We start from the raw sequence: 56,519 nt of genomic DNA, 5'->3' as shown, positions 1-56,519 counted from the left end.
GTGTTGCACAAGGAAACAGACGAACGCCCTGCTCCGCATGAACAGCCGGATAAGCCGCGGGGGGATTGCCTTGCAGAATGCGTCGAGCCTGAGCCGAGGGATCGGCGGCATAGCCGCGCAGGCTGTCGCCGCGGGTGAGGATCAGCTTGAGCACGCCCTCGCCCAGCGCGGCGGCGTAGGCCAGCAGCTCTGCGCGGACCAGTTGATGATCAGCGGCAATCGCCAAGCGCGAACAACCCTCCGCCAGACGCGACAGATGTCGATCCAGCAACAGTGGCTGCCCGCCCTTGACTGCAATGGTCTCGAACAGACCATCACCGTAAGCCAGGCCGCGATCCTTCAGCGACAAAGCGTCAGCCGGTTGACCGTCGACCCAGCTGTCCATCAGTCAGCGAACCGACGGAACACCAGCGAGCCGTTGGTACCGCCAAATCCGAAGGAGTTGGACAGCACCACGTCGATATCCATGCCACGCGCGGTGTGGGGTACGAAGTCGAGGTCGCAGCCTTCGTCCGGCTCATCGAGGTTGATGGTCGGTGGCGCTACCTGGCTGTTGATCGCCAGCACGCTGAAAATCGCCTCGACCGCGCCCGCTGCACCCAACAGGTGACCGGTCATGGACTTGGTCGAACTGACCGCCAGCTTGTAGGCGTGATCGCCGAACACGGATTTGATCGCACAGGCTTCGGCGAGGTCGCCAGCCGAAGTCGACGTGCCGTGGGCGTTGATGTACTGAACCTGATCGCTATTGATCTTCGCATCGCGCAAGGCATTGCTGATGCAACGCGCAGCACCCGCACCATCGGCCGGTGGCGAGGTCATGTGGTAGGCGTCGCCACTGGTGCCGAAACCGATCAGTTCGGCATAGATGGTCGCGCCACGCGCCTTGGCGTGCTCCAGTTCTTCGAGCACCAGTGCACCGGCGCCGTCAGACAGGACGAAACCATCGCGGCCCTTGTCCCATGGACGACTGGCACGGGTCGGCTCGTCGTTGCGCGTCGACAGTGCGCGGGAGGCACCGAAGCCGCCCATGCCCAGACCACACGCGGCCATCTCGGCACCACCGGCGATCATCACGTCGGCTTCGTCGTACATGATGTTGCGTGCCGCCATGCCGATGCAGTGCGTACCGGTGGTACACGCTGTGGCGATGGCGTAGTTAGGTCCCTGTGCCCCCAAATGGATGGACAGGAAACCGGAAATCATATTGATGATCGAGCCAGGCACGAAAAACGGAGAAATCCGTCGTGGGCCGGAATCATGCAGTGTACGGCTGGTCTCTTCGATATTGGTCAGACCACCAATACCCGACCCCATGGCCACGCCGATCCGCTCGCGGTTGGCGTCGGTGACCTCGAGGCCTGCATTACGCACGGCTTGAAAACCTGCAGCCAGACCGTATTGAATGAACAGGTCGAGTTTGCGAGCTTCCTTGACCGACAGGTATTCCTCGACATTGAAGCCCTTTACCGAGCCGCCAAAACGGGTGGAATAGGCAGAAAGGTCGGTGTGTTCGATCAGACCAATGCCACTGCGGCCAGCCAGAATGCCCTGCCAGCTGCTCGGCACATCCGTGCCCAGTGGCGACAACATACCCATACCGGTGACTACGACGCGTCTACGCGACACAGCACTCTCCTTTTTCAAATGACGACTTTGCATCAGGCCTAAAGAAAAAACCGCACGCCAAAATGGCAGTGCGGTTTTTCCATGACAGCGAGCGACGACTAAAAACTATTACGCCTGGTGGCTGGTAACGTAGTCGATTGCCGCTTGTACAGTAGTGATCTTCTCAGCTTCTTCGTCAGGGATTTCGGTCTCGAATTCCTCTTCCAGAGCCATCACCAGCTCAACAGTGTCAAGGGAGTCGGCACCCAGGTCTTCAACGAAGGAAGCAGTGTTGACCACTTCTTCTTCTTTAACGCCCAGTTGCTCAGCAACGATTTTCTTGACGCGCTCTTCGATGGTGCTCATACCTTGTTTTCACTCCTAATGGACAAATTCAGGCAGCTGGCCGGTGGGTAAGTGTATAGAAAGACTTTTCAGTTTTTCAACTGAAAGCTTCACTCCTCAAACCCGGCGGCCCTCTGTCTATAAATAGATTGCAGCTTTATAACGGATTTTAGACAGCTCGTATGACATTTTTTTGAAGCAATCCGTCACATTTAACTCATGTACATCCCGCCGTTCACCGGGATTGTAGCCCCAGTAACGTAAGCCGCACCGTCAGATGCAAGAAAAGCGACCACAGACGCGATCTCTTGAGCTTGCCCCAGACGACCCAGCGGAATTTGCGTCTGCAAGGCTTCACGCTGCGCCTCGGGCAGTTCACGGGTCATATCGGTGTCGATGAACCCTGGGGCCACCGAGTTTACCGTAATCGCACGCGAACCGACTTCACGCGCCAGTGCACGGCTGAAACCTTCCAGACCGGCCTTGGCGGCAGCGTAGTTTACTTGGCCTGCGTTGCCCATGGCACCCACAACCGAGCCAATACTGATAATTCGTCCCCAACGCGCCTTGGTCATGCCGCGCAGAACGCCCTTGGACAGGCGGAACAGACTGTTCAAATTGGTATCGACGACGTCATGCCATTCGTCATCTTTCATGCGCATCATCAGGTTATCGCGGGTGATACCGGCATTATTGACCAGGATCAACGGCGCACCGAATTGCTCCTGAATGCTCGCCAGCACGGCCGCTACGGACTCGTCGCTGGTGACATTGAGTTCCAGGCCAGTGCCCTGAATACCATTTTCTTTCAGGGTCGCAGCGATACGCTCGGCCCCCGAAGCGGAAGTCGCGGTACCAATGACAATGGCACCCTGACGACCCAATTCCAGAGCGATAGCCTGGCCGATACCACGGCTGGCACCAGTGACCAATGCAACTTTACCTTGCAGACTCATGCAAGCTTCTCCTTGTTCAGGCCAGCGCTGCGCGGGCGGCAGCGAAAGCGTCTGGGGTATTGAGGTTAGAGGTCGACACGCCTTCGGCGCAACGTTTGTTCAGACCGGCCAGCACTTTGCCAGGGCCGCACTCGACCAGATTGGTCGCACCTCTGGCTGCCAGCGCCTGGACCGATTCGACCCAGCGTACAGGCTTGTAGAGCTGCTCAAGCAGATCGCGCTTGAGGGTTTCCAGATCCGCTGGAACATCGGCGCTGACGTTCTGTACCACAGGGATCTGCGGCGCTTTCCAGTTGATCGCTGCGATCGATTCGGCGAACCGCTCAGCGGCGGGGCGCATCAATTCGCAGTGGGACGGTACGCTGACCGGCAATGGCATGGCGCGCTTGGCGCCACGTGCCTTGCAACCCTCGATGGCGCGTTCGACCGCCGCCTTGGCACCAGCGATCACGACCTGGCCCGGGGAATTGAAGTTGACCGCGCTAACTACTTCGCCTTGCGCCGCTTCGGCACAGGCTGCCAGCACGTCGGCATCTTCCAGACCCAGGATTGCGGCCATGCCGCCCTGCCCGGCCGGAACCGCTTCCTGCATCAACTGACCGCGACGCTCTACCAGCTTCACTGCATCACCCAGGCTCAGACTGCCGGCAGCCACCAAGGCGCTGTACTCGCCCAGGCTGTGACCGGCAACGTACGCCGGACACGCACCGCCTTGTTCCAGCCACAGACGCCATAAGGCGATCGAAGCGGTCAGAATGGCCGGCTGGGTTTTATCGGTTTGATTGAGTTGTTCTTCCGGCCCTTGCTGGGTCAGTGCCCACAGGTCGTAACCCAGAGCTTGGGAAGCTTCTTTGAATGTTTCGAGGACCACCGGATGTTGCGCGCCCAACTCGGCCAGCATGCCGAGGGACTGCGAACCCTGTCCTGGAAAGACGAATGCGAGGGAAGCAGACATTTAACAAGCCCCTAATGATCTTGTCGTCGGAGAATGACGCCCCGTTTCCGGAACGCAAGAAACTCACAGTTGGATGGCCCATTGAACTGAGCGGTCACATTTAAGCATTGTCCGACGAAAACGCCTAAGGCAACAAATCTTCCAGGCGCCCATGAAGCCGTTCCGGCAGGTTTTCCTGGATCTCGATCAGCGCCCGTTGAATCGCACTCTGAAAACCCTGCACCCCCGCCGAACCGTGGCTTTTCACGACAATTCCCTGCAAACCGAGGAAACTTGCGCCGTTATGTCGCGCCGGCGCCAGCTCAGCCTGCAAGCGTTTCATCAGCGGCAGCGCCAGCGCACCCACCACTTTGGAGGCGAAATTTTTCTTGAATAACGCCTCGATGCGTCCGGCAATCATGGTCGCCAGGCCTTCGCTGGACTTGAGCAGGATATTGCCCACAAAGCCATCACACACCACCACATCCGCCTCGCCACGGTACAAGCCGTCACCTTCGACGAATCCGATGTAGTTGATGCCACGAGCACTCTGCAACAACGTAGCCGCCAGCTTGACCTGCTGATTGCCCTTGATGTCTTCAGTGCCGATGTTCAGCAATGCAACCTTCGGGCGAACAATACCCAGGGTTTCTGCCGCAACCGAGCCCATCACTGCAAACTGCAACAAGTGCTCGGCACTGCAATCGACGTTGGCACCCAGATCGAGCAACTGGCAATAGCCCTTCTGCGTCGGAATGGCCGCGATCATTGCCGGCCGATCAATGCCCGGCAACGTCTTCAGCACAAACCGCGACAACGCCATCAACGCGCCGGTATTGCCGGCACTGACGCAGGCCTGGACTTTGCCGTCGCGCAGCAACTCCAGCGCCACGCGCATCGACGAATCGGGCTTGCCGCGCAAGGCCTGGGCAGGCTTTTCATCCATGGTGATGACTTCGGACGCCGGCGTAATCGACAGGCGCGCGCGATCCACAGCCGAGTGGCTGGCGAGCAATTCTTCAAGAAGGGAGGATTGACCGACGAGGGTCAGGTGCAGCGAGGGTGTAGCAGACAGGCAAGCGAGGCTGGCCTGAACAATGCTGCGGGGACCGAAGTCCCCGCCCATTGCGTCAATCGCGATGACTTGAGCGGACAAGTGATTACTCGTCAGCGCCCTTGTCGATCACTTTACGGCCACGGTATACGCCTTCTGGCGATACGTGGTGACGCAGGTGAACTTCACCGGTGGTTTTTTCTACAGACAGGGTGCTAGCCTCGAGAGCGTCGTGCGAACGACGCATGTCACGGGCAGAGCGGGATTTTTTGTTCTGCTGAACAGCCATAATTGATTAACTCCTAAACGTTTGGGTCACGCTTTAACTGCGCCAATACACTGAACGGGTTGGACCGCGTTACCTCGTCCTCGCTCGGTTCGGGCTCATCGAGACCCGCCGGCTGCTGGCATTCTTCCGGATGATGAGCAGGCACAATGGGCAAGGCGAGCAGAAGCTCCTCCTCGATCAGTGACTGCAGATCCAAAGGATCTTCGCCCAGTTCCAGCACGTCATAACCTTTCGGCAACGACTGGGTATTCGCACCCTCCTTCACCACAGCATAACTGCATTCGCTATGGATCGGCAGGGTGACCAGCTCAAGACAACGCTGGCAAACCATTTTGACTTCGGTGTCGATAAAGCTGTGAATTACCACAGATTTACGTTCATCTCGTTCAAAAACGAATTTAGCCTGCACCGTACCGACAGTATCGGAAAGCGGGTCGCAGAGTCTCTCCAAATCGGCCAGCAGCAGTTCACCTTGAAGGGTGGTGCCACGGTCAGCCAATTTGCGCGGGTCAACGTGAGGTGGAATCGGGTCATTCAACATAGGCGCAGCATTATAGGGATGCCCCCAGCCATGTCAAAGGAAATTCAGCCCTGCCCGTCACTTGAGCCTGCGCTAGAATTCGCCCCTGCCCTTTGGAGATGCGCATGCTGCCTTTATTACTCGCTTCAAGCTCGGCCTATCGCCGGCAATTGCTGGCCCGTTTGCGATTGCCGTTCACGTGCAGCTCGCCGGATATCGACGAAAGTCATCGCCCGGACGAGTCAGCCGTGGACCTGGTAAAGCGCCTGGCCGAAGAAAAAGCCCGCGCACTTGCAGACCGCCATCCTGCCCACTTGATCATCGGCTCGGACCAGGTCGCTGTACTCGGCGAGCGGATCATCGGCAAGCCCCACACCTTCGAAAAGGCCCGCGAACAGCTCCTGGCATCCAGCGGCGCCAGCGTGACCTTCCTGACCGGCCTGGCACTGCTCAACAGCCAGACCGGCCACTGCCAGGTCGACTGCGTGCCCTTTACCGTACACATGCGCACGCTCGACGCAGCGCGCATTGAACGTTACTTGCATGCTGAACAGCCCTATGACTGCGCTGGCAGCTTCAAGGCCGAAGGTTTGGGGGTGAGCCTGTTTAAAAGCACCGATGGCCCTGACGCCACCAGCCTGATCGGCTTGCCGTTGATTCGCCTGGTGGACATGTTGCTGACCGAAGGCGTGCAGATACCTTAAAGGTCAACAGATCGCAGCCTCGTTTCACTCGACAACTCCTACATTGAAATGCGTATTCCCTTGTAGGAGCTGTCGAGTGAAACGAGGCTGCGATCTTTTGACTGTAAAAAAACCGGCAAAAAGCCGGTTTTTTTTTACGCAGCAAGAAGATCAGCGCAATGCCGGCCCCTGAAAGCCCATCCACATTGCCAAATGCTCAGCCACGCTGGCACCGAGCTTTTTCGAGAAGCGATCGAACGGCGATTCCTCGACAGTGAAATCCACCAGCTCTTTCTCGCCGATCACATCACGGGCAACCGAACTGGCACTGCCCAGACCATCGATCAAGCCCAGCGACAGCGCCTGTTCACCCGACCAGATCAGCCCGGAAAACAATTCCGGATGCTCTTTATCTTTCAGGCGATCACCACGGCCCTGCTTGACGCTATTGATGAACTGCTGATGAGTGGTATCAAGCACGCTCTGCCAGAATTGTATTTCCGCGGGCTTCTGCGGCTGGAACGGATCGAGGAATGACTTGTGTTCCCCCGAGGTGTAGGTACGACGCTCCACCCCCAACTTCTCCATGGTCCCGACAAAACCGTAGCCGGCCGCAGTCACACCAATGGAACCCACCAGGCTCGCCTTGTCGGCGTAGATCTGATCCGCGGCGCTAGCGATGTAATAGGCACCGGAAGCGCCCAGATCCGAGATCACCGCATAAACCTTGGTATCTGGATGCAGGCCGCGCAAACGACGGATCTCGTCATAGACATAACCCGACTGCACCGGACTGCCGCCCGGGCTGTTGATTCGCAGAATCACGCCCTTGACCTTCTTGTCCTCGAAGGCCGCACGCAGACTGCCGACAATATTGTCGGCACTGGCCGGTTCTTTATCGGCAATCATGCCCGTTATATCGATCAGCGCCGTGTAGCCAGAGCCGAGGGCGGCGCCTTTCTCGATGCTCATCATCGGCGATAACAGAATCAACAAGCCGAACAGGTACAGAAAGGTCAGCGACTTGAAGAATATCCCCCAACGACGGGACCGGCGCTGTTCCTGCACACCAGCGAGCAAGGTTTTTTCCAGCAGCTTCCAGCTTTTCTCGTCACCCGTTTCCGCGCTCGCCTTGGCGGGCGCTTTCCATTCGTCGGTCATGCCATCACCCCAGCAGAAAAACCCATTAAACCCGCTGACTCAGCCAGGCGCGCAACTCTGAAAAACGATCGATGGCCAGTTTCGGCTCAAATAGCTTCAAGGCGTCGATTGATTGAGCGCCATAGCTGACCGCTACCGAATCCATGCCCGCGTTGCGCGCCATCTGCAGATCGAACGACGAATCGCCAACCATCAGCGCCTGCTCCGGACGAACCTCGCAATGGGCGAGAATCTGCTCAAGCATCAGCGGATGGGGCTTGCTGGCAGTTTCGTCAGCGGCACGGGTAATATCGAAATAATCTTCCCAGCCGTGAGACTTCAGCACCCGATCCAGCCCACGACGAGCCTTGCCGGTCGCTACTGCCAGATGATACCCCTCGGCACGAAACGCTTCGAGAGACTCGACAACCCCCTCAAACAACGGGGAAGGCACGGCCTCCGCCGCAATGTAGTGATCCGCATAGTGCTGACGGAACGCTACCAGTTCGATGTCGCCAATCTCGGGATACAGAGTGCGAATCGCTTCCGGCAAGCCCAGACCGATAATGCCTTTGACGGCAGAATCATCGCGCAATTGAAAACCGGACCGCTCGGATGCGACGTGCATCGCTTCGACAATCCGACCAATGGAGTCAGCGAGCGTACCGTCCCAATCAAAAATCAGCAGCTTGTAATCAATAGGGTGCACTCAAGCGCTCCACGGTTTTAGCCCACATTTCGTCGACCGGCGCCTGCAACTTGAGCTCACCGCCATCGGGCAGTGGCACTGTCAGCATGTAGGCGTGCAGAAACAGACGTTTGCCGCCCAGATCACGAATCTCTTTGCTGAACCCCTCATCGCCGTACTTGGTGTCACCCGCGATGCAATGTCCGGCATGCAGAGTATGGACGCGAATCTGGTGAGTGCGACCCGTGATCGGCTTGGCCTCGACCATAGTGGCAAAGTCGCCAAAACGACGCAGGACCTTGAACACGGTGACAGACTCCTTGCCCTCGTCCTCATCCACTTCAACCATGCGCTCGCCGGAGCGCAGATTGCTCTTGCCCAACGGCGCACGGACTTGCTTGATCGAGGTCGCCCAGTTGCCGCGCACCAGCGCCATATAGCGCTTGTCGACGCCATCACCACGCAGCGCGGCGTGCAAATGACGCAACATGCTGCGCTTTTTGGCGATCATCAGCAGGCCGGACGTGTCCCGGTCGAGGCGGTGAACCAGCTCAAGTTCTTTTGCATCGGGACGTAACTGGCGAAAGGCTTCGATCACACCGTAATTCAAGCCGCTGCCACCGTGAACCGCGATGCCAGCGGGCTTGTTGATCACGATCAGCGCCTTGTCTTCGTAGACAATCGAGGCTTCGAGCCGTTGCAGCAGCCCTTGCGCCAACGGCACAGGTTCGTCGCGCTCAGGCACACGAACCGGTGGCACGCGCACGATATCGCCCGCCTGCAGCTTGTATTCGGGCTTGATCCGACCTTTGTTCACCCGCACTTCGCCTTTGCGCAATATGCGGTAAATCAAGGTCTTGGGCACGCCTTTGAGCCGAGCGAGAAGGAAGTTATCAATACGTTGGCCGGCATATTCCGGCGAGACCTCCAGCAGTTGTACGGCTGGGGTCGAAGGGGCAGTAGTCGTCATGGCGCGGATGATAACAATTTTTTATGGAATTGAAGCACTTAATCATTGCTGCTATAGTCGCGAACGCCGCCAAAAGTGGCCTGGACAGCGGACCAACGGTTAAAAACCGGCCCTGACCAACGCAATTCACGAGGACGAGAGGCCGTCCTACGGGGCTTTCGCTACGTAACGGCAGAGTTTGCAGTTGTAACGAGCGCAGGTGACATAAGGCCTGAATCATGCCGCAAAGCAGAGTTTTCACTCGCCTTCCGAGCAAATATTCACGGCCAGTTCACAAAGTGCAGTCAGCTGCGAGCGACCCCGAGCGAACGCTTCGGAAACACCGCCTAAATTAGCCATGATGCGTGACCTCCCCTTTCGGAGCTCACGGTAAATGCCAACCCGCTGCGGATTCTGCGCGCGGCAGCACCCGAATTATCAGGGATACGTGTAGGGTGGAGATGCACAACCGCTGGACTGTGTAGCAATAGGCTTTATCAAGACGCTTCATCTCGTCCACAGCCGCCGGTTGATTCCTCCTCCTGACTGAGTGCTTAAGTAGCCACAGCAAGCAGGACGCGTACGTCGCGACACCGACCCAATTGGTCGGGGTTCGCTAGACACTGGAGTGGCCAACCACTCCTGACGCACCTGACACCGACCGTGAGAAGTCGTGTGTGCCGAACGCCGTTTCCGGCAGCCCGGAAACCGACGGTACTACATGAAAAGAATGCTGATTAACGCAACGCAACCCGAAGAGTTGCGTGTTGCACTGGTAGATGGCCAGCGCCTCTACGACCTGGACATCGAATCCGGTGCACGCGAGCAGAAGAAGGCCAACATCTATAAAGGCCGGATTACTCGCATCGAACCAAGCCTTGAGGCTGCCTTTGTCGATTTCGGCTCCGAGCGCCACGGCTTCCTGCCCCTCAAAGAAATCTCCCGCGAATACTTCAAGAAAGCCCCCGAAGGCCGCGTCAACATCAAGGACGTCCTGAGCGAAGGCCAGGAAGTCATCGTTCAGGTTGAAAAAGAAGAACGTGGCAACAAGGGCGCCGCCCTGACCACCTTCATCAGCCTGGCCGGTCGTTACCTGGTGCTGATGCCGAACAACCCGCGTGCCGGCGGTATCTCCCGTCGTATCGAAGGTGAAGAGCGCAACGAACTGCGTGAAGCCCTGAATGGTCTGGTTGCCCCGGCCGACATGGGCCTGATCGTTCGCACTGCCGGCCTTGGCCGCAGCAGCGAAGAAATGCAGTGGGACCTCGATTACCTGCTGCAACTGTGGACCGCCATCAAAGAAGCTTCGCTGGACCGCTCCGCGCCCTTCCTGATCTATCAGGAAAGCAACGTGATCATCCGCGCCATCCGTGATTACCTGCGCCAGGACATCGGCGAAGTGCTGATCGACAGCGTTGAAGCCCAGGACGAAGCCCTGACTTTCATTCGCCAGGTGATGCCGCAGTACGCCAGCAAAATCAAACTGTACGAAGACAGCGTTCCGCTGTTCAACCGTTTCCAGATCGAAAGCCAGATCGAAACCGCCTTCCAGCGCGTTGTCGAACTGCCTTCCGGCGGCTCCATCGTTATCGATCCGACCGAAGCCCTGGTGTCCATCGACATCAACTCGGCGCGCGCCACCAAAGGCAGCGACATCGAAGAAACCGCCCTGCAGACCAACCTTGAAGCCGCCGAAGAAATCGCCCGTCAGTTGCGCCTGCGTGACATTGGCGGCCTGATCGTCATCGACTTCATCGACATGACCCCGGCCAAGAACCAGCGCGCCGTGGAAGAGAAAGTCCGCGAATGCCTGGAAGCCGACCGCGCTCGCGTGCAAGTCGGTCGCATCTCGCGCTTCGGCCTGCTGGAGATGTCCCGTCAGCGCCTGCGTCCATCGCTGGGCGAAAGCAGCGGCATCGTCTGCCCGCGTTGCAACGGCACCGGCATCATCCGTGACGTTGAATCGCTGTCGCTGGCGATCCTGCGCCTGATCGAAGAAGAAGCCCTGAAAGACCGTACCGCTGAAGTTCGCGCACAAGTGCCGATTCCAGTGGCTGCGTTCCTGCTCAACGAAAAGCGCAACTCGATCACCAAGATCGAACTGCGCACCCGTGCCCGTATCGTCATTCTGCCGAACGATCACCTCGAAACGCCGCACTTCGAAGTTCAGCGTCTGCGCGATGACAGCCCGGAAGCCAGCATCAACCAGTCCAGCTACGAAATCGCCGCCGCCGCCGCCGAGGTCGAAGAAGTCCAGCCAGCCGCCGCGACCCGCACTCTGGTTCGCCAGGAAGCCGCGGTCAAGACGGCTCCGGCCCGCGCCAACGCTCCGGTTCCGACCGAGGTCGCCGCTGCTCCAGTGGCGGCACCGGTCGTCGCCCCAGAGCCAAGCCTGTTCAAAGGCCTGGTGAAATCGCTGGTCAGCCTGTTTGCCACCAAGGAAGAGCCTGTTGCGCCGGTTGTGGTTGAAAAGCCAGCCATTGAACGCCCTGCTCGCAATGAAGAGCGCCGTAACGGCCGGCAGCAGAGCCGCAATCGTAATGGTCGCCGCGACGAAGAGCGCAAGCCTCGCGAGGAACGCGCACCGCGTGAAGAACGCGCACCACGTGAGCCACGTGAAGCCCGCGAAGAAGCGCCAGCAGTCGCCCAGGAACGCGCTCCGCGCGAAGAGCGCGCACCACGCGCCCCTCGTGAAGAACGTGCACCGCGTGCCCCGCGTGAAGATCGCAAGCCACGTGGCGAGCGTGAAGAACGTCCGGTTCGTGAATTGCGCGAACCTCTGGATGCCGCTCCGGCCGCGGCCGCCAACGCTGAAGAGCGTCCAGCCCGTCAGCCACGTGAAGAACGCGCTCCACGCCCACCCCGTGAAGAACGTCAGCCACGTACCGAGCAAGCGGCTGCCGTTGCTGAAGAAGAGTTGACCAGCAATGAAGAGCAACTGCAGGAAGACGGTCAGGAAGTTGCCGAAGGCGATCGTCCTCGCCGCCGTTCCCGTGGCCAGCGTCGTCGCAGCAACCGTCGTGAGCGTCAACGCGATGCCAACGGCAATGTGATCGAAGGTTCGGAAGAGTCCGAATCGGCGGAAAATGCCGAAGCGCCAAGCGCTGCCGATCTGGCCGCCGGCCTGGCGGTGACCGCCGCCGTTGCCAGCTCCGTGATCAGCGCGCCTGCTGAAGCACAAGCCAACGAGCAAGCCGAACGTGCCACTGCCGCCACACAGGAAGCTGCTCCGGTTGAAGCGCCAGTTGTTGAAGCGACCACGCCGGTAGAAGTCACTGCCTCTCCGGAAATCGAAGTGGCGCCGGTTCGTGAAGCCCAATCTCAAGTTGAAGCTGAGCCAACCGTTGCTGCCGAGCCTGCTCCATCCGCAGAGCCTGTGGTTGAAGCGCCAGTGGCTGAACCGGTACGTGAAGTTCGCGAAGAGCAAACCACGTTCAACTGGGTTGCCGAGCCACCTGTAGCGGTCGAAGCTCCAGCGCCAGTCGCTGAGGCGCCGGTTGCTGCTGCCGAGCCTGCTCCTGCGGTTGTTGAAGCGCCAGTTGTTGCCCAAGAGGCTGCACCGGTGGCTGAAGCCGCCCCCGTCAGCGCTCTGACCCCAAGTGGCCGTGCTCCGAACGACCCGCGTGAAGTACGTCGTCGCAAGCGTGAAGAGGAGCGTCTGCAGAAGGAAGCCGAACTGGCTGCCGCTGCTGCTCCGGCCGCTGCCGAGCCAGCCCCGGTTGTTGCTGAAGTTGTCGAGGCAGCCCCTGCCCCGGCCGCTGAAGTCGCTGCCGAACCGGTTGAATCGGCGATCGACGAAGCACCGCGCTCCGTTCAGGAAGCGGTAGAGCAACACGAGCAAGCCCTGGAAAAAGAGCACGAGCCTAAACCCCTCGCCTGATTTCATCGGCCACTAAAAAGCCCCGCCTGGTGATCCAGGCGGGGCTTTTTTTATGTGTGCAGAGAAGCAGCGGGACCGCGTTGTGGATCGTTCCCACGCTCTGCGTGGGAATGCCTCAATGGACGCTCTGCGTCCGCTTGGGACGCGGAGTGTCCCGGGCTGCATTCCCACGCAGAGCGTGGGAACGATCATCCATCAGGCAAAGACCAACGCCTCTGGCACATCCACATCCCACAGCACCCCGGGATCGTTCACCGCCACCTCGACCAGCCTCGCCTGTGCAAACAGCGACTTGGCGCCGTGATCGCCGGTCAATGCCATCAATCCCGGACCAAAACTTCGCCCGAATCCCACCGGGTGCCCATATTGCCCCTCATACACCGGCACGCTGATGGCATCGTCGGCAATATTGGCGACAACCTGTTCAATGGTGGATGGCAATATAAACGGCATATCACCCAGTACGATCAGCCAGCCATCGAGTTGTTTGCACGCCGCCACACCCGCCGCAATGCTATCGCCCAGACCGGTCGACTCGATCCGCACAACCTCGCAACCATAGGCCTGAGCCATGCGAATCACTTGCGGGCGATCCGCCGTGGTCACCAGTAGGCGCTTCTCAAGCGTGGCTGGCAGATTTGCCAGCACCTGCTCGATCATCGAATGCACAGAAACGCCGTCACGAGCGGTGCAATCCACCAGCAGCTTGTCCTTTTCGTCGCCCGCGACCTGTCGAAACCGACTGCCCTGCCCCGCGGCCAGAACGATAACGCCAATGGAGTCGCTCATACGCCCTCCTGCAACGGCCTCTTGTGTTTCAGCTCGACGCCGTTTTTGATCGCCACAATTTCAGCCAGCAGCGACAAGGCGATTTCCGCCGGTGTATGGCTGCCGATGTGCAAACCGATCGGCCCGTGCAAGCGCTCGATGGCCTGTTGTGACAAGCCTAGCTGAGCCAGGTTGTCTCGGCGCTTCTGGCTGTTGACCCGCGACCCCAGCGCACCGACATAAAATGCCTTGGAGTCCAGCGCCGTGAGCAGCGCCATGTCATCCAGGCGTGGATCGTGGGTCAGCGCGACAATGGCTGTGCGCTCGTCGGTCTGGATGGTCAGCACCGCTTCATCGGGCATGCCCGGGACGAAACGACCGTGTTGCTCTTCCCAGCCGTAGATGAACTCGGTGCGCGGATCGCAGATCAGCACTTCGAAATCCAGCAGCCGCGCCATCTCGGCAACGTAGCGCGACAGTTGGCCCGCGCCAATCAGCAACAGCCGCCAGCGCGGACCATAAATGGCGCGCAAGGCTTGCCCGTCAAACACCAGCGCATCGGTCTTGCTCGCCGGTTGCAGGATCACTTCACCGGTGGTCAGATTCAGCTCACGCGCAACGATTTCATGGGCTTCGCAGCGCGCCAGCAATTCGGCAACCCACGCCGGATCGCCGACGCGCTCCTCGGTCAGGCGCAATGTGCCGCCGCACGGCAAACCAAACCGTGCGGCCTCCTCCCGGGTGACGCCGTAGGTAATCAATTGCACCGGCGGCCCTTCGGCCGGGATACGGCCATCGTAGAGTCGGGCAATCAGGTCATCCTCGACACAGCCACCGGACACCGAGCCAATCACCACGCCATCTTCACGCAAGGCGAGCATGGCGCCAGGTGCCCGGGGCGCGGTGCCCCAGGTCTGGACCACGCTGTACAACATCACCCGCTGACCGGCGCGGCGCCATTCCAGCACGCTGCGCAGGACATTCAGATCGACGCTGTCCATCAGGCTTGTGCCTTCTGCCAACCTTGCAGCTGATAGCGTACCGGCAGATTACGAATGCGCTTGCCGGTGGCGGCGAAGATCGCGTTGCACAGCGCTGGCGCAATGGGCGGCACGCCTGGCTCACCGACCCCGCCCAAGGGCACATTGCCCGGTGGCGTGACCAGATGCACAGCGATTTCCTTCGGGGCCAGGGACATGCGCGCCACTTCGTACATGTGGAAGTTGTCCTGCTGAACCTTGCCATCCTTGAAGCTGATTTCCCCCAGCACCGCGTTGCCCAGGCCCATGACACAGGCACCTTCGAACTGCGAGCGAATACGCTCGGGGTTGATTTGCGGGCCGCAATCCACGGCGATGTCGGCCTTGTGCACGATCAACGCACCATCGTCTTTGACTTCAACCTCGATCACCGCCGCCACATACGTGACGAAGCTGTAATGCACCGCCAGCCCCAAGCCTCGCCCCTTGGGCAACTCACGCCCCCAACCGGCCGCTTTGGCGGCGGTTTCCAGCACGGTGCGCATCCGTGCGGTGTCGATGGGATAACGCTCGGGGGATTCGCCGTAGTTCCACTCTTCACTCAAGGTGCGCGGATCGATCTGACGGTCCGGGCCGAGCAGCTTGATCTGATACTTGAGCGGATCCTGGCCAGCCTTATGCGCCAGTTCATCGACAAAACTCTGAATCGCAAAACCGTGGGGAATGTTCGACACCGAGCGAAACCAGCCGACCCGCGTGTGAACCGCCGCTTCGGGGTTTTCCAGGCGTACGTTAGGGATCGCATAAGCCATGTTGGTGAAGCCCATACCCAGCTCGAAAGCCGCTTCATGGTTCATGCCCGGCGCGAACAGCGCGGTGATACTCGGTGCCACCGTGCGGTGCAACCAGCCGGACGGCAAGCCGTCCTTGTTCAGGCTGGCCTTCAGATACTCGGCCGACACCGTGTGGAAATAGGAATTGTGGATGTCGTCTTCACGGGTCCATTGCACCCGCACGGCCTTGCCCGGGAACTCCTTGGCCAGGATCGCCGCTTCGATGATGAAGTCCGGCTTGGATTTGCGACCGAACCCGCCGCCGAGCAAGGTGACATTCAAGGTGACGTTATCGAATGGGATGCCCAGGCGCTCGCCGATCCGTTCACGACTGACTTGTGGCGCCTGGCTTGGAGCCCAGGCTTCGCATACGCCGTCCTTGAAACGGGCAATGGCGACCATCGGTTCCATGGGCGATTGCGCCAGGTGCGGCAGGTAGTAAGAGGCTTCGACGGTGCTGTCGGCGCTGCTCATGGCCTGGTCAATGCTGCCGGTATTGCGCACCACTTTGCCGGGTTTGAGGGACGCGGCTTCGAGCTTCTTGCGGTAGGCGATTGAGTCATAACTGGCGTTGGGGCCGTCATCCCACTCGATTTTCAGCGCCTCGCGGCCCTTGATCGCCGCCCAGGTATTACTGGCCACCACGGCCACGCCACCCAGAGGCTGAAACTCGGACGGCAATGGACGGCTTTCGATTTGCAGAACCTTGATGACACCCGGGACTTTCATTGCGGCGCTGGCATCGAAGGATTTGACCTTGCCGCCATAGACCGCTGGCCGCGCGACGGTGGCGAACAGCATGCCGTCGAAATGCACATCGGCGCCGTAGACTGCCCGACCATTGACGATGTCCGCACCGTCGATGGCTTTTGTGCCTTCCTTGCCGATGTAACGGAACTCCGAGGGCTGCTTGAGCCGCAGGCTGTCGCGGGCCGGCACCGCCAGTGCACCGGCAGCTGCGGCCAATGCGCCGTAGCCCAGCTCACGACCGGTGGGTTGGTGAATGACTTTATGCAGTTGCGCACGACACTCGCCAACCGGCACTTTCCATTGCGCGGCGGCGGCTTGCTCAAGCATGGTCCGCGCGGCAGCCCCGCAACGGCGCATCGGCTCGTACCAGTGACGCATGCTGCGTGAGCCGTCGGTGTCCTGATTGCCGAAACGCACTTCGTCGCCCGGCGCCTGTTGCACTTTGACCAGCGCCCAGTCGGCGTCCAGCTCATCGGCCACGACCATGGTCAGGCTGGTGCGCACGCCCTGACCCATTTCCGAGCGGTTGCAGATCACGGTCACGCTGCCATCGGCGGCAATGCTGACATAAACCTTGGGATCATCGACCCAGCCGTTGGGCATGCCGTCGGCACCGAACTTCTTGTCTTTTTCGCCAGCGAGCGCGTCCTGCCACCCCCAACTGGCTGCGAGCACCAGCGCACTGGTGGCGCCCACGCCTTTGAGGAAGCCGCGGCGGCTGAGGTTACTCAGCGCAAAATCATTCGGTAACTGGCTCATGCCTTGGCCTCCTTCAGGTGAGTGGATGCCTGGCGGATGGCGGTCTTGATCCGGTTGTAAGTGCCGCATCGGCAAATGTTGCCGACCATCGCCTCTTCAATCTGCTCGTCGCTAGGGTTCGGATTGGTTTTCAGCAACGCCGTGGCCGACATGATCTGCCCACCCTGGCAGTAACCGCACTGAGCCACCGCGCTGTCGAGCCAGGCTTGCTGGACGACTTTGCCAACCGGGTCGGCGTGCAGGTTATCGATGGTGGTAACGTTCTGGCCGGCTACCGAGCCAATCGGCGTGATGCAACTGCGCGCAGGCGCGCCGTCGATATGAATGGTGCAGGCGCCACACAAGCCCATGCCGCAACCGAATTTGGTGCCGTTGTAACCGGCCACGTCACGGATCGCCCAGAGCAGCGGCATGTCCTCGGTGACATCAAGTTGATGATCTTTTCCATTGAGTTTCAGGGTAATCATGGGCACGCCCGCCATTTTTTCTCATAAAGAGTTCGAAGTTATGGGGTCGAGCAATCTGCCGCGTGGGTTCCTTCACGCCGATCGACTCAGGCTAATGGGCTCTCTTATGCGGACGGCAACGTCTGCACCGGGCCTTTGGTGGAGCAAATGTTTGCATCGTTAGGTGGCTAAGTTAAGCCAGCATTAACAAAAAAGCCCTGCTTGGACAGGGCTTTTTAGCTGCAAGCTTTAGCTGCACGCTTCTAATAGAAACAAAGCAGCGACGCTCGACATATGAGGATTGTAGCTTGGCGCTTGAAACCTGAAACTTGACGCTGCCTTTCTAATACCGATTGGGTTCCATTTCCAGGTCGACATGGAAACGCTCTGAAATGTCTTTCTGGATACGTTGCGCCAGGTTCAGCAATTGCAGGCCCGTTGCGGTGCCGTAGTTGACCAGTACCAGCGCCTGGAATTTATGCACACCGGCATCACCGTCGCGAAAACCTTTCCAGCCGGCCTGTTCGATCAGCCAGCCCGCCGCCAGTTTCATTTGCCCGTCGGGTTGCGCGTAGGCCACCAGTTCCGGGTACTGCTCCTTGAGTTGCGCCACCAATGTTGCCGGCACCAAGGGATTCTTGAAGAAGCTGCCGGCATTGCCGAGCACCGCCGGATCCGGGAGTTTTTCGTTGCGAATGCTGCAAATGGCCTGGCTGACATCGGTAGGCGTCGGGTGATCGATGCCCAGCGATGCCAGGCGCTGGCGAACCGGACCGTATTCCAGGTGCAGGTGCGCGGTGCGCGTGAGGGTGAAACGCACCCGCAGGATCAACCAACGTCCCGGTTCCTGTTTGAACAGGCTGTCGCGGTAGGCGAAGTTGCACTCGGCCAGCGTGAAGTCCCGTAGCTCGCCGGTCTGGCGATCAAGGGCGGTCAGGCCGGCAAAAACGTCTTTGATCTCGACGCCGTAAGCGCCGATGTTCTGCATCGGTGCCGCGCCCACGGTGCCGGGAATCAGGCTGAGGTTTTCCAGCCCCGCCAACCCTTGCGCCAAGGTATGTTGCACAAACGGATGCCACGGTTCGCCCGCCTCGGCCTCGATCACCACCTGGTTACCGTCATCGCTCAGCAGGCGAATCCCCCGTGTGGCCATGCGCAGCACCAGCGCCTGCACATCAGCGGTCAGCAGCAGATTGCTGCCGCCACCGATCACCAGCACCGGCACATCATGTTCCAATCCATAGGCCAGGGCTTCACGCACGTCGGCGTCGCTATGGGCTTCGGCAAACAGCCGGGCCTGAACATCCACGCCAAAGCTGTTGAACGGCTTGAGCGAAACCTGTCGTTGAACCTGCAAACTCATAACCGGCCCTTCAATTCGATGACCAGCAGATCGCTGGCGCGCTCGATCAGGTCCAGTACCGTTTCGAAGCCCTGGTCACTGTCGTGATAAGGATCAGGCACTTCATCGATTTCCGACTGGAAACGACGCAGGAACAGGTCCAGCTCGGCCTTGCCCTTGGCCGGTTGCAGGGCCTTGAGGTGGCGCAGATTGCTGTTGTCCATCGCCAGAATCAGGTCGTAGGTGGTGAAATCGGCGCGGGTCACTTGCTGGGCGCGCTGGGTGGACAGGTCGTAGCCGCGCAGTTTCGCCGCCGCCTGGCTGCGCTTGTCCGGGGGCTTGCCGACGTGCCAGTCACCGGTGCCGGCGGAAGCCACTTCGACTTGATCGGCCAGCCCCGCCTCACGCAGTTTGTGCCGCAACACGCCTTCGGCCGTGGGGGAACGGCAGATATTGCCCAGGCAGACGAACAGAACCCGCATCAGGCCTCCAGCAAGCGACGAACGCGCTCGAGGTCTTCAATGGTATCGACCCCGGTGGGCGGTGCGATCAGTGCATCGGCGACGTGAATCCGCACACCATGCCAGAGCGCCCGCAGTTGCTCCAGAGACTCGGTGTTTTCCAGCCAGCACGGGCCCCAAGTGACGAAGTCATGCAGAAAGCCGGCGCGATAGGCATAAATGCCGATGTGGCGGCGATACGGCACGCCTTCCGGCAATTGCTCGCGGCTCTTGGCGAACGCGTCACGAGCCCACGGCAAGGTGGCACGACTGAACGTCAGCGCCAGGCCATTGAGGTCGCAGACCACCTTGACCACGTTGGTATTGAACAGGGTTTCCACGTCTTCGATCGGCTCGGCCAGGGTGGCCATGCGCGCTTCGGTGTGGGCGGCCAGGTTGGCGGCGACCTGATCGATCACGCTCGGCGGAATCAACGGCTCGTCACCCTGAACGTTGACCACAATGGCGTCCGGGGCCAGGCCCAGTTTCGCCGCGACTTCGGCCAGACGGTCGGTGCCGGAATTATGGTCTTCGCGCGTCAGCACCACGTCGGCACCAAAGCTTTTGCAGGCCTCGACAATGCGCGCATCGTCAGTGGCAACGACCACTCGCTGGGCATTGCTTTTGCTCGCTTGTTCCCAGACATGCTGGATCATCGGCTTGCCGGCGATCAGCAGCAGGGGTTTGCCCGGCAGACGGGTGGAGGCAAAGCGCGACGGAATGACGACGGTAAAGGCGGTGCTCATTTATCCAGACGCTCATCGGTGGTCAGGGTGCGCGCTTCGCTTTCGAGCATCACCGGGATGCCGTCGCGAATCGGATACGCCAGGCCGGCGCCCTTGCTGATCAGCTCGGTTTTATCGGCGCTGAGCTTGAGCGGGCCTTTGCAGACCGGGCAAGCGAGGATATCGAGCAATTTGGTGTCCATGAACATTCCCTGGATAGAAACGGATTTAAGGCGAAAGACGAGCCGGCAACAGGCGCATCAGCTGCGTATCGAACCAGGCCACGAAGGCCGGCGATGGCACAGCATCGACCGCCAGGTACCACCAATCGGCGACAGCGAAGGCACGGCACTTCACTGCGTCTTTTTCCGTCATCACCACGGGCAATGACGGCGTGAAATTCAAGGCCTGCACGTTGTACTCGGCGTGGTCGGCAAATGCATGCGGCACTGGCCGCCAGTGTAGCGTTTCGAGGGTCGTGAAGAAACGCTGGGGATTGCCGATCCCGGCCACGGCGTGAATGGCCTGGCCTGGGGCGAAGTGATCAAGGGGCCGGCGTTCGCCGCTTTGCAGGTTGACCAGTGCCGTGGGTTGCAGCTGGAAGGCAAAACCGTCGATGCGGTCCGCCGTGGCACCGTTATAAAGCACCGCATCGACGCTTTGCAGACGCTCGATCGGCTCACGCAACGGCCCGGCCGGCAGGCAACGCTGGTTACCCAGCCCCCGGGCGGCATCGATCAGCACCAGTTCCAGGTGCCGGGCCAGCCGGTAATGCTGCATGCCGTCGTCGGAAAGGATCAGGTCCAGCGGCTCGCTCGCCAGCAAGGCTTTGACTGCGCGGCTGCGGTCCGGGTCGATCATCAGCGGCACGCCGGTGCGCTGGACGATCAGTAATGGCTCATCACCCGCCACATCCGCACTTTGGTCCGCTTCGACCCGCCAGGGCAATTGCGCAGGTTTGGCGCCGTAACCACGGCTGACCACGCCGACTCGCAAACCGTTGCGCTGGCAATGCTGGATCATCCATAGAATCAGCGGCGTCTTGCCAGTGCCGCCCACCGTGATGTTGCCGACCACGATCAGCGGCACCGGCGGCTGATAAATCTCGCCGTCACCCGCCAGAAAGCGCTCGCGCTTGCCCATGACCACACGCCGATACAGCCATTCCAGAGGCTGTAACAGCTTCAGCGCCGGATGGCCTTCGTACCACGCAGCGAGCAATCGATCGGACATGGCCATCAGGACGCCGGCGCCGCCTCGACAGTGGTCATGCGCAAGTGACTGAAACCGAGCTTGCCGGCAGCGTCCATTGCGGTAATGACAGACTGGTGGGGGGTTTTGCCATCAGCGCTGATGGACAGCGGCATGTTGGTATCGCCGTTGGATTCTTTCTGGAGCGCTTCCATCAGGCTGGTGAGGTCGTTCTTGGGCAGCAACTGGTTGTTGACCGAGAACACCCCTTCGGCGCTGATAGCGATGTCCAGTTGTTTGGCCTGCTGGTCTTCGGCCGGGGAACCGCTGACCGCTTCCGGCAAATCGACGCGCAACTGGGTTTCACGAGTAAATGTGGTGGTCACAACGAAAAACAGCAGCAGGATAAACACCACGTCGATCAACGACGCGAGGTTGATGTCTATCGTTTCCCGTGGTTTACGACGGAATTTCACGCTTTGCCCTCAGCCAGGTCCACGTCGCGGTCACCCTGCACTACCTCGACCAGCTTGATTGCTTCCTGTTCCATGCCCACCACCAGTTCATCAATGCGGCGTTGCAGGAAACGGTGGAAGAACACGGCCGGGATGCCGACCATCAGACCGGCGGCGGTGGTGATCAGCGCCTTGGAAATCCCCCCGGCCAGCACCGATGCGTTGGTGCCCATGCCCGTACCCATGAATGCACTGAAAATATCGATCATGCCCAGCACCGTACCCAGCAGCCCCAGCAACGGGGCCATGGCGGCAATGGTGCCCAGGGCATTGATGTAGCGTTCGAGCTCGTGAATCACTCGCGCAGCGGCTTCTTCGATGCACTCTTTCATGATCTCGCGACCATGCCTGGAATTCGCCAGACCGGCGGCGAGGATCTCGCCCAACGGAGAGTTGGCGCGCAGTTCCTTGAGCTTGTCTTTATTGAGTTGTTTGTCCTTGATCCAGACCCAGACCTGCCCGAGCAAATGCTCCGGGGTCACGCGGCTGGCACGCAGGGTCCAGAGACGCTCGGCAATGATCGCCATGGCCGCGATGGAACTCAGAATGATCGGCAGCATCATCCAACCGCCGGATTTGACCAATTCCCACACAGTGACAGTCCCCTCGAAAAAGTGCGCCACTCTAACATAGGGGGTGGACGCACCGAAGACCGCGATGTCGTATCCGGTCGGGCTTTGACAGGTCGGGTTACTGGCTGGATGGTGGCGGATCGCGCCAGAAGCGCCGTTCTTGAAGCATCGTCCACGGCGGCTTGAAGCGCCCCAGTTGCAGACGAATGGCACCTAGTTCGGCGCTGTCGTAGATCGCCACGCCACGCTTTTGATACCGCGCCACCACCGTGGGATGGGGATGACCGAAAGAATTGCCATTGCCACGTGAGATCAGCACCGCTTTGGGTTGCAATACCTTGAGCAACGCCATCGAAGACGAACTGCGACTGCCATGATGGGGGGCCTGCAACCAATCCGTCGGCACCGCCAGTGAGCTGTCGAGCAGCACCTGCTCGGCCGCGGCATCGATGTCGCCAGTCAGCAGTAACCGCTCGCTATTGGCTTCGATCTGCAACACGCAGGATTTCTGATTGCTGTCGCTGGCCGATGACCACTGCCAGAGTTGAAACTTCACCCCGTCCCAGTTCCATTGCTGACCGCTCTCACAGCCCTCGGCGTGTAGCTCCTCTGGCAGGGCCGGGTGATCGCCACTGAGTACTTGTTTCACCGGTAGTGCGCTCGCAATGGCTCGCGCACCGCCGGCGTGATCGGCATCGGCGTGGCTGATGAGCATTAGATCGAGTCCATCCACTCCCAGCTTGCGCAATGACGGCAGTACTACCCGCTCACCCAGGTCGATATCGCCGAACCGTGGCCCGGCGTCATACAGCAAAGTGTGATGGCGAGTGCGCACCAGGACCGCCAAACCTTGACCGACACCCAGTTGCCAGACCTCGGCCATGCCTTCAGGCAATGTGTGCCGGGGCGAAAAAACCAGTAGCAGCAACATCGGCCAACCCAACGGGCGCAACGGCACGCCACGCGGCATTAACAGCAGGAAGGCCCCCAGCGTACCGAACGCCCATGCCCACAATGGGACCGCCACCGGCACCCACGCGGGCAATTGCCCGGCGATCAATGCCAACCCCTTGAACAAAAGATCGATCAGACCGCCGGCCAACCACAGCAATCCTTCGCCCACATAAGGAACGGGCAACAACATCGTTCCAAGCAAGGCCGGCGGCAGGACCACCAGACTGACCCAAGGCACCGCCAGCAAATTGGCCAGCGGCCCGCTGAGACTGATCGGCAACCCCAACACCAACAGCAGCGGGCATAGACCGATCGCGATCAACCATTGGGCGCGGGTCCAGGTTTGCCACCAGCGCCACGGCCCCAATCGCCCGCCAAAGGTGAAAATCAGCACCGCGACTGCCGCAAAGGACAACCAGAAGCCCGGCTGCAGGCTCGCCAGCGGGTCCAGCAGCAAAACACCATTCAGCGCCAACAACAGTGGCCACCATAGGCCGAGATGACGAAACCGCAGTCGCCATAACAGCATCAGAGCGATCATCAGGCAGGCCCGCCGCACCGGCACCTCAAAGCCGGCCAGCAACCCATAACCGAGCGCCGCGGCGAACGCCAGTCCGCATGCCCATGGCAGCCACGGCAAGCGCTTGGGCCATAAACCATAACGCGCCAACCCGGCAATCAGCAGATACACCACCCCCGCCAGCAAGCCGATGTGTTGCCCGGAAATCACCAACAGATGCACGGTGCCGGTGTCTTGCAGCACCTGCCAATCCTCACGACTCAGCCCCGCGCCGTCCCCCAGCACCAACGCCGTCAGCGCGCCCGTTCGCCCCTGGGCATCCACCGCCTGCAAACGTTGCCGGATGCCGTCGCGCCAGGCCCATTGCGCCTCCATCAGTCGTTGGCCGTCCTTGACGGTCCCAGTGGCGCCGATGTGCCGGGCCAGTAACCAGGCGTCGTAATCGAACCCATGTGGATTGAGCAACCCGGCAGGACGCTTCAATTTGACCGCCAGCCGCCAATGCTCGCCACTGTTGACGGGCGGCCCGCCATACCAGGCCAGGCGCAGGTGCCGAGGCAAACTGGTGCGACGCGACTGACTGTCCGTCAGTTCGAAACGCACCACCCCCTCAGCTTGCTGCGGCAACCCGGTCACACGACCTTCGAGCCAGCGAGTCTCGCCATCAAGCTTCGCTGCCAGGCGATCATTCAGCGCCCACTGTGCATTCGCGCCCGCCCAACTGAAACCGAACAGCAAAAATGCCAGGGGGAAGGTGCGAAACGGCAACAGCATCAAACCCACTATCGGCAACAACAGCCACAACACCGCTGGCGGTAATACCGGTAAAAAACGCAGGGCCAACAGACCCAGCGCCAGCGCCATCATCCCTGTGCGCATAAGCCCGTCCTTGAGAGTTCCAGCCCTAGGCTTAGCCGGTCCGTCGCACGTCTGTCGTTATCAATTGTCACAAAGTCTGAATGGGCGGTTCGTAGAATCAAGACATACTTGCCGCCTTAACCGACCGAGAAGCCCTATGCCCCGGCGCTTATTCAAACGATACATGCCAGACCCGACCAGCATCAGGGAACACAAATCCTTACGCTTTCTCGGCACCCTGCTGCATGACCCGAACCTCTGGCACCTCAATCGCCATTCCGTCGCGCGGGCGATGGCGGTCGGACTGTTCGCGGCCTTCCTGCCCGTCCCGTTGCAGATGCTGTTGGCGGCCGTCCTTGCCATTGTGGTGCGCGGCAACATGCCGATTGCCGTCAGTCTGGTCTGGCTGACCAACCCGATCACCATGCCGGCGGTATTCTTTTGCACTTACCAGACCGGTGCCTGGCTGATGGACGTTCCCGCCCGCAGCCTGCCGGATGAGTTGACCTGGGAATGGATCAGCGGCGAACTCTCGAGCCTGTGGCAACCGTTCTTGCTTGGTTCGGTGGTGACGGGGTTGGTGCTGGGTGCCCTCGCCTATTGTCTGGTGATGATGTATTGGCGCTGGTGGGTGAGTAGGCAATGGAAGCGGCGCAAGAAAAGTCGAATGTGAGAATGTAAAACGGCCTCCAACGCGGAGGCCGTTTTTTTTGGTGTCTGGGCTGACGTCATCGCGGGCAAGCCCGCTCCCACAGGGATCTGTGTCGTTCACAGATAATGTGGCCAACTCCAATTCATTGTGGGAGCGGGCTTGCCCGCGATGAAGGCGACTCGGTCGCTCTTAGGTACGCATCCCGCGCCCACTCACCAGCAATCGTGAACAACCGATATACAGCACAATGGTCGCAATCAGCATGAAGGTGATCGCCACGCTGATCCGGATATCCGACACACCAAGAATGCCGTAACGAAAGGCGTTGACCATGTGCAGCACCGGGTTGGCCAGCGACACGCTCTGCCAGAACGGTGGCAGCAAACTGATCGAGTAGAACACCCCGCCCAGATACGTCAACGGCGTCAGCACGAATGTCGGGATGATCGAAATATCGTCGAAGTTACGCGCAAATACCGCGTTGATGAAACCCAGCAGCGAGAAAATCGTCGCCGTCAGCACCACCACCAGGACGGTCACCCCCAAGTGATGCACCTGCAAATGAGTGAAGAACAACGACAGCAGGGTCACGATAATCCCGACCATCAACCCGCGCAGCACGCCGCCCAAGGTGTAGCCAATCAGAATCGTATGGGGCGACACCGGCGATACCATCAACTCTTCGATGGAACGCTGGAACTTGCTGCCAAAGAAACTCGACACCACGTTGCCGTAGGAGTTGGTGATCACCGACATCATGATCAACCCCGGCACGATGTACTCCATGTAGGTGAAGCCACCCATGTCGCCGATCTGCCGACCGATGAGATTGCCGAAGATCACGAAGTACAAAACCATGGTGATTGCCGGTGGCAGCAACGTCTGTGGCCAGATCCGGGTGAAGCGTCTGATCTCGCGATAAACGATGGTATTGAGGGCAATGAGGTTGGGTTGAAGCTCGGAACTCATACCGCCACCTTCGACAGATTCTTCTCCACCAGAGACACGAACAACTCCTCGAGGCGATTGGTTTTGTTACGCAGGCTCAACACTTCGATGTTCTGCTGCGCCAATTGGGTGAACAGCGCGGTAATGCCCATGGCTTTGTCGACCTGGACTTCCAGGGTATGACTGTCAATCAGTTTGGCCGGGTAACCGAGCAATTGCGGAGCCACTTGCAAGGTGTTCTTCAAATCCAGCAAGAAGGTTTCGACATGCAGTTGGCTGAGCAACTGCTTCATGCTGGTGTTCTCGACAATGGTGCCGTGGTCAATGATGCCGATGTTGCGGCACAACTGCTCAGCCTCTTCCAGATAGTGGGTGGTGAGGATGATGGTGATGCCTTTCTTGTTCAGTTCGGTGAGGAAGGTCCACATCGAGCGGCGCAATTCGATGTCCACCCCCGCCGTCGGTTCGTCGAGGATCAGCAGGCGCGGTTCGTGAACCAGCGCTCGGGCGATCATCAGTCGGCGCTTCATGCCGCCGGACAGCGAGCGCGACGGCACATCGCGCTTGTCCCACAGGCCCAGTTGGGTCAGGTATTGCTCGGCGCGTTCCTTGGCGATTTTCGCCGGGATGCCGTAGTAACCGGCCTGGGTCACGACAATGTCGAAGGTCTTTTCGAACTGGTTGAAGTTGAATTCCTGGGGCACAACACCAATGCAGCGCTTGAGCGCCGCCGGCTCCTTGTCCAGGTCATGACCGAAGATATTCACCGTTCCGCTGGTCTTGTTCACCAGGGTCGAGAGAATGCCAATGGTGGTGGATTTGCCGGCGCCGTTAGGGCCGAGCAAGGCGAAAAAGTCACCTTCGGCGACGTCCAGATCGATACCACTCAAGGCCTGGAAACCGTTGCCGTAGGTTTTGGTTAGCTGCCGGATGGACAGAGCGGAACTCATATCGGATTACGCACCAAGAAGGGAAGAAAGGAATAAATAAGGCCGGGCGGCGAGCAATGCAACCACGGCGCATGAGCGCAATGGTGCTTGTCGCTGCCGCACAAGTACAGTCAAGCGTGTCGATAGTGAGTATTAAGTCAACGCGGTCATGACTGCCTTCCGATAGGCCGGACGCTGTTTCAATCGGGCATACCAGGCCTGGAGATGAGGCTGTGGCGCGCGCTCGATCGGCATCTCGAACCAGGCATAAATGAAACTGCCCAGAGGAATGTCGCCCATGCCGATCTCATCGCCCGACAGATACGGTTTGGTCGCCAGCGCTTGATCGACCATCGACAGCAGATCGTCACACTCCTTGATCGCGGCCTTGATGGCCGGCCAGTCCTGCTGGTCTGGCGGGGTGCGCAACACGCCCCAGAACACCGTGCGGAACGGGGCGGCAAAACTTGAGGTGGTCCAGTCCATCCACTTTTCGGCAGAGGCGCGGGCCTGCAGGTCTGTCGGATACCAAGCCGTATCGCTGGCATGACGAGCCATCAGGTAGCGAACGATGGCGTTGGACTCCCACAGTACAAAACCGTCGTCTTCGATCACCGGCACGCGGCCGTTGGGATTCATCGCGCGATATTCAGGCGTGTCGACCACGCCAAAGGCGCCGCCGGCATCGATGGCTTCATAAGCCAGGCCCAGCTCTTCGGCCGCCCACAATGGCTTGCGGACATTCGACGAGTTTTTCCGCCCCCAGATCTTCAGCATGACCGCTCCTTTTTGGATGAATGCGCAGGCAGCATACGCCGGATCAGGCGCGACTCAAATCGCTCTGCATGTCACCCAGCAGTACCGGCAGCTGCTCGCCAAACAGGTGCGGATAGCACTTTTCCAGGTGTTGGAAAAAGAACGCTTCAGGCACATCGGTGAACTGGCCATGATCGATCAGGTATTCCATCAACTGCTCGCCATTACGGTTGAAGGGATGGAATACGCTGTCGTTGATCCCGTCGAATTCCAACGGCGCGATATTGAACAGTTCGCAGAGTTGTTGATTGAACGCTGGCGTGGCCTTGACCCAGCGATCGTTCAGATACAACTCGGTGTAGCCGTGCATGGCGAACACATCGCTTTTGAGTAATTCGAGCAGGCGCGGCGTCGACAGATGATTGCGCACATCCGCCAGGCCGATCCGCGCCGGGATCCCGCAATGCCGGGCTGCACCGGCGAGCAGCGTGGCTTTGGGCACGCAATAACTCTCCCCCGCCGCCAGCGCATAGCTGCCGCGCAAGGTCTCTGGATCGCGGCTGAAGGTGTAAGGGTTGTAGCGCACGGCGTCGCGCACCGCGTAATAGAGATTGATCGCCTGTTCGAGCGGATCGCGCCCGGCGCCGCGATGTTTTTCGGCGAACTCCACCACCGAGGGGTGGTCACTATCGATGAAGCGGCCGGGGCTCAGACAGGCGTGCATGGGAACAATCTCCTGGGGGAAGCCACGAGTCTAGCGACACCTTCAGCACAGAGATAACGACGTTTCGGCCAAATATCAGCGTTTACCGCGCTGTCGATAACAGCGCTCAACCGCCTGTCCTCGAAATACCTGACAAGTTTCAGCCGTTGATTCCTACAAACTCAGACCTATCGCTCTGACCTCCACTTTTATGGATGCCGTCTAAGCTCTGAAGGTGGTTTTGCCCCTGGCTTCATGGAGAATTGAATATGCTGCTGTTGTGGATACTGGTTCTGGTGGTCGGGATTGCCTATCTGGCCCATCGCCGCACTGCGCCTCTGCCCGCCTTGGGCATCATCGCTGTCTATCTGCTGGCGATGGGCATCTTCAGCCCTGCCCCCGTCTGGCTCATGCTGATTTTCTGGGTGATGCTCGCAGCCGTGGGCGCTTTCCTGTTGCTGCCGGATCTGCGCCGAAAACTCTTCACGGCACCGATGTTCAGCTGGTTTCAAAAAAACCTGCCGCCGATGTCGCAAACCGAACGTGAAGCCATTGAAGCCGGCACGGTCTGGTGGGACGGCGAGCTGTTCAGTGGGCGTCCGGACTGGAACAAGCTGCTGGCTTATCCCAAAGCGCAACTGAGCGAAGAAGAACAAGCGTTCATCGATGGCCCCACCGAAGAACTCTGCGCCATGGTCAGCGATTGGCAGATCGGCCAGTTACTGGATCTGCCGCCCAAGGCTTGGGATCACATCAAACAACATGGCTTTTTTGCCCTGATCATTCCCAAGGAATATGGTGGCAAAGGCTTTTCAGCGTATGCCCACTCCCAGGTGGCGATGAAACTGGCCACCCGCAGCGGCGATCTGGCGTCAACCGTCATGGTGCCCAACTCACTCGGTCCGGCGGAACTGCTGCTGCATTACGGCACCGACGAACAACGCAATCATTACCTGCCACGGCTGGCCCGCGGCGAAGACATCCCCTGCTTTGCCCTGACCGGCCCGATGGCGGGCTCCAACGTCGGCGGGATGACCGATACCGGGGTCATCTGCAAAGGTGAATGGGAAGGTAAGGAAACCCTCGGCCTGCGTCTGAACTGGGAAAAACGCTACATCACCCTCGGCCCGGTGGCGACCTTGATCGGCCTGGCCTTCAAGGCCTATGACCCGGATCATCTGCTGGGCGACAAAGTGGACCTGGGGATCTCCCTCGCCTTGATTCCAACCCAGACCCCCGGTGTAGAAATCGGTCGCCGTCACTTGCCGCTGGGCGCCTCGTTCATGAATGGCCCGAACGCCGGCAAGGATGTGTTCGTACCGCTGGAATTCATCATCGGCGGTCAGGAGATGCTCGGCGAAGGCTGGATGATGCTGATGAACTGCCTGTCGGTCGGGCGTTCCATTTCGCTGCCTGCCATCGGTACCGCTGCAGGCAAGTTCACCAGTCTGGTGACGGGCCAGTACGCGCAGGTTCGCGAACAATTCAACGCACCGCTGTCAGCCTTCGAAGGCATTCAAGAGGCACTGGCGCGGATTGGCGGCAATACCTGGCTGATGGACAGCGCACGGATGCTCACCGCCAACGCGGTCGACCTCGGCGAAAAACCCTCGGTACCTTCGGCCATTATCAAATACCACCTCTCTGAACGCGGTCGCGAATGCATCAGCCACGCCATGGATGTTCACGGCGGCAGGGCCATCATCATGGGCCCGAACAACTACCTGGCGCGTGCCTGGCAAGGTGCGCCCATTTCCGTCACGGTCGAAGGTGCGAACATTCTGACACGCAGTTTGATGATCTTCGGCCAGGGCGCTATTCGCTGTCATCCGTTCGTGCTCAAGGAAATGGCCCTCGCCCATCGCGAAGACAAACAACAGGCACTGATCGAGTTCGATGCACTGCTGCTCGATCACATTGGTTTTGCTGTATGCAATGCCTCCAGCACGCTGGTGCTGAACCTCGGCCTGGGGCATTTCGAACACATGCCCGGGGACAGGCTCAGCCAAGGCTATTTCCGCGCCCTCAACCGTCAGGCCGCGGCCTTTGCCCTGCTTGCAGACCTGAGCATGATGCTGCTGGGCGGTGATCTGAAACGTCGCGAACGGTTGTCCGCACGTCTGGGCGATGTACACAGCTACCTGTATCTGGCCTCCGGCGCACTCAAGCGTTATCACGATCTCGATTCGCCGGAATATATGCATCCGCTGTTCGCCTGGGCCATGGAAGAAAGTCTCGGTCAGTCCGAACGTGCGCTGGACGAACTGCTGACCAATTTCCCGAACAAGGTAGTTGGATGCCTGCTGCGGGTGATGGTGTTCCCGTTCGGTCGGCGCCACAGAGGCCCCTCGGACAGGCTGGCGGCCAATGTCGCAGCCGTCATCGGCCGCCCCAAGGGTGATCCTGCGCTTGAGGAATTGCTGGGCGGCTGCTATCGCCCGCAATCGCCCGAGGATTCGGTCGGCGCCCTGCAGTACGCTTGCGATTTGCTGAACGCCGCCAAGCCGCTACAGAAAAAACTCAACACGGCGCTCAAAAGTCGCCAGGTCACACCCGATGTCGGAGAGTCTCCCATCGATGCCGCTCTGGAGGCTGGTGTCTTGCAACCGCTTGAAGCCCAGACCTTGCGCGAGGTAGAAGTGGCGCGACGCAAGGTGATTGATGTCGATGATTTCGATCCAAAGGAGCTGGTATTGGCCAAAGGCAAGGTCCGCTGATCCGGCGGACCCTGTGTCTTGCATGGGGCTCTTTAATATGTGAAAAGGGGCGCAGGAGCTTTATACTCCCGCGCCCGTTTTGCTCTTGAGGACTTATCTCGTGTCCAATGTCGTTGCCGATCATCTCGTCTTGCTTGACCACCTGCGCAGCATCCTGGTCGCCGTAGGTGAGGCCGAACAGGTTCCCGAAGAAAGCCATGCCTTGTTCCTGGAGCGCTTCGACGAACTGCTGGCATCCTTGCCGATCGAGCCGATTGAAAGTCAGTACCTGGGCCAGGACATCTTGACCCAAGTGATTTCCCGCTATCCGCAGATTGCCCACCTGATCCCGCGGGACCTGCTGTGGTACTTCGCTGGCGACTGTCTGCATTACCTGTCGGACGAAGAAATCGATATGTACCAGGCGCTGGAAGAACGTCGCTACGAAGCCGAACAGAACGACGAACCGTTCGACTGGAACCAGGAAAAACAGCTGCTGTCGATGTCGAACCAGGACAGCAAGCACTGATCTCTGTTAAGTAACGCAAAAGGCCCGCATGGTTGAACATGCGGGCCTTTTTTGTGGCATTGCCGAGAGATGTGGTGGTTCGAAGTCAGTCTTCGAGGCCGGTCAAAGCAACCCATCGCTCTCGGGCAACTCATACTCCGTCGCGACCTTGCCCAACGCACCCGGCTTGCCCGGCCGGCTCAAGGTTGGCTCCTTCTCCAGGCATTCCACCAGGTAGTCGATGAGCACCCGTAATTTGGGCGGTAAATAGCGGGTGGGCGAATGCAGCAGCCAGGCGCCGCCGTGGTAGGACGCCAGAAAAGTCCAGTCCGGCAGAACCTGCACGATCAGCCCTTGTTCCAGCGCATAACGGGCTGTGAAGTACGGCAGGCTGCCGATGCCGATGTGTTGCAATACCGCGCCCAGTCGCACGCCCGTGTGATTGGCGGCATAACGGCCGCGCACGCCGACGGTCACGGCTTTACTGCCTTTCTTGAATTTCCAGCGCGCATCGCTCGGGGTTTCGCCCAGGTAGATGCAGCTGTGGTTGAGCAAATCATGGGGATGCGTCGGCGTGCCGTGTTCGGCCAGGTAGTGTGGCGTTGCACAGAGCAAATGATCGATGGTCAATAACTGCCGCCCCACCAGCCCCGCGGGTGGGCGGTCGGTAATACGGATCGCCAGATCGACGTTGTCGTCGATCAAATCCACCTGACGGTCATCGAGCAACAACTCCACGTTCACTTTGGGATAGCGCCGCAGAAATTCGGGCATGTGCGGATGAATCACGAATCGCCCGACCGCCTTGGGCACGCTGACACGCACCAGCCCTTCCGCCTCATGGGTGAACTGACCACTGATTTCCATCACCGACTTCGCCGCGCTGACCATCTCCTGGCAACGCTTGAACACCTCTTCGCCAGCGTCACTCAGGCGCAGTTTGCGCGTAGTGCGTTGCAGCAGCCGCGTGGCGAGTGCTTTCTCCAGCCGCGAAATGCTGCGACTCACCGCCGAGGGTGAAGAACCTAGTTGGCGTGCCGCTTCGGAGAAACTGCCGGTCTCGACAACCTTGACGAAAATCGCCATTTCACCGAGCAGAGGCAGGGGAAGATTTATGCTCACAGCGCAACAGTCCTTTGATGATTGAACGGATTATCACGCTATTCCACGATTCATATAATAAAAAATAGAAATTTTAATAAGGGCATGGAATATGACGCTTCGCCTCTTCTTCCATAGTGATGACCTCAAGGCCAATGTGGAAGTCTTGGATTGCACGCCCTACGAAAACGAATTCGCAGTCGTGTTGCGTGCCACACTGTTTCATCCCCAAGGCGGCGGGCAACCCTGGGATACCGGCTCGATCGGCGAAAGCAAGGTGCTGCGGGTGGTTCAGGAACCGGACCGGATCATCCATTTCGTCGACCAGCCGGTAAAACCTGGCATGACCCAGATTCGGGTCGACGAGCAACGCCGGCGGTTCAACACCCGCATGCATTCGGCGGGGCACTTGATCGGTCATTTCGTCCAGGCGATGGGCTGGATGCCGATCAAGGCTCATCACTGGCCGGATGAAGGACGTGTTCAATTCAAGCCGGGGAATAACGCTCAGGAGTTCGATGCCCAGACGATTCAGCATGGCATCACGCAATGGATCGCCCATGACCTGCCGCGTCTGACGTCATTACGCGAAGGCGCCCGGGAAATCGGTTTCGGTGAACTGCCCGCCTACGGTTGCGGCGGCACCCATGTACGGAGCCTGAAGGATTTGGGCACGGTCACGATCACGTCCCTTTCACAGAAGAAAGGAACGCTGTCAGTCCACTACAGCGTGGATTGAGCATTTTGGCGATGTCGGCCCCGTCATCGCCTGACGCCGGGGAGCCTGCGTTCGCCGGCTCTGTTGACTATCTGATAGATGGACCTAAAAACATGATGCTTGACGTCGAGCGTCTCGATGAGACGTGCATACAAAAACTGGCCAATGAAGAAGTCCTCGCCATCCGCGTCAAAGGCTTGTTACCTGGGCCGCTGGCGATTCAGATCGGTGACAAGATCCTCGCCCCCGGCTTCGAAGGCTATATCAACGCGCCGAGCATCGGTCGCATTGGCATGGCGTTTTATGAAGCGGAAAACCAGCCGCTGCTGATCGAGGACTATTTCGAGCGCGCCACCAGCAACATCGCCGAGTTACGCAGCCGTTGCGCCCCCTACTCCTCGCCTGTCGACACACTGCGCTGCATGCTCGACGAGTCCTGGCCGGCGGGGGCGCACCTGGAGAATCTCTATGGCCGCAAGATGTATGTGGGGTTATCCCGGGTCGTGAAGCCCGGAGTGTGCTTCCTCGCCCATCACGACATTTTCGCCAAGGACGCCCCGGACAGCTTCCAGGCCAGAAGCCTGGAAGCGCAATTCGCCTGCAACGTTTACCTGAACATGCCCACCGAGGGTGGCGCGTTGCAGATGTGGGACCATGACATTTCTCCAGACCAGTTCGATGAAATGCGTGGCGACAGTTACGGCATCGACCCCGCCTTGCTTGGCCCTCCGACTTTGGAGATCCGTCCCGAGCCGGGTGACTTCATCATGTTCAATTCGCGCTGCATGCACTCGGTGACCCCGGGGGTGGACGACCCGCGATTGAGCCTGTCCTTCTTTGTCGGCTATCGCGGCAATGCTTCACCCCTGACTTTCTGGAGCTGAGATGTTTTCGAATTACCTGGGCGAGTTTCTGGCGCTGGCAACCATCCACTTTCTGGCCGTGGTCGCCCCCGGACCGGATTTTGCCGTGACCATCCGCCAAAGCGTGCGTTTCGGCCGTTTAGTGGGGATTTGCACGGCCCTGGGCATCGGCGCAGGCATTTCCGTGCATGTGCTTTACACCTTGCTCGGCGTCGGCGCGCTGATGCACACCACACCCTGGTTGTTGACGGTGGCAAAGGTGGTGGGGGGTGCCTACATTTTGTACCTCGGCGTGAGCCTGCTGCGTAGCAAACCCAAAACTGTGCTGGAAGGCGACAAAGGTGCAGACGAACCGGTGGTCGAGCAAACATTGCTGAAGGCGTTCACCACAGGTTTTCTAACCAATGCCACCAACCCCAAGGCCACCCTGTTTTTCCTGGCGATCTTTACCACGATCATCAGTGCCACGACACCGCTGCAGATTCAGGCGCTGTACGGGCTGTGGATGTGTTTCGTGAACGCCTTATGGTTCGTGATCGTGGCCCTGTTCTTTTCCAGCGTCCGGGTGCGATTGCTGTTCATGCGCATGGGGCACTGGTTCGAACGAACCATGGGCGTGATCCTGATTCTGTTCGCTGGCCGGTTGATTCTGTCGATGTAAAACAAACATACGCCCCCCAGTCTGACTGGCGGGCCGATATGGATGCCACGGACAAACAATGAACACTGCTCAACAATCGATTCAACAGTACATAAAAGCCAAGGACAGTAATCGCCCACATTTGTTACGCCAGGCCTTTGCGCCAGACGCGATACTGGACATGCTCGTGCACACCGGATCTATCTCGTTTCTGATCTGCACTGCATCATGGAGTGGGTATCGCATCTGGATTACCCATGGTGCAGTTCGCAAGCGTTAGTGAGCAATGCTCCTGATATAGACATGCTTGAAGAGGTGATCCAGTACCTTGCGACCAATACTCCAAGCAGAACTTCGCAGGTGTAGAACTACACAATCTGTCGTATTCAGCTTCCTTGTCATATCCCGCCCGACGCCATTGTTAGGATTGGTCAGCATCCGAAAAATACAAACCGGCACGCCTGAAAAGACGTCACTTAATGAGTGGCGTTTTTGTGAAAAATGCAGCGCAAAACCCCAAGAAAAACTCGCAGGACCGTGAAGCCCCCCTTATTTCATCAGCATCCGCCGCATTTCCAGTGATTGCGTGGCCGGACCGTGGCTTTCAGAAAAAAACCAGTATCTGTATCGAAAGTTTTCGTTCAAAGCATGGCGCTTTGCCTTGGTTGAACTACCTTTCAAACAAGAAGAAGACATAACGGTTCGAAATGCCACGTTAGGTTCAGCGATCAGATAGCGGATTGGCAAAAGGAGTTACCTCACTATGATCCTGACAAGCGTTTTCCGGCTCAGTGCGTTAATTGCCGGTTGCTTTTTAGGGGAGTCAGGTCGGCGCAAAGTGCCGTCTTTAGCTGCTGTCGAGCCTGCATATATCGTTCGGGTTGACAGCCCAGGCATCTGGATCACTAAAAACCGTTATAGCAAAGGTCGCTCGCCGTTCAGTCAGAACAGCGTATTGCAGCTGTTTGCATGTAGCACCAAAGAATATTGCCGGGGCCATTAGTCAGGGGTCTGGCGGGGTAGAGGGCCGACCGAGGCCCCTTGTAGTGATCCGAGGCAACCTGGTTTTGCCTCAAAGATGGCCTATTCAGCGAGGATGCACTTAATGAGCTATCGTACCGTGCCCGCTTTCAAGCGAATTATCCATGGTCTGTTCTGGATGGGCCTTGGTGTGGATGCGGCTCAGGCCGCGGCGGCCAATTGTTCGCAGTTGGATAACTTACCGGCAACGTTCGAGGTCGGTCAGGGACTTCAGAACGAACTGCGCGTCCCTGTCCCGGTGACCCAGTTGGCAGTGGGCGACCCGAAAGTTGCCGACGTGCAACAAAGCGGCAACAACCCCAACGCCTTCTTGCTCACTGGTATCGCACCAGGGGCCACCAGCCTGATGGTCTGGACCGCCTGTTCGAAAGAGCCGCGCCAAAGCATGGTGTTCGTCAAGGGCAAGGCCACCGCGGCCCTGACCAGCGTCTCGACAGTGCCTTCCGAAGACCCGCTGTTGCCGATCCAGGTGCAAACCGACATCCGCTTCGTAGAAGTCAGCCGGACCAAACTCAAGGAAGCCAATGCCTCGATTTTTGCCCGTCAGGGCAACTTCCTGTTCGGCTCGCCGAGAACCTTTCCCACCATCGACGGCATTGTCACGCCATCGTTGCCGGTGAACAACGGCATGTTCAACTTCGCTTTTGCGTCCAGCGATACGCTGGTGTCGATCAACGCACTGGAAGGCAGCGGTTTCGCCTACACCCTGGCACGGCCAAGCCTGGTCGCGCTCAGCGGGCAGAGTGCGAGCTTCCTGGCCGGTGGTGAAGTACCAATTCCGGTACCCAGTTCAGGCAGCGATAACGTGTCCATCGAGTACAAGGAATTCGGTATCCGCCTGACCCTGACGCCGACCATCATCGGCAAAAACCGTATTGCGCTGAAGGTGGCACCGGAAGTCAGTGAACTGGACTTCACCAACGCCGTGAGCATCGCTGGCACCATTGTTCCGGCGCTGACCATACGCCGTACCGACACCAGCATCTCCCTGGCCGATGGCGAAAGCTTTGTCATCAGCGGCCTGATCAGCACCCGCAACAATTCCCAGGTGAACAAGTTTCCGGGGCTGGGCGATATCCCGATTCTGGGGGCGTTCTTTCGCGACAACACCGTCAACCGTGAAGAGCGTGAACTGCTGATGATCGTTACCCCGCATCTGGTCCAGCCACTGGCTGTCAACGCACAACTACCGTCATTGCCTGGCGAACAGCTGCGCAATTACGACCCGAACTTCTACCGCATGTTCTTCCTCGAAAATGGCGACTTCGACAGTCGTTCCGGGCTTTCACAATGAGCCAGAGCAGCCTGAATCTCACCCTCATTCGTAACGGTGACCTTGAGCGCTTGCCGGGCCGGCTTTCTTGCCATTGGCCAAGCGTTCAACGTGTTGTAGCCAAAGGACATTCGATGAAAGCAGTCATTGCAGTCATGGCGACATTGATGCTCGCAGGTTGTGCCACTAATGGTTTGTCTTCGCGACCGGCCATCTGTGCCAAGCCCGATTCGGAACAAGAGTTGGCCCTGAGTCTGGCCGACAACATGGCCAACGATGGCCGTTTGTATGCCAGCCTGGCGAATCTGGAAGGTTTGCCCGACAACCTGGTTCAGGTTCGCCTGCGCAAGGCCCGGGTGCTGCGTTTGATGGGGCGTAACGAGGCGGGGCCGTTGTATCAAAGCTTGCTCGGCACCTGTCTGGCCGCCGACGGGGAACATGGCCTGGGCCAATTGGCCGCGGCCAAAAATGATTACGCCACCGCGACCAAACACCTTGAGCGTGCGGTCAAGATGGCCCCCACCGATGACAAGATGCGCAATGACCTGGGGGTCGTTTACCTCAATCAACGACGTATCCATGAAGCACGCTTCGAGTTCATGACCGCCATGGAGCTCAAACAGTCCAATTCATTGGCGGCACTCAATATGGTGACGCTGCTGATTTATCAGGATAACTGGAAGTCGGCTGCCGAACTCGCGAACCGTGCCAGCTTGAGTCCCCAGCAAATCGCCGAGGCTCAAAGCCGCGCGGAAAAACTCAAGGCCTCCGCAAAAAAAGTGGCGGCTTCGCAGGGCAATCGCAGAACTGAGGTAGCCACTGCCTCATCCGGTGCGACCAAGTAAAACGTACGAGGAGTCGAGATGAATACCAAGAGGCTGTTGATCGTGTGCATGGCTTGCCTGTCCACCAGTGCCTGGGCTATTGAACCGGGCCCCTCTTCGAAGGAGCAAAAAGGCACCGAGCAGTGGTTGGTAATGCAGAGTCGCGGTGTCGTTGCCTCCACTAAACTGCAAACCGCTTCGGCCGCCGAACGTGACCTGGCCATGCAGCGTTGGCTGAACAGCTTCCTCTACCCGATTCCGGAGTTTTTTGACCAGGATACGGCGGGGGAAATCACTAGCGGTGACTGAAGCACATCAATGAGTGAATAGTTTCTGACGTCGTCTAAAATGGCCTGGCTGAATAGCCGGGCTAGATGTCGTGTGGCAGCGGTATCTGCTAATTATCCAAGCCTGGCTGGATTACCGCGTGCTGGCGAAGCCTGCGAGCTTTGCTCTTCAGCGATTCCCTCTCCCATCAGAATCAAAATATCGCAGGCCTCGCCAACTCCTACGCCTGACCGCAGCGTTCCTTAAGGAGTGCCTGGCAACAATTCTTGCGCCTTGGCCAGCCTGTCACCGAGCGTATCGCGACAATCAACCAACGCCCGGTCGTTGATGAACAGATATACGCAAATCCCTGTAGGAAGCTGCCGCAAGCTGCGATCTTTTGATTTTTCTGGCAGGCAATTCATTGTCCAGACCTCTAAATCAAAAGCTCGCAGCTTGCGGCAGCTTCTACAGGGATGTGGACCTATGGAAGGAAAGTGCAGATCAGACTCGAGTGGCAAGGCCATCGTACTCGACAGCCTCCGCCCGTTATTTCACCCGAATGCTTTCATCACGCCGATCATGGCCGGGCCAATGGCTATCAGGAAGAAGCTCGGCCACAGGCAGAAAATCAGCGGGAATATCAGTTTGGTACCGATTTTAGCCCCCATCTCTTCGGCAGCCTGCATACGCCGGTCACGGAACTCATCGGCATAGATGCGCAGGGTATCGGCTACGCTGGTACCGAAGCGAATACTCTGCGCCAGCAGGCTGACCAACCCTTGTACATCATCCAGCCCAGTGCGCAGGGCCAGTTGTTTGAGCGCCTCGGTACTGGTAATGCCCGCGCGGATTTGCGCATTGACCAGGGCCAGCTCTTCAGCCAGTTCAACCTGACTGACCGACATTTCTTCAGCCACCCGCTCGATGGTCGTGGGCAGCGCCAGGCCCGACTCCACGCACACCACCATCAGGTCCAATGCATCCGGAAACGCGGCGCGTAGCCGGTTTTGACGCGCCTGCTTGCGCTTGCCGACATACAGGGCCGGCAGCAGCCATCCGATACCCGCCATCAAGAGCACCAACAGCAGGCCAATGGTCAGCGAAACCTTGGGGATCAAAGGCAATAGCAACAATGCAACGCCAACCAGCAACAGCGGTAACATCAAACGCACCGCCCAGTACATCTGCACCGCCGAAGCAGAACGGTACCCCGCGTGCGTCAACAAGGTCTGGGTGGCGGATGCCTGAGCCGATTCGCTGGAGGCAAAGCGCTGACCGACCCGCTCCAGCAACAGTTGCAGATTGCCCGGAGCCTCCTGCCCGCTTGTATTGCCTAAATGACCACGCTTGATCAACGCCAGGCGACGCTGCACCGGGTCTTGAAGGCCCAGCATCAGCAAGATCACGGCAACCATCGCAAGCACCGTACTGATCCCAATGGCGCCGAGAAACATCAGACGCCCCATCTCCTCATTTCCCGTGACCCGACTGAACAACCCGAGTAAAAAGTCCATGAACTGTACCTCCCGGTAGCGAATACCGCTTTAAACCTGAATCCGGATGATTTTTTTTATCCAGAAAATCCCGATCAACATGGCGCAGAAAGCCCCGATGATCAGCTTGTGGCCTATGGGATCATTGAGCAGAACCGGCATGTAGGTGGGGCTTGTAACGATGATCGCGATCGCCAGCACGAAGGGAATGGCCACCAGTATCCAGGCCGACATCCGCCCTTCGGCCGACAGGGTTTTGACCTTGCGCTGGAAGCGGTAACGCCCGCGAATCAGCCGGCTCAAACGCTCCAGCACTTCGGTCAGGTTACCGCCGGTCTCACGATGGATGAGGATCGAGGTCACCAGCATCATCACCGTCATGCTTGGCATACGCTCGAGCAGGCCAAGCATGGCCCGGCGTACATCGTTGCCATAGTTGATATCGGCGAAGGTCAGGCCGAACTCATGGGCGACTGCCCCCTTGTGCTCCTCGGCGACCAGACGCAGGGTTTCGTTGAACGGGTGCCCGGCGCGCAGGGCCCGGCACATGGCATCCAGCGCATCCGGCAGGCCTTCCTCAAACTCAGCGAAACGTTTGCCACGGTCACGAGAAATTTTCAGCACGGGTAACCAGAACACCCCGAAGCCCGCCAGCAGCGCCATCCACCAGACCGCCGAAATCATCCAGATCGAGATAGCCGCACAACCGCCCAGGAACAGCCCGAGCAACAGCACCCGATAAGCCCGGTACTCGTGGCCACCCTGCTCGATCATCTGGGTCAGGCTCGCCATAAAAGGCAACTGCTCGAGCATGGCCTCCAGTGGCGACAAGCGCGTCAGGTATTTCTGCCGCAACACTGTCTGCATGTTGGGCAAATTATTGGCTTTCTCCAGTACATTCAGACGACCGCGGATGCGCTTGCGCATCTTGCCGGCCTCGCCGAACACCGGCACTACCACGCCTTGGGACAGAAGGAACACGGCGATAAACACCATGCCGAGGAACATCAGAATGAATTCACCAGGAATATTGTTCATGACTGCCGTGCCTCCATCCATTCAGGCCTGAACATCGTCAGCGGCAACTCGATACCGCGCTTGGCCAGCACATCGCGGAAGGCCGGGATCATGCCGCTGGGGCGATAATCGCCAAGCACTTCGCCGTTCTCGCCCATGCCTTGACGCGCAAAGGAGAAGATTTCGGTCATGGTGATGATCTCGCCCTCCATGCCGTTGATCTCTTGCACGCTGACCAGGCGGCGCTTGCCGTCCTCCTGGCGTTCCAGCTGGATCACCACGTCGATGGCCGACGCGATCTGCTGCCGCATGGCCTTGATCGGGAAGGTCGCGCCGGTCATCGATACCATGTTCTCGATTCGGCCCAACGCATCGCGCGCGGTGTTGGCGTGGATGGTGGTCAACGAGCCGTCGTGGCCGGTGTTCATCGCGGTCAGCATGTCCAGCGCCTCGGCGCCGCGCACTTCGCCGATCACAATGCGGTCCGGACGCATCCGCAAACTGTTGCGCACCAGCTCCCGCTGACTCACCTCGCCTCGCCCCTCGATATTCGAAGGCCGGGTTTCCAGGCGCACCACGTGGGGTTGCTGCAGTTGCAGTTCAGCCGAGTCTTCGATGGTGACGATCCGCTCGTTTTGCGGAATGAAACTGGACAGCACATTGAGCATGGTGGTCTTGCCGCTGCCGGTACCGCCGGAAATCAACACGTTCAGGCGTCCACGGACAATCGCCTTGAGTAGCAGGGCAATGGCCGGGGTCAATGTCCCCACCGAGATCAGGCTGTCGGTATTGAGCAGGTCCACCGCAAAGCGGCGAATCGACATGCTCGGGCCGTCGATGGCCAACGGCGGGATAATTGCGTTGACCCGCGAACCGTCCTTGAGCCGGGCGTCCACCAATGGCGAGGACTCGTCGATACGACGACCCAGGCTGGAGACGATGCGGTCGATGATGTTCAGCAAATGCTGATCATCGCGAAAGCGCACATCGGTCCGTTGCAGTTTGCCGAAGCGCTCGACATAGACCGAGGCAAAGCCATTGACCAGAATGTCGGACACGCTGTGATCGGCCAGCAACGGTTCCAGAGGCCCCAAACCAAGCACTTCGTCTGTGATTTGCTTGATGATCAACTGGCGGCTGACGGAACTCACCGGTGCCGAATGCTCATCGAGCAAGCGCTGGCAAATATCGCGAATCTGCCGCGAGGCCTCGGCCTGTTCAAGGGAGTCCAGCAAGGACAGGTCCATGACCTTGAGCAACTGCTGGTAGATCTTTTCCCGCCACTCGGCTTCCACCGGGGTGACCTGGCTTCTGGTTTCGTACAGAACGTCCGGCACCGCACGTTCCCACGCCATTATTTCCTCTGCCGGATCCAGCAGGTCCTCGGTCGCCGACGATGAGGCGGGTTTACCGGACTGTTTGCGCAAGCGGTTACGAAAGTCGCTGATCATGGGTCATCCCCCGAAAAAACGGTTGAAGGCGCGTTTGAGTAAGCCTTTGTTCCCGGCTACTTGTTGACCGACCAGGTCCTCGGTCATGTCGCGCAGAGCGGTAGTAATCGCTGCCCTCGGCGCATGCAGCCCCAACGGCACGCCAGTGTTCTGACTCTGGCTGACCAGGTTGAAGTCGTTGGGTAATTTCGACAGATTGGTGCAGCGCAGCGCCTCGCCGATGTCTTTGAGGCTGATGGCGGCTGACTTGTCATAGCGGTTGACCACGATCTGCAATTGATCGCCGCGCACACCCAGGTCATCGCGAAGAATTCGCACCAGGGAGCTGGCGTCGCGCAGATGGCTGACGCTCTGCTGCACCACCACGTACACCCGATCCACTTGTTCCAGTACCGAGCCGGTGAGGTGGTCGATTTGCCGCGGCAGGTCGATCACCACCCAGTCATAGCTGGCGCGGGCCAGTTTCAACAGGGCATCAAGCTGTTCGGGCTGGGCATCCTGCGGCAGACACAGCTCACCGGCCCGGCCACCCAGCACATGCAAGCTTTGGCTGAAGTGACTGCAAAAACCGCGTAACGCGACGCTGTCCATGCCATCGATCTGATGCAACACCTCCAGATGGCTGTGGGTTTGCGCCACATCCAGGTAATGCGTCACGCTGCCAAATTGCAGGTCCATATCCAGTAACAGAGTACTGCCGCCCTTGGCGCTGAGTTGTTGAGCCAGGTTGCAGGCCAGCAGGGTTCCGCCGGAGCCGCCCTTGGCGCCCATCACGGCGATCAATTTGCCTTCTGCTCCGCTGCCGGTCCGAACTTCCATGACCAGCCGATTCAAGGCGGCAACCAGCTCGGTCTCGGCAATGGGCTCGGGCAGCACGTCACGGGCGCCGGCCTGCATGGCCAGGCGCATGCCTTCCTGTTCGCTCAGCAGACCACACACCAACATCGGTGGACGTTCATGGGCTGGACGCTGCAACAACGCCGACAGCTCTTCACGCCACAGATGGCTGACGCGCAACAGCAGCACATCGGGCATCCGGTCCAGGCCGTAGAGCGGGTCGACATGCCCATTACTCACCAGGCGGGTGCTCACCTCAAGGCTGGGCATGCGCTGGCAGACACTCTGCAGATCGCGCAAAGAGGTGGCATCGCGGCTGCTGATCAGCAACCGGAGCCCGGCTTTGCCGGTCGAGGGGGCGACTGGAGTTTCCTTGGTATTCAGCATGGTGTGATCTCCCCGGAATCGGAATGACGCCCAAGGCTTTCGCGTGGCAAGGTTGCCCTGAATGTGGGCAAGGTAATGGGCACGCCGAACCCGGGAATGAACAGATTGAAAACGAAGTTTTGCAGGCTCAACTGGACATAGCGGATGGCACGAAATCCGTTAGCCCCACTCGTGTCGGCGGGATTGCCCACCTGAGCGCCGTTGGCATCCAGATAGGTCAATGTCAAGTGGGTGGTGGCCAGATCGGTAATGATCTGACTCGCACCGGCGTCGGTCGCTGCGTTGAAGATCGCCCGCCGCAACACCACCGGGTCACTGATATTGCACACCGATGCCAGACGCACACCACGACGCACGACTTCATCCAGTGTATTGATCGTGTAGTACAGGCGACCGAATTCCAACGTGCCAAACAACAGAGTGAATACCAGCGCGCCAATGATGGCGAACTCCACGACATAGGTGCCGCGCATGCGTTTGCGATTCATCACAGTGCCCTCATGACAGTGGTGGCAACCAGCGGAATGCTCAGCGCAATCGGATTACCGAAGAAACCCGGAATCGCTCCGGTGCAATTGCCACTGCCAATCACCGGGCAGAACGTATAAGTGATGGTGACCCGCACATGGTCAGTGCCCACTGCAGCGACCTCCACCATGTTGGTTGTCAACCCCGGCACCACCGCGGTCCCGGTATTTGCAGGCACACCATAGACCGCGACATTTCTTGTCTGGGCCTTCAGCGCATCGCTCAGAGCGACAGCGCCAAGCGTTGAGTTCCAGGCCTGGTTGGCGACGAAACGGTCGGCATCACGGCTGGCCTGCAGCAACATGTTGTATTGGTAGAGCATGCGGCCGAACTCGCCGAAAGCCAGCAACAGCAGGAGCAACAACGGCAGCACGAGGGTGAATTCCACCATGGCCAGGCCTTGCTGGCGCTGCGACTGTTTAAACGTGTGAAGTCTCATGACGCCCCCTCCTACGAGTCGGTGCTCGGAGTGCCGCTGCCGTTGAGATAGGTTTTGTAGAGCTGAATGATCTGCGGGCCGGAATCGTTCGACGGGTCAGGACCGGACACATTGTCACCTTCGCACTCCTTCACAAACTGCCCGAAAATCTGCGCTTCAGTGCCGCCCCCGTTCATGGGCTGCACCACGAAATAGCAGCCAAAACCCAGGACAGGGATCGAGGTTGAACCGCCCTGTTTCCCGGTGCATTCGCCCACCACGATTTTCAGCATCCGGCGCTCGAACACCCCATTGCTCTCACAGCCGCTGCCGGTCCCTGCCACGCATGCGGCCACGCTGGCACGCCAGTCGTTGTAATCCATTATTGCTTCGCCACCCGCCGTAAGATCGCCATCGTTCGATGTGACAGGTTGCCCCTTGTATTGGGTTTGTGCCGGGGTAACTGAATCGTTGTAAGTAATCTGAGGGTTGCTGGATGCGGTCACCAGGTCTGGCGGATAGTTCGAAGCGCTGACCGGACCGTTGTAGATGCCAAAGCGCGTATTCAGGCCTTGGGAGGTAGGGCCGACCATGTTGCCGGGAGAGGTCTGGACGTTGTCTCCCACATTGCGGCAGACCGAGCCGCCTCCAGCCAGGTCCTGCCTGACCGTACTGCCGCCCGAGCCGAAATCGAGCAACTGGAAGTTGCCCGGGCCAATGGCGGCCGAATTGCCAGCCGCCGATTTCAATACCTGCAGATCACCAAACTGGAAGCCCCAGAACATACCGGCGTCAGGGTCGTATTGGGTCGCGTCGCCACAAACCATCAACGGGGCAAGATCACACGGGCTGGTAGGGCTGGGTCCAGCGGTGGCAATCGCCGCCACCCTTTTGTTCCCCAAGCCGCTGGTGCCGAATGTCTGGACGAAGCTCCAGAAAAACCCCATCAGACTATAGTTCGGTACCGATACCCGAACGTATTTGGCATCCGACGGGCCGGGAAAGGAAAACGGGCCATAGACGCTGCTAGACAGTTCCACCACCGCAAAGGTGCCTGGGCTGCCGGCAACTGCCGTGGCCAGTTCGTTATTGCCCGCGGCATTGGCATTCTGCGCCAGAGTATTGAGCGCCGCTGCCTGCGTCGCGCTGGCAGAGTTGACAGCCCCCATCACCTGACTGAGGGTTTTGGCACCACTCAGGGCGGCGGCGTCCACCGCATTCTGCAGACGCGTTTTGTTTAACAACATGTGGCCCATGTCGAGCGTCAGACCCGCCACCATTAACATCGCCGCCAATGCGATCACCATCAATACGCTCACCGAACCTTCCTGGCGCCTTGGCGTCGCAGTGAACGGCTGCTGAATTCGAAGATTCATCATCAAGCCCTCATTTACCGAAACTGATCCGGATCGGCTCCGCCAATACCTGGGTAGCCCAGGCGCCTGTTGCGCTCTGTCAGCGAATGTTGACTACTTTGGTTTCGATCCCGCGGATGATGGTGATAGCCCCGCCACGCTCGCCACTGCTGCGTACCACGCGTTTTGGCGCCGGGGCTGCGGCCATCGCCATGACCGGTGCCGCAGGTGCGGGCGCAACGGTCGCGATTTTCTTCTGGTCATTCAGCGGATTGCGCAAGGTCAGTTGCAATTTGCCTTCCGTTTGTGCGGTAACCAGGGTTTCAGCCTCAGCAGTCGTCATTTCCAGCGTCACTGCACGTACCACTACCGGCTGGGTCTTGTCGGTACCGGCGGTCTGGTCCACTGCCAATACTCGCAGGTTCTCGAGGATGGTCCTGGACACAGCGTTATTGCCGGCGCCATCAGTTTTTTTAGTCGCCAGTACATCAACCCGGTTGCCTGGCAGGAGGAACCCACCCACGCCAACCACATCGTCTACGCGTACGGAAATGGCACGTTTGTCCGTTGCTATCAGCGAGGCCAGGGTACTGCCGCCCAAGTGCTCGCTCAGGCGTGCACCACGCATTACGTCGCCCCGCAAAATGTCGAACGTTGCGATCTTGCCCACGGCCTTGTCGGTTGAATCGAGCGCATCGTCGGGAATTGTGTCCATTGGCATGCGTACGGTCGTGACTTGTTGGGCCTCGACCATCTGCCCGAAGGGAATTTCTACCGTGGCGACCACCACACTTCGAAGGTGATCATCGGGGGTGGCATTGAGCCGTGCGCTCAGCCAGGAGTCGGCCATCCATGCGGCCCCAAGGCCCATGACCAGAGAAATGCCTATCAGGGAAACAGTACGAGAGCTCATGTCAGTATCTCCGCTTCAAAGAAAGTCGAGCTGGACGAAATAGTTGTGCCAGGCCCATTCCAGCTCCTGCGGCGACAGGGCTCCGGAACCGCCCAGGTAACGCTGACGGTCGAGGGCCATGTTCAGGAGATCGCGGGGGTGGCAAGGCACCAGGGGCATGCCTTCACTTGCATAAAGCCTTTGCAATACATAACGCAGCAGCAGCGGGTCAAAAGGAATGCCCAGGCGCTCGCTTTCCTGACGCCAGATCTTTTCGTACTCCTCAGGCTTCAGGTAACCGAACTGCAGCTTGTAGCCAATCCGGCGAAGAAAGGCCTCATCGGCCAGCTCCAGAGGATTGAGGTTGGTGGAAAACACCAGAACCAAATCGAACGGCAGCTCGCAATGCCGACCGCCGCCCAGGTTGATGAAGTCGCGCTTCTCTTCCATGGGTACGATCCAGCGATTCAACAGCTCGGCCGGAGCCATGCGCTGGCGTCCCATGTCGTCGATGATGAACAGGCCGTTACTGGCCTTGAGCTGCAAGGCGGCCTGGTACTGACGGGTGTAGGGGTCATAGCGAACGTCCAGCTGTTCCATGCTCAGCTCGCCGCCCGTGATAACAATCGGACGTTTGCAGCACAACAGTCGACGGTCGATCCCTTCGTTGAGCATCAGATTGTTCGATTGACTGTTGTCATCCAGACGCTGATGCACCTGCGGGTCATAGATCTCGATCACCGACTCATTGATGACGATGGCATGAGGCACCCAGATCGCTTCAGCGAACAGACGAATCAGCCGACTGCTCACATACGTCTTGCCGGTGCCTGCGGGGCCATAAATCATGATCGCGCGCCCAGAGTTCAGCGCCACCCCCAACTGATCAAGCATCCCCTCGGTGAGTACCACGCCAGCAAGAGCGTTGCGCATATCGTTGGCGTTGATGCGACCGTGGTGGATGGTCTGGATTTTGATCAGGGAACGATAAGTACTCACCGGGAAAGGTGCCGCGCCGATGTAGCCACTGCGCGACAGGGCATCGCGGGCGGCGCTGCGGCCGCGTTCGGTCAGGCCATAACGCAACATTTGCCCACCGGTCTGGCCCATCTGGCCTAGCACTTCGACACGACCATCCTTGCGCAGGAATGCCAGGACTTCTTCCAGTACAGCGCCGGTCAGCGCCAGGCGCTCCACCAGCCGCGACATGTCCAGCACGCCGGCGTCATGCAAATGTTTGCACACCAACTCACCGAGGAAACTGTCGGTCAGACCGGTTTCGCGGATGGTGCATGGCTGAGGCGCCAGCCGTTGCACCGCCTCCCGATTGCTGGAGTAAGCATCACTATCGACAATGACGTGCATGACTAACCTCCAAATCCACCGGCAACGAGTAGCCAGTAGACGCTGTTCAACGTCCCGAGCAGGATCGCAACCGAATAAGGAAAGGGCTTGCTGGCCACGTCGTCCGAGCTCGGCGCCATATAGGCCCGCGCCCGAAACATCAACCGATAGCGCCCCAGCGTCTGCAACAATTGACCGCGCACCAGCACGATCAGGAAACCGCATAACCCTCCCCATAGCAGACTGAAGAACACAGCCCACAAGGCGTAATGAGGGGGTAAAAAACTGCCAACCATGGCCATCAGCTTGACGTCACCGGCAGCCATGCCGCCTAAGGCATACATAGGCAGGAACAGCGCAAAACCGATCAGGAGGCCCAGTAGGCCATCCCCCATCCCGCTGAGCCCACCTGAATAAGTCTGGCCGGCCAATCCCAACGCTAGACCTACCAGAATCAGCAGATTGGGAATGCGGTGGCGACGCAAGTCGCTCACCACCGCCACACCCAGCAGTCCTATCAGCACAATGGTAGAAACCAGCTGTTCCATGGACATCGCACATCTCCCTATTAAGTTGTTATTAGCAAGTGCCAGGAAGAACGGCGTTGCAAAGAGCTATCATCCTGGTGTTAACGGCCCCGCCAAGAAGCGTGAACGTTGCAACAACAGCCACGGTAATCAGCCCACCCGCCACCGCGTATTCCACAATGGTCAGGCCGTCTTCGTCTTTGGCGAACTTCACTACCGAAGCCTTGATTGTTTGCATGATCATTTTGCCCACCTCACTCGAAAGTTGTTTTTTCAGAGGCAGTACGTTCTGAACTGCCTGATGCAACCCTAGTCAGTGGCAAGGCTTAGGCGTTAGGAAGATTTTGCACATCACTAGGACTTTTTTGCGGGGGCACCAACTACCTGGTAGTTGGCTTTTGGCAGGAACGGCAGGGCAAAAAAAGAAATGACTTTCGAATGCGATTGCTGTTGTTTCACAAGCGACGAGCGGTTGCGACGCGAGATATCCGTTCACGCTAACAAATATTGGGGGGAATCGGATTGCCAACCAAAGATAGAGCGTATAGAACTAAAGTATGAGTTCTTTATAAGCATTTAATCTGCAAAGTCAGAACTCATTGACAATACTACTCACCGAGAACGGCATGAAGAACCGCAGAGTAGAGACATGACGTCCAATTTGACCAGAAGGCCATCGCTACTGTGGTTCGATCTGACCCACGATCATTCCACGAAGGAACTCATCGCGCAGTTCGAGAGCGCTTGCGACTGCAAATTGGCGAAAAATTCCGTGTTGCCCATCGGTGGACAGGCGGACATGATCTGCATCCATTTTGATCGCCCCGACACGCCAGGCTTGAGGCTGTTGCTGGAGATCAAGCGCACCACTCCCTCCATCCCTATCACCATGTTCACCGTGCAGCATTCGGAAGAACTCGCGGTATGGGCCATGCGTTCCAGTGTCTGGGAATACATGGTGCTGCCGCTCTCGTCCGGCGAAAAAAAGCGTTACCTGACGGCCGTGGTGCAGCTGTGCGAGTTGCGCCGAAATGCCAACGGGGGCCAGACATCGCTGATCGATCACTCTCCCACCTTGCCGGACAGCATTCGATTGACTTCAGGACACCAAAAACACCAGGCGTTGAGCCACGTCATGCTGTACATCGACCAGCACTTTCGCGACAGCATCGATCAGAGAGAGTTGGCAAAGCGCTGCGGCATGACGACCTTTCGCTTCAGCCGCCTGTTCAAGGAAGCCAATGGCCTGGGCTTCACCGATTACATCCTGGACAAGCGCATGAACTTCGCCAAGGAACTGCTCGACAATAGTCAGATGCCTATTACCAGCATCGGCTATGAAGCCGGCTTCAAGGACCCGTCCTATTTCGCTCGCGCCTTCAAACAGTTCGTCAACTGCACGCCCAGTGAATACCGTTTGACCTGCCAACTCAGAGCAGTGGCAGCGCAACCGGCGCTGGAGGATACAACCGCTGAAGTGCTCGAAAGCCTGGTGCAGAGCCTCGGCAGTTAAAGCGGTTTTTACCCTCACACAATTTCAGCCACAACGCGCATTCCTTGTAGCAGCTGCTACGGATAGCCCGAAGGTTTTTATTCCAATCAAGGGAAATGACAAATAACGCGCATAAAAAAACGCCGCTCAATGAGCGGCGTTTTTTGAATTTGGAGCGGGAAACGAGACTCGAACTCGCGACCCCGACCTTGGCAAGGTCGTGCTCTACCAACTGAGCTATTCCCGCAAATGGCGTCCCCTAGGGGACTCGAACCCCTGTTACCGCCGTGAAAGGGCGGTGTCCTAGGCCACTAGACGAAGGGGACACGCTGCCCGGAACACATGGTGTGTGTTTCGGTACCCAGATCCGTATCCGAAGATCAGGTTCTGGTTTCACTCAGCCCTGCCCGAAAGCAAAGCCGTTTAAAACTGGAGCGGGAAACGAGACTCGAACTCGCGACCCCGACCTTGGCAAGGTCGTGCTCTACCAACTGAGCTATTCCCGCATTGGCGTCCCCTAGGGGACTCGAACCCCTGTTACCGCCGTGAAAGGGCGGTGTCCTAGGCCACTAGACGAAGGGGACACACGTACAACATTCACTCCCTACCGCGTTTCGCTGTGTGCTTTACGCTGTAAGTGGCGCGCATTCTATGGATGGATTGAGGGGTCGTCAACCCCCAGATATAAATTTATTTAAATCAATGACTTCGCCCTGCTTTCAGGAGCGTTTGAGGCTTTTCCGTCGACTGACCTTTGGCGCCTATATTCTGGCATCCAGCAAGGCGCTATAGTCCCGCCGCGGATGATGGCAATGTGCATTTCCCCTGCTATTTACTTATCTATGCGGCGTTACGGCCGATACAGGCAGAAGCAGAGCCGATTCAACCCGTCGAGCGACCTAGGCGCCCAAATGCCAGGCAACTACACTCGATTCGCACGTGAACCCTGATAAAAGAGGTCTTACCGGTGACACCACTCATGATCACCCTGCTCGTCGTAGCCGGGATCGCACTATTGATCGCCATTGGCTACATGAACCATGTAGTGGAGAACAATAAGCTGGAAAAGGCCCGCACCAAGGTTGAACTCAATGACCGCCTGCGTCGTTGCGGCGAAATCACCGAGACCTTCCCCGGTCAGTTCATGACACCGACGCTCAAGCTGCTGTTGACGCGTCTTGAATTGAACGTGTGCCAGCGCTTGCTGAACCTGGAAAAATCCAACACCACCTTAAAGGCACGGATTGGCGAGCTGAGCACCCTCGTCGCCCAAGGCGAATCGATCCCGGTCAACAACCCGCCGGCACCGATCCAGACCGAAGCCAAAGCCAAAGACGTGCGCTTTTTGCTCGAAGCCTTGCATGGCCAGATCACCCGCGCGGCACAGGACGGTTTCCTGCCGCCCAACGAAGCCAAGCGCTGGATCCGTGAAGTGCGCCACATCCTAGTCCTGCTGCACATCGAATTCTTCAACAATCTGGGCCAGCATTCGCTGCAACAGAACCAGCCCGGTCAGGCTCGTCTGGCCTTCGAACGCGGTGTGCAATACCTGCGCAAACAACAGGAACCGCAGGTTTACGCTGAGCAGCTGGAATACCTGGAGAAACTCCTGGCCCGCGCCAACGCCCAGGTCATGGACACCATCGCCCCGGTTGAAGGCGACGTGAACCAGTTGACCGAAGGTCTCAAAGACGTCGAGGCTGATGCCGACTGGAAGAAAAAAGCGATCTACGACTGAAAAGCCACGGGTTCAGGTTAATGCCGGTAAGTTAAGACGCAGAACCTGTGGGAGCGTGGCTTGCCCGCGAAGAACGATGATGCGTAGCACCTGAAATACCGCGGTGCATTCTTCGCGGGCAAGCCACGCTCCCACAGGATTTTTTTCGTCGCTCAAAGGTTGGAATTGATGGAAGGCAGCGCTTACAACCTGAAATGCCCCACCATCCCCTTCAACTCAACCCCCAACTGCGCCAACTCAATACTCGACGCTGCATTGCCCTGCATCGCCAGCGACGATTGATCCGCACTGGCGCGGATACTGGTGACACTGCGATTGATCTCCTCGGCCACTGAACTCTGCTCTTCCGCAGCCGCGGCGATCTGCTGGTTCATCTGTTGAATCAACGAAACCGCTGCCGCAATGCTCCCCAACGCGCTCTCGGTTTGCAATGCATCGCTCACCGCCAGTTTCACTAACTCACCACTGTTCTGAATCTGCTGCACCGACGACTGCGCCGCCGAGCGCAAGGCGCTGACCAGCCGTTCGATTTCCTCGGTTGATTGCTGGGTTCGCTTGGCCAACGCCCGAACTTCATCGGCCACCACCGCAAAACCCCTGCCCTGCTCGCCGGCCCGCGCGGCCTCGATGGCCGCATTGAGCGCCAACAGGTTGGTTTGCTCGGCAACGCTTTTGATCACGCTGAGTACTGTGCCGATGTTCTGGATTTCCTCACTGAGGCTTTCGATACTGGAGCTGGCCGAGGTGGCCGAGTCCGCCAATTGTTCGATCCGCGCCATGCTCTGACGCACCACCTGCTGACCGCTCTCAACCTTGCCATCGGCGGTCTGCGCTGCCTGGGCAGCCTCTTCCGCATTACGTGCGACGTCGTGCACCGTGGCGGTCATCTGATTCATCGCGGTGGCCACCTGCTCGGTTTCTTCCTTCTGGCTGCTGACTTCCAGGTTAGTCTGTTCGGTTACCGCCGACAGCGATTGAGCAGAGCTCGCCAGCTGTTCGATACCGGCCTGCAAACCACTGACGATATTGCTCAGCCCTGCGCCCATCTGCTGCATGGCTTGCATCAACTGGCCAATCTCGTCACGGCGGGTCACTTCAATCGTTGCACTCAAATCGCCCGCGGCGATCTGTTGAGCGACACGAATCACACTGCGCAGCGGCGTGACGATCAACCGGGTGATCACCCAGGCAGCAATCAGCCCCACCAGCAAGGCCAGCGCCGAAGAACCGATGATCAACAGCGAGTTCTTTTTCAGCTCCGCCTGCATCGACAGATCTTCAGCAACGTAGGCCTGATCCACCCGTTCCACCACTTGAGCGGCGCGCTGGTGAAGTTGCGCGTAGACGGTTTTTTCTTGTGCCAACAGGCCGGTGTATTCGGCGAGTTTTTCACTGAAACCGGCGATGTGACCGGACACTTCATTGAGGACAGTCTGGTAGCCCTCGTCCTTGATCGTGGTTTTCAGTTGCTCGGCCTGCACCAGCGCCTGATCGGCCTGCTCGATCTTGCCTTGCGCGCCGCTGTCGTCGCCCTTGCGGCTCTGGTCCAGACGAACGCGTGCTTCGTTCATGGCCTGCAACATCAGCCGTGCAACCTGGCTGACCTGATTGGCTTGTTCGATGAATTGCGCGCCGTCCTTGCCCTCGGACTCCTTCAAGGTATAGGCACCATCATCGGCAAGCCCGGCCTGCAGCACGTCCAGGTTATTGGCCACGCTGGACACCGACCAACTGGCCATTTCCAGTGCCAGGTCCTTGGCCTGACTCAGCGAGACAAACTCGTCGAACGCCTTGCGATAGGCCCCCAGAGATTGTTCGACGTCATTCATGACCGGCACATTGGCCGCCGACTGTGCCTTGAGTTCGGCCGCCAGAACGATCAGAGCGTCCACCCCGGCATGCAAGGCGTCCACGGTTTTCGGATTACCGTGCAAGGCGTATTCCTGCTCGAGCAAGCGAACCTTGAGCAAACCACTGTTGAGCGACGACATCTGCTTGAGCCCGTCGAAGCGCTGACTGATGGTTTGCAGGGACCATACGCCGATGGCTGCTACCAGTGCGGTCAACAGCAGCACCAGTACAAACCCGACACCCAGTTTTTTCGCCATACCGAGGTTGGCAAAACGTCCTTGCACGGCCGAAATCATTGCGCGTAGTCCCCTGCCATTGTCTGTTGATGCAGATTCGCAACGGGTTTGTGCCAACACAAGTCTCTGCCGGCGGAATAATGGCAAAAAGCTACGTTCGCGTCGTTTTCAGAACGCTCGAGGTCGATCCTCAAGGCCTGTTGAGGCTTGGCAACGCAACGCGGTTTGTTAGCGGACGTCAACAGACCCTGGCGGTGGCCTGAAAAAATGCCCGGGCGCGAGGATCACAGGCATAAGCTACGTTGATCCGTTGCCAGTCATGAGCCTGGCAGGTCGGGCTGAACGCCGTTGGGCAAGACAGCAGGACACCAAAGCGCCGAGCCTGAGTTCGCACCTGAGCATCGTCAGCGTTGCGCGATCGCGCCCAGATAAACAGGCCGCCAACCGGTTTGCCGAAAACCTCCCACTCCGTCTCTTCGAGCACCTGCAAGGCCGCTTCCCGGCCAATGCTCAAACGCTGTCGCTGACGCTGCACCAATTTGCGGTAGGCACCGCTGGCCAACAGATTCGCCAGCACCGACTCACTGAACCGTGAAGCCCCCATGCTGCTGATCATCTTGACCTGCGCCAGTCGCGAAATGACATCGGCACTGGCCACCACAAAGCCGACCCGCAATGAACTGCTGAGGGTTTTGGAATAGCTGCCGACGTAGATCACGTTGTCATCGATGCCGAGGGCCGCCAGGCGCGTGCCGGGACCGCTGTGAAAATCTGCATAGACATCGTCTTCGATCACCGGCACGCCATGGTTTTGCGCCAGTCGCAGGACCTGCTGAGCCACCCCCGGGGTCAAACTGCTGCCGGTGGGGTTGTGATAAAAGCTGTTGATGAACAAGCCACGGGGTTGGTACTTCAGCAGCACTGCCTCGAGTGCTTCGGTGTCTGGCCCGCGCGGGGTTCGTGGCACCTCGATCATGCTGACCCCGTGCAGCCTGAGCAGGTCGAACAGCATCGAATAACCGGGGCTCTCCACCACCACGCAATCGCCCGGTTTGAACAGCGTACGCACAATCAGATCAAGCCCATGACTGGCCCCTGCCGTGGTCAGTATCCGGCTTTCATCCACGGCAATACTCAGCTGTTTCAACCGCTTGAGGATCTGCTGGCGCAAGGCTGGCAGGCCCAGCGGCGTGCTGTAGTTGAACAACCCGGCCATGTCGGTGCGGCTGACCTGGCGTATGGCATAGCTCAGGTCGTCAGTCTCGCGCCAGCTTTCAGGTAGCCCGCCGCACCCCAGTTTCAGTTCCTCGACATGGCCGCTTTGCTTCCCCTCAGCCCCTTCGAACCAGGAAAAATCCTTTGGCCCCTGAGCGGCCAGCGCCGTTGCCGCGACAAAGTAACCTGCCCCGTTACGCGTCTCCAGTGCCCCTTGAGCCACCAGCCGTTCACAGGCCTCGACGACACTGGATTGACTGAGCAGATTGATCCGCGCGATTTGTCGCACGGAAGGCAAACGCGCCCCCGGCGCCACTTCGTCGCGACGGAGCCAGTCGGCCAATGCGTCGACGATTTGCTGCACGACAGGCACCAATGCCTGTCGATCGATTCTCAACTCCATGAGCAAGCAAACTCCCTGTCCGTTTTGCGGGCAACAGTTAATCACAGGAGCGCTACAGGGGATGTGCGACAACGCCGCCAAAACCCTCGGTTCTAACCATTTGAAACACATTGGCCAGCGTCTTCACGGAATCAACGCCGAACAAAAGAATGTGAGAGCGGGCTTGTGTGGCGAGGGGGCTTGCCCCCGTCCGGCTGCGAAGCAGTCGTAAATCCAGACAACTCGGTCTGTCTGGACGGGCGCCGGGGGCCGCTTCGCGACCCAACGGGGGCAAGCCCCCTCGCCACGCAAGCCCGCTCCCATACGTTGCGTACCATCGCAGCCTAAAGCACTAAAACGCCGTGACCCCACCATCCACCGCCAGCGAATGACCGGTGGTGAATGCCGCGCCATCGCTGCACAGGTACAACACCGCGCTGGCAATTTCCTCGACCTTGCCGATACGCCCGACCGGGTGCATGGCGTTGGCGAACTCGCCCTTTTTCGGGTCCGCTTCATAGGCCCGACGAAACATATCGGTGTCGATCACTGCCGGACACACCGCATTCACACGAATCTTTTTCTTGGCATATTCGATCGCCGCCGATTTGGTCAGGCCGATCACCGCGTGTTTGGAGGCTGCGTAAATGCTCATCTTCGGCGCAGCGCCCAGGC

Annotated in this window: 56 protein-coding genes, 4 tRNA genes and 2 pseudogenes (2 of these 62 only partly in view); 15 read left to right on the top strand and 47 right to left on the bottom strand. The window is 58.9% G+C overall.

Annotation, left to right across the window (positions count from 1 at the left end):
• From pabC to FHW68_RS19885, 8 genes are all read right to left on the bottom strand, one after another.
• A protein-coding gene (gene pabC / locus FHW68_RS19920; protein ID WP_183682572.1) for an aminodeoxychorismate lyase crosses the window boundary here: on the bottom strand, positions 1-385 show its start. 431 nt of this gene lie to the left of the window's left edge; 385 of the gene's 816 nt are visible here — the first part of the coding sequence; the start codon lies at positions 383-385; its stop codon lies beyond the left edge, outside the window.
• Entirely contained in the window at positions 385-1,629 is a 1,245-nt protein-coding gene (gene fabF, locus FHW68_RS19915) for a beta-ketoacyl-ACP synthase II (RefSeq protein WP_095634904.1), read from the bottom strand. The genes pabC and fabF overlap by 1 nt, the downstream gene beginning before the upstream one ends.
• A 108-nt stretch (positions 1,630-1,737) precedes the next feature.
• Positions 1,738-1,974 (bottom strand): acyl carrier protein, encoded by a 237-nt coding sequence (acpP, locus tag FHW68_RS19910; protein ID WP_003175607.1) that lies wholly within the window; start codon positions 1,972-1,974, stop codon positions 1,738-1,740.
• Positions 1,975-2,165: 191 nt separating this feature from the next.
• The gene (gene fabG, locus FHW68_RS19905) at positions 2,166-2,909 is read right to left on the bottom strand and encodes a 3-oxoacyl-ACP reductase FabG (RefSeq protein ID WP_095634903.1); all 744 of its coding nucleotides are present in this window, start codon (positions 2,907-2,909) and stop codon (positions 2,166-2,168) included.
• A 16-nt stretch (positions 2,910-2,925) separates the two neighbouring features.
• Positions 2,926-3,864: an ACP S-malonyltransferase gene (fabD, locus tag FHW68_RS19900; RefSeq protein WP_183682569.1), complete on the bottom strand. Its 939-nt coding sequence runs from the start codon at positions 3,862-3,864 to the stop codon at positions 2,926-2,928.
• Between the two features lie 124 nt (positions 3,865-3,988).
• Complete coding sequence (gene plsX, locus FHW68_RS19895; protein ID WP_183682566.1) at positions 3,989-4,999, bottom strand: phosphate acyltransferase PlsX; 1,011 nt, start codon at positions 4,997-4,999, stop codon at positions 3,989-3,991.
• Positions 5,000-5,003: 4 nt separating this feature from the next.
• Positions 5,004-5,186 carry a 50S ribosomal protein L32 gene (gene rpmF, locus FHW68_RS19890; RefSeq protein ID WP_003179396.1) on the bottom strand — a complete coding sequence of 61 codons (183 nt, stop codon included), beginning with the start codon at positions 5,184-5,186 and terminating at the stop codon, positions 5,004-5,006.
• 13 nt (positions 5,187-5,199) lie between these two features.
• Positions 5,200-5,727 carry a YceD family protein gene (locus FHW68_RS19885; protein WP_004371317.1) on the bottom strand — a complete coding sequence of 176 codons (528 nt, stop codon included), beginning with the start codon at positions 5,725-5,727 and terminating at the stop codon, positions 5,200-5,202.
• A gap of 104 nt (positions 5,728-5,831) precedes the next feature.
• On the opposite strand from FHW68_RS19885, the gene FHW68_RS19880 reads away from it, so the two are divergent.
• Positions 5,832-6,410, top strand: coding sequence for a nucleoside triphosphate pyrophosphatase (locus tag FHW68_RS19880; RefSeq protein ID WP_183682563.1), 579 nt, complete (start codon positions 5,832-5,834; stop codon positions 6,408-6,410).
• Between the two features lie 150 nt (positions 6,411-6,560).
• On the opposite strand, the gene sppA is transcribed toward FHW68_RS19880, so the two are convergent.
• The 3 genes from sppA to rluC are packed head-to-tail and all read right to left on the bottom strand — an operon-like array spanning position 6,561 to position 9,187.
• Positions 6,561-7,550 (bottom strand): signal peptide peptidase SppA, encoded by a 990-nt coding sequence (gene sppA, locus FHW68_RS19875; RefSeq protein WP_095634899.1) that lies wholly within the window; start codon positions 7,548-7,550, stop codon positions 6,561-6,563.
• Positions 7,551-7,575: 25 nt separating this feature from the next.
• A complete protein-coding gene (locus FHW68_RS19870; protein WP_183682560.1) occupies positions 7,576-8,238 on the bottom strand; it encodes an HAD-IA family hydrolase in 663 nt (220 codons plus the stop codon).
• The gene (gene rluC, locus FHW68_RS19865; protein WP_183682557.1) at positions 8,225-9,187 is read right to left on the bottom strand and encodes a 23S rRNA pseudouridine(955/2504/2580) synthase RluC; all 963 of its coding nucleotides are present in this window, start codon (positions 9,185-9,187) and stop codon (positions 8,225-8,227) included. Before rluC ends, FHW68_RS19870 begins: the two co-directional genes overlap by 14 nt.
• Positions 9,188-9,887: 700 nt before the next feature.
• Between rluC and rne the strand changes: the two genes are divergently transcribed.
• The gene (rne, locus tag FHW68_RS19860; protein ID WP_095634896.1) at positions 9,888-13,046 is read left to right on the top strand and encodes a ribonuclease E; all 3,159 of its coding nucleotides are present in this window, start codon (positions 9,888-9,890) and stop codon (positions 13,044-13,046) included.
• A gap of 195 nt (positions 13,047-13,241) precedes the next feature.
• Here rne and FHW68_RS19855 read toward each other — a convergent pair whose 3' ends face one another.
• The 12 genes from FHW68_RS19855 to FHW68_RS19800 all read right to left on the bottom strand — a co-directional run bounded on the left by FHW68_RS19855 (position 13,242) and on the right by FHW68_RS19800 (position 24,780).
• Complete coding sequence (locus FHW68_RS19855; RefSeq protein WP_095634895.1) at positions 13,242-13,835, bottom strand: NTP transferase domain-containing protein; 594 nt, start codon at positions 13,833-13,835, stop codon at positions 13,242-13,244.
• A complete protein-coding gene (locus FHW68_RS19850) occupies positions 13,832-14,815 on the bottom strand; it encodes an XdhC family protein (RefSeq protein WP_183682554.1) in 984 nt (327 codons plus the stop codon). The genes FHW68_RS19855 and FHW68_RS19850 overlap by 4 nt, the downstream gene beginning before the upstream one ends.
• Positions 14,815-17,136: a xanthine dehydrogenase family protein molybdopterin-binding subunit gene (locus FHW68_RS19845; protein ID WP_183682551.1), complete on the bottom strand. Its 2,322-nt coding sequence runs from the start codon at positions 17,134-17,136 to the stop codon at positions 14,815-14,817. The genes FHW68_RS19850 and FHW68_RS19845 overlap by 1 nt, the downstream gene beginning before the upstream one ends.
• Positions 17,133-17,603, bottom strand: a complete 471-nt coding sequence (locus tag FHW68_RS19840) for a (2Fe-2S)-binding protein (protein WP_095634994.1) — start codon at positions 17,601-17,603, stop codon at positions 17,133-17,135. Before FHW68_RS19840 ends, FHW68_RS19845 begins: the two co-directional genes overlap by 4 nt.
• 322 nt (positions 17,604-17,925) lie before the next feature.
• Entirely contained in the window at positions 17,926-18,945 is a 1,020-nt protein-coding gene (murB, locus tag FHW68_RS19835; protein ID WP_183682548.1) for a UDP-N-acetylmuramate dehydrogenase, read from the bottom strand.
• Positions 18,942-19,406 carry a low molecular weight protein-tyrosine-phosphatase gene (locus FHW68_RS19830; protein ID WP_183682545.1) on the bottom strand — a complete coding sequence of 155 codons (465 nt, stop codon included), beginning with the start codon at positions 19,404-19,406 and terminating at the stop codon, positions 18,942-18,944. Before FHW68_RS19830 ends, murB begins: the two co-directional genes overlap by 4 nt.
• Positions 19,406-20,170: a 3-deoxy-manno-octulosonate cytidylyltransferase gene (gene kdsB, locus FHW68_RS19825; RefSeq protein ID WP_183682541.1), complete on the bottom strand. Its 765-nt coding sequence runs from the start codon at positions 20,168-20,170 to the stop codon at positions 19,406-19,408. Before kdsB ends, FHW68_RS19830 begins: the two co-directional genes overlap by 1 nt.
• On the bottom strand, positions 20,167-20,352 hold the full coding sequence (locus tag FHW68_RS19820) for a Trm112 family protein (RefSeq protein WP_003179363.1): 186 nt from the start codon (positions 20,350-20,352) through the stop codon (positions 20,167-20,169). The genes kdsB and FHW68_RS19820 overlap by 4 nt, the downstream gene beginning before the upstream one ends.
• A 25-nt stretch (positions 20,353-20,377) precedes the next feature.
• Positions 20,378-21,388, bottom strand: a complete 1,011-nt coding sequence (gene lpxK, locus FHW68_RS19815) for a tetraacyldisaccharide 4'-kinase (RefSeq protein WP_183682538.1) — start codon at positions 21,386-21,388, stop codon at positions 20,378-20,380.
• Positions 21,388-21,816, bottom strand: a complete 429-nt coding sequence (locus tag FHW68_RS19810) for a biopolymer transporter ExbD (RefSeq protein ID WP_183682535.1) — start codon at positions 21,814-21,816, stop codon at positions 21,388-21,390. The genes lpxK and FHW68_RS19810 overlap by 1 nt, the downstream gene beginning before the upstream one ends.
• Complete coding sequence (locus FHW68_RS19805; protein ID WP_052964866.1) at positions 21,813-22,448, bottom strand: MotA/TolQ/ExbB proton channel family protein; 636 nt, start codon at positions 22,446-22,448, stop codon at positions 21,813-21,815. The genes FHW68_RS19810 and FHW68_RS19805 overlap by 4 nt, the downstream gene beginning before the upstream one ends.
• Before the next feature lie 97 nt (positions 22,449-22,545).
• On the bottom strand, positions 22,546-24,780 hold the full coding sequence (locus tag FHW68_RS19800) for a DNA internalization-related competence protein ComEC/Rec2 (protein ID WP_183682532.1): 2,235 nt from the start codon (positions 24,778-24,780) through the stop codon (positions 22,546-22,548).
• 136 nt (positions 24,781-24,916) lie between these two features.
• On the opposite strand from FHW68_RS19800, the gene FHW68_RS19795 reads away from it, so the two are divergent.
• Complete coding sequence (locus FHW68_RS19795) at positions 24,917-25,432, top strand: DUF2062 domain-containing protein (protein WP_095634885.1); 516 nt, start codon at positions 24,917-24,919, stop codon at positions 25,430-25,432.
• A 168-nt stretch (positions 25,433-25,600) separates the two neighbouring features.
• Here the strand turns inward: FHW68_RS19795 and FHW68_RS19790 are convergent, their stop codons facing one another.
• The 4 genes from FHW68_RS19790 to FHW68_RS19775 all read right to left on the bottom strand — a co-directional run bounded on the left by FHW68_RS19790 (position 25,601) and on the right by FHW68_RS19775 (position 28,768).
• Positions 25,601-26,380, bottom strand: coding sequence for an ABC transporter permease (locus FHW68_RS19790; protein WP_095634884.1), 780 nt, complete (start codon positions 26,378-26,380; stop codon positions 25,601-25,603).
• Positions 26,377-27,309, bottom strand: a complete 933-nt coding sequence (locus tag FHW68_RS19785; RefSeq protein WP_095634883.1) for an ABC transporter ATP-binding protein — start codon at positions 27,307-27,309, stop codon at positions 26,377-26,379. Before FHW68_RS19785 ends, FHW68_RS19790 begins: the two co-directional genes overlap by 4 nt.
• A gap of 132 nt (positions 27,310-27,441) precedes the next feature.
• Entirely contained in the window at positions 27,442-28,065 is a 624-nt protein-coding gene (locus FHW68_RS19780) for a glutathione S-transferase family protein (RefSeq protein WP_095634882.1), read from the bottom strand.
• 43 nt (positions 28,066-28,108) lie between these two features.
• On the bottom strand, positions 28,109-28,768 hold the full coding sequence (locus tag FHW68_RS19775; protein ID WP_183682529.1) for a transglutaminase family protein: 660 nt from the start codon (positions 28,766-28,768) through the stop codon (positions 28,109-28,111).
• Positions 28,769-29,016: 248 nt separating this feature from the next.
• On the opposite strand from FHW68_RS19775, the gene FHW68_RS19770 reads away from it, so the two are divergent.
• Both FHW68_RS19770 and FHW68_RS19765 read left to right on the top strand, forming a co-directional pair.
• Positions 29,017-31,464 carry an acyl-CoA dehydrogenase gene (locus FHW68_RS19770; protein ID WP_183682526.1) on the top strand — a complete coding sequence of 816 codons (2,448 nt, stop codon included), beginning with the start codon at positions 29,017-29,019 and terminating at the stop codon, positions 31,462-31,464.
• 100 nt (positions 31,465-31,564) lie between these two features.
• On the top strand, positions 31,565-31,972 hold the full coding sequence (locus FHW68_RS19765; RefSeq protein ID WP_095634879.1) for a PA2817 family protein: 408 nt from the start codon (positions 31,565-31,567) through the stop codon (positions 31,970-31,972).
• Positions 31,973-32,074: 102 nt separating this feature from the next.
• Here the strand turns inward: FHW68_RS19765 and FHW68_RS19760 are convergent, their stop codons facing one another.
• A complete protein-coding gene (locus FHW68_RS19760) occupies positions 32,075-33,073 on the bottom strand; it encodes a LysR family transcriptional regulator (RefSeq protein WP_183682523.1) in 999 nt (332 codons plus the stop codon).
• Between the two features lie 91 nt (positions 33,074-33,164).
• On the opposite strand from FHW68_RS19760, the gene FHW68_RS19755 reads away from it, so the two are divergent.
• The 8 genes and pseudogenes from FHW68_RS19755 (at position 33,165) to FHW68_RS19725 (ending at position 38,720) form a co-directional block, all read left to right on the top strand.
• On the top strand, positions 33,165-33,791 hold the full coding sequence (locus tag FHW68_RS19755) for an alanyl-tRNA editing protein (protein ID WP_183682520.1): 627 nt from the start codon (positions 33,165-33,167) through the stop codon (positions 33,789-33,791).
• A 92-nt stretch (positions 33,792-33,883) separates the two neighbouring features.
• Positions 33,884-34,654 carry a 2OG-Fe(II) oxygenase gene (locus FHW68_RS19750; protein ID WP_008070203.1) on the top strand — a complete coding sequence of 257 codons (771 nt, stop codon included), beginning with the start codon at positions 33,884-33,886 and terminating at the stop codon, positions 34,652-34,654.
• 1 nt (position 34,655) lies between these two features.
• On the top strand, positions 34,656-35,294 hold the full coding sequence (locus FHW68_RS19745; RefSeq protein ID WP_183682516.1) for a LysE family translocator: 639 nt from the start codon (positions 34,656-34,658) through the stop codon (positions 35,292-35,294).
• 58 nt (positions 35,295-35,352) lie between these two features.
• A pseudogene (locus FHW68_RS27330) lies at positions 35,353-35,639 on the top strand (hypothetical protein).
• A 113-nt stretch (positions 35,640-35,752) separates the two neighbouring features.
• Entirely contained in the window at positions 35,753-35,971 is a 219-nt protein-coding gene (locus tag FHW68_RS19740) for a hypothetical protein (protein ID WP_183682513.1), read from the top strand.
• A gap of 407 nt (positions 35,972-36,378) precedes the next feature.
• Positions 36,379-37,608 (top strand): type II and III secretion system protein family protein, encoded by a 1,230-nt coding sequence (locus FHW68_RS19735; RefSeq protein WP_183682510.1) that lies wholly within the window; start codon positions 36,379-36,381, stop codon positions 37,606-37,608.
• Between the two features lie 113 nt (positions 37,609-37,721).
• Positions 37,722-38,432 carry a tetratricopeptide repeat protein gene (locus FHW68_RS19730; RefSeq protein ID WP_183682507.1) on the top strand — a complete coding sequence of 237 codons (711 nt, stop codon included), beginning with the start codon at positions 37,722-37,724 and terminating at the stop codon, positions 38,430-38,432.
• An 18-nt stretch (positions 38,433-38,450) separates the two neighbouring features.
• Positions 38,451-38,720 carry a DUF3613 domain-containing protein gene (locus FHW68_RS19725; RefSeq protein ID WP_183682504.1) on the top strand — a complete coding sequence of 90 codons (270 nt, stop codon included), beginning with the start codon at positions 38,451-38,453 and terminating at the stop codon, positions 38,718-38,720.
• 512 nt (positions 38,721-39,232) lie between these two features.
• Here the strand turns inward: FHW68_RS19725 and FHW68_RS19720 are convergent.
• The 11 genes from FHW68_RS19720 to FHW68_RS19670 form a co-directional block, all read right to left on the bottom strand.
• Positions 39,233-40,195 (bottom strand): type II secretion system F family protein, encoded by a 963-nt coding sequence (locus FHW68_RS19720; protein ID WP_183682501.1) that lies wholly within the window; start codon positions 40,193-40,195, stop codon positions 39,233-39,235.
• A 30-nt stretch (positions 40,196-40,225) separates the two neighbouring features.
• Entirely contained in the window at positions 40,226-41,212 is a 987-nt protein-coding gene (locus FHW68_RS19715) for a type II secretion system F family protein (protein ID WP_183682498.1), read from the bottom strand.
• Positions 41,209-42,642 (bottom strand): CpaF family protein, encoded by a 1,434-nt coding sequence (locus tag FHW68_RS19710; protein ID WP_183682495.1) that lies wholly within the window; start codon positions 42,640-42,642, stop codon positions 41,209-41,211. The genes FHW68_RS19715 and FHW68_RS19710 overlap by 4 nt, the downstream gene beginning before the upstream one ends.
• 3 nt (positions 42,643-42,645) lie before the next feature.
• On the bottom strand, positions 42,646-43,866 hold the full coding sequence (locus FHW68_RS19705) for an AAA family ATPase (RefSeq protein ID WP_183682492.1): 1,221 nt from the start codon (positions 43,864-43,866) through the stop codon (positions 42,646-42,648).
• Complete coding sequence (locus FHW68_RS19700) at positions 43,860-44,354, bottom strand: TadE/TadG family type IV pilus assembly protein (protein ID WP_183682489.1); 495 nt, start codon at positions 44,352-44,354, stop codon at positions 43,860-43,862. The genes FHW68_RS19705 and FHW68_RS19700 overlap by 7 nt, the downstream gene beginning before the upstream one ends.
• Complete coding sequence (locus tag FHW68_RS19695; RefSeq protein ID WP_183682486.1) at positions 44,354-44,833, bottom strand: TadE/TadG family type IV pilus assembly protein; 480 nt, start codon at positions 44,831-44,833, stop codon at positions 44,354-44,356. The genes FHW68_RS19700 and FHW68_RS19695 overlap by 1 nt, the downstream gene beginning before the upstream one ends.
• Before the next feature lie 11 nt (positions 44,834-44,844).
• Positions 44,845-46,191 carry a TadE/TadG family type IV pilus assembly protein gene (locus FHW68_RS19690; RefSeq protein ID WP_183682482.1) on the bottom strand — a complete coding sequence of 449 codons (1,347 nt, stop codon included), beginning with the start codon at positions 46,189-46,191 and terminating at the stop codon, positions 44,845-44,847.
• A gap of 76 nt (positions 46,192-46,267) precedes the next feature.
• Positions 46,268-47,080, bottom strand: coding sequence for a Flp pilus assembly protein CpaB (gene cpaB, locus FHW68_RS19685; protein WP_183682480.1), 813 nt, complete (start codon positions 47,078-47,080; stop codon positions 46,268-46,270).
• A 15-nt stretch (positions 47,081-47,095) separates the two neighbouring features.
• Complete coding sequence (locus FHW68_RS19680; protein ID WP_183682477.1) at positions 47,096-48,424, bottom strand: AAA family ATPase; 1,329 nt, start codon at positions 48,422-48,424, stop codon at positions 47,096-47,098.
• Between the two features lie 2 nt (positions 48,425-48,426).
• Entirely contained in the window at positions 48,427-48,957 is a 531-nt protein-coding gene (locus FHW68_RS19675; protein WP_183682474.1) for a prepilin peptidase, read from the bottom strand.
• Positions 48,958-48,982: 25 nt separating this feature from the next.
• A complete protein-coding gene (locus tag FHW68_RS19670) occupies positions 48,983-49,174 on the bottom strand; it encodes a Flp family type IVb pilin (RefSeq protein ID WP_030131923.1) in 192 nt (63 codons plus the stop codon).
• 405 nt (positions 49,175-49,579) lie between these two features.
• Between FHW68_RS19670 and FHW68_RS19660 the strand changes: the two genes are divergently transcribed.
• Positions 49,580-50,443: a DNA-binding response regulator gene (locus FHW68_RS19660; RefSeq protein ID WP_095634859.1), complete on the top strand. Its 864-nt coding sequence runs from the start codon at positions 49,580-49,582 to the stop codon at positions 50,441-50,443.
• Between the two features lie 150 nt (positions 50,444-50,593).
• On the opposite strand, the gene FHW68_RS19655 is transcribed toward FHW68_RS19660, so the two are convergent.
• The 4 genes from FHW68_RS19655 to FHW68_RS19640 all read right to left on the bottom strand — a co-directional run bounded on the left by FHW68_RS19655 (position 50,594) and on the right by FHW68_RS19640 (position 51,006).
• Positions 50,594-50,669: transfer RNA gene (locus FHW68_RS19655), tRNA-Gly, on the bottom strand.
• Positions 50,670-50,672: 3 nt separating this feature from the next.
• Positions 50,673-50,748: transfer RNA gene (locus FHW68_RS19650), tRNA-Glu, on the bottom strand.
• Positions 50,749-50,852: 104 nt separating this feature from the next.
• Positions 50,853-50,928 (bottom strand) — tRNA-Gly (locus FHW68_RS19645).
• Positions 50,929-50,930: 2 nt separating this feature from the next.
• A tRNA-Glu gene (locus tag FHW68_RS19640) sits at positions 50,931-51,006 on the bottom strand.
• A 395-nt stretch (positions 51,007-51,401) separates the two neighbouring features.
• On the opposite strand from FHW68_RS19640, the gene FHW68_RS19635 reads away from it, so the two are divergent.
• Entirely contained in the window at positions 51,402-52,160 is a 759-nt protein-coding gene (locus tag FHW68_RS19635; RefSeq protein WP_183682466.1) for a hypothetical protein, read from the top strand.
• A gap of 182 nt (positions 52,161-52,342) precedes the next feature.
• Here the strand turns inward: FHW68_RS19635 and FHW68_RS27585 are convergent, their stop codons facing one another.
• The 4 genes and pseudogenes from FHW68_RS27585 to FHW68_RS19620 all read right to left on the bottom strand — a co-directional run.
• On the bottom strand, positions 52,343-53,206 hold the full coding sequence (locus tag FHW68_RS27585) for a methyl-accepting chemotaxis protein (protein ID WP_409258770.1): 864 nt from the start codon (positions 53,204-53,206) through the stop codon (positions 52,343-52,345).
• Positions 53,204-53,428, bottom strand: a pseudogene (locus FHW68_RS27580) (HAMP domain-containing protein); the annotation flags it as partial. The pseudogene FHW68_RS27580 and the gene FHW68_RS27585, both read right to left, overlap by 3 nt.
• 1,057 nt (positions 53,429-54,485) lie before the next feature.
• Positions 54,486-55,865 carry a PLP-dependent aminotransferase family protein gene (locus FHW68_RS19625; RefSeq protein WP_183682460.1) on the bottom strand — a complete coding sequence of 460 codons (1,380 nt, stop codon included), beginning with the start codon at positions 55,863-55,865 and terminating at the stop codon, positions 54,486-54,488.
• A 331-nt stretch (positions 55,866-56,196) separates the two neighbouring features.
• Positions 56,197-56,519 carry the 3' portion of an SDR family oxidoreductase gene (locus tag FHW68_RS19620; protein ID WP_183682457.1) on the bottom strand. The gene runs 439 nt beyond the window's last position, so 323 of the gene's 762 nt are visible here — the last part of the coding sequence; its start codon lies off the right edge, out of view; it ends in the stop codon at positions 56,197-56,199.

Origin of the sequence: Pseudomonas sp. Tn43 (genome assembly GCF_014192635.1) — a bacterium.
GTDB lineage: Bacteria > Pseudomonadota > Gammaproteobacteria > Pseudomonadales > Pseudomonadaceae > Aquipseudomonas.
This window is presented reverse-complemented; position numbering and strand designations above follow the sequence as displayed.

Bases quoted from the DNA above. Each gene is read 5' to 3' on its own strand.
- acpP (WP_003175607.1), bottom strand. From the start codon at position 1,974: ATGAGCACCATCGAAGAGCGCGTCAAGAAAATCGTTGCTGAGCAACTG.
- fabG (WP_095634903.1), bottom strand. From the start codon at position 2,909: ATGAGTCTGCAAGGTAAAGTTGCATTGGTCACTGGTGCCAGCCGTGGT.
- fabD (WP_183682569.1), bottom strand. From the start codon at position 3,864: ATGTCTGCTTCCCTCGCATTCGTCTTTCCAGGACAGGGTTCGCAGTCC.
- rpmF (WP_003179396.1), bottom strand. From the start codon at position 5,186: ATGGCTGTTCAGCAGAACAAAAAATCCCGCTCTGCCCGTGACATGCGT.
- FHW68_RS19885 (WP_004371317.1), bottom strand. From the start codon at position 5,727: ATGTTGAATGACCCGATTCCACCTCACGTTGACCCGCGCAAATTGGCT.
- FHW68_RS19880 (WP_183682563.1), top strand. From the start codon at position 5,832: ATGCTGCCTTTATTACTCGCTTCAAGCTCGGCCTATCGCCGGCAATTG.
- sppA (WP_095634899.1), bottom strand. From the start codon at position 7,550: ATGACCGACGAATGGAAAGCGCCCGCCAAGGCGAGCGCGGAAACGGGT.
- rluC (WP_183682557.1), bottom strand. From the start codon at position 9,187: ATGACGACTACTGCCCCTTCGACCCCAGCCGTACAACTGCTGGAGGTC.
- rne (WP_095634896.1), top strand. From the start codon at position 9,888: ATGAAAAGAATGCTGATTAACGCAACGCAACCCGAAGAGTTGCGTGTT.
- FHW68_RS19855 (WP_095634895.1), bottom strand. From the start codon at position 13,835: ATGAGCGACTCCATTGGCGTTATCGTTCTGGCCGCGGGGCAGGGCAGT.
- FHW68_RS19850 (WP_183682554.1), bottom strand. From the start codon at position 14,815: ATGGACAGCGTCGATCTGAATGTCCTGCGCAGCGTGCTGGAATGGCGC.
- FHW68_RS19845 (WP_183682551.1), bottom strand. From the start codon at position 17,136: ATGAGCCAGTTACCGAATGATTTTGCGCTGAGTAACCTCAGCCGCCGC.
- FHW68_RS19840 (WP_095634994.1), bottom strand. From the start codon at position 17,603: ATGATTACCCTGAAACTCAATGGAAAAGATCATCAACTTGATGTCACC.
- murB (WP_183682548.1), bottom strand. From the start codon at position 18,945: ATGAGTTTGCAGGTTCAACGACAGGTTTCGCTCAAGCCGTTCAACAGC.
- FHW68_RS19830 (WP_183682545.1), bottom strand. From the start codon at position 19,406: ATGCGGGTTCTGTTCGTCTGCCTGGGCAATATCTGCCGTTCCCCCACG.
- kdsB (WP_183682541.1), bottom strand. From the start codon at position 20,170: ATGAGCACCGCCTTTACCGTCGTCATTCCGTCGCGCTTTGCCTCCACC.
- FHW68_RS19820 (WP_003179363.1), bottom strand. From the start codon at position 20,352: ATGGACACCAAATTGCTCGATATCCTCGCTTGCCCGGTCTGCAAAGGC.
- lpxK (WP_183682538.1), bottom strand. From the start codon at position 21,388: ATGGCCATGTCCGATCGATTGCTCGCTGCGTGGTACGAAGGCCATCCG.
- FHW68_RS19800 (WP_183682532.1), bottom strand. From the start codon at position 24,780: ATGCGCACAGGGATGATGGCGCTGGCGCTGGGTCTGTTGGCCCTGCGT.
- FHW68_RS19795 (WP_095634885.1), top strand. From the start codon at position 24,917: ATGCCCCGGCGCTTATTCAAACGATACATGCCAGACCCGACCAGCATC.
- FHW68_RS19790 (WP_095634884.1), bottom strand. From the start codon at position 26,380: ATGAGTTCCGAGCTTCAACCCAACCTCATTGCCCTCAATACCATCGTT.
- FHW68_RS19785 (WP_095634883.1), bottom strand. From the start codon at position 27,309: ATGAGTTCCGCTCTGTCCATCCGGCAGCTAACCAAAACCTACGGCAAC.
- FHW68_RS19780 (WP_095634882.1), bottom strand. From the start codon at position 28,065: ATGCTGAAGATCTGGGGGCGGAAAAACTCGTCGAATGTCCGCAAGCCA.
- FHW68_RS19775 (WP_183682529.1), bottom strand. From the start codon at position 28,768: ATGCACGCCTGTCTGAGCCCCGGCCGCTTCATCGATAGTGACCACCCC.
- FHW68_RS19770 (WP_183682526.1), top strand. From the start codon at position 29,017: ATGCTGCTGTTGTGGATACTGGTTCTGGTGGTCGGGATTGCCTATCTG.
- FHW68_RS19755 (WP_183682520.1), top strand. From the start codon at position 33,165: ATGACGCTTCGCCTCTTCTTCCATAGTGATGACCTCAAGGCCAATGTG.
- FHW68_RS19750 (WP_008070203.1), top strand. From the start codon at position 33,884: ATGATGCTTGACGTCGAGCGTCTCGATGAGACGTGCATACAAAAACTG.
- FHW68_RS19745 (WP_183682516.1), top strand. From the start codon at position 34,656: ATGTTTTCGAATTACCTGGGCGAGTTTCTGGCGCTGGCAACCATCCAC.
- FHW68_RS19740 (WP_183682513.1), top strand. From the start codon at position 35,753: ATGAGTGGCGTTTTTGTGAAAAATGCAGCGCAAAACCCCAAGAAAAAC.
- FHW68_RS19735 (WP_183682510.1), top strand. From the start codon at position 36,379: ATGAGCTATCGTACCGTGCCCGCTTTCAAGCGAATTATCCATGGTCTG.
- FHW68_RS19730 (WP_183682507.1), top strand. From the start codon at position 37,722: ATGAAAGCAGTCATTGCAGTCATGGCGACATTGATGCTCGCAGGTTGT.
- FHW68_RS19725 (WP_183682504.1), top strand. From the start codon at position 38,451: ATGAATACCAAGAGGCTGTTGATCGTGTGCATGGCTTGCCTGTCCACC.
- FHW68_RS19720 (WP_183682501.1), bottom strand. From the start codon at position 40,195: ATGGACTTTTTACTCGGGTTGTTCAGTCGGGTCACGGGAAATGAGGAG.
- FHW68_RS19715 (WP_183682498.1), bottom strand. From the start codon at position 41,212: ATGAACAATATTCCTGGTGAATTCATTCTGATGTTCCTCGGCATGGTG.
- FHW68_RS19710 (WP_183682495.1), bottom strand. From the start codon at position 42,642: ATGATCAGCGACTTTCGTAACCGCTTGCGCAAACAGTCCGGTAAACCC.
- FHW68_RS19705 (WP_183682492.1), bottom strand. From the start codon at position 43,866: ATGCTGAATACCAAGGAAACTCCAGTCGCCCCCTCGACCGGCAAAGCC.
- FHW68_RS19700 (WP_183682489.1), bottom strand. From the start codon at position 44,354: ATGAATCGCAAACGCATGCGCGGCACCTATGTCGTGGAGTTCGCCATC.
- FHW68_RS19695 (WP_183682486.1), bottom strand. From the start codon at position 44,833: ATGAGACTTCACACGTTTAAACAGTCGCAGCGCCAGCAAGGCCTGGCC.
- FHW68_RS19690 (WP_183682482.1), bottom strand. From the start codon at position 46,191: ATGATGAATCTTCGAATTCAGCAGCCGTTCACTGCGACGCCAAGGCGC.
- cpaB (WP_183682480.1), bottom strand. From the start codon at position 47,080: ATGAGCTCTCGTACTGTTTCCCTGATAGGCATTTCTCTGGTCATGGGC.
- FHW68_RS19680 (WP_183682477.1), bottom strand. From the start codon at position 48,424: ATGCACGTCATTGTCGATAGTGATGCTTACTCCAGCAATCGGGAGGCG.
- FHW68_RS19675 (WP_183682474.1), bottom strand. From the start codon at position 48,957: ATGTCCATGGAACAGCTGGTTTCTACCATTGTGCTGATAGGACTGCTG.
- FHW68_RS19670 (WP_030131923.1), bottom strand. From the start codon at position 49,174: ATGATCATGCAAACAATCAAGGCTTCGGTAGTGAAGTTCGCCAAAGAC.
- FHW68_RS19660 (WP_095634859.1), top strand. From the start codon at position 49,580: ATGACGTCCAATTTGACCAGAAGGCCATCGCTACTGTGGTTCGATCTG.
- FHW68_RS19635 (WP_183682466.1), top strand. From the start codon at position 51,402: ATGATCACCCTGCTCGTCGTAGCCGGGATCGCACTATTGATCGCCATT.
- FHW68_RS27585 (WP_409258770.1), bottom strand. From the start codon at position 53,206: ATGGGCGCAGGGCTGAGCAATATCGTCAGTGGTTTGCAGGCCGGTATC.
- FHW68_RS19625 (WP_183682460.1), bottom strand. From the start codon at position 55,865: ATGGAGTTGAGAATCGATCGACAGGCATTGGTGCCTGTCGTGCAGCAA.